Below are 57,671 nucleotides of genomic sequence, written 5' to 3' on the forward strand. Positions count from 1 at the left end.
AAAATCTGCCTGTTATACCAATTAGATCTATAAAACAGTCCGATAAAAAAATGTTTTTAAGTCATAACTGCTTTAAAAAAATCTTCCGTAGCGCTGCTATGCAACATTTTTTTGCATTGTTCTGCCTCAAAAACAACCTTTTTTCTCTAGCCTATTTTATAAATCCAATTGGTATTAATCAACCATTTATCTGTTTTCTGACCGCAATTTTTAAATGAACTCAGGTTATAACGATTTAATTTTACAAACATTTTTGCCTGTTTTTGTGTAAACGAAACTACTTTGTCACCCGAGATATAAAAGTTTTAGCGGTCTTCCAATCGTTTTACCGCATATTGATTGCGCCAAGTTAAGTCGATCATTTTGAGCTTTTGCAGATTTGACTTGATGACAAGTTCATCATCGTAGATTTGATTTTGTGTGTATTTTCGAACTAACGTTTTTGTGTACTTTTTTCGCGCGAACGGGTGCAGCGGCATCCTTTTTGGCGCATTGTATTTCCACTATCGTTTTGCCAAAAAGATATAGCGGAACACGTGACGGCTAGCACTTTCTTGGCGCAGCGACGTTTGTTTTGCCGGCGCGCCCAAAAGGAGGACAATTCTATCAGCAAGTTTACTGAAAAATAAAAATTTTCATAAAATCTGGAATAATTGCAACTGAAGTTCCTTGTAGTTCGAGTTATTTTTTGAAATAGTTATAGCAACGACGTCGATTTTAAGATTAGACAGCATTTTCATTTCATACAACTTTTTAAAAAAGCCTCCAATTCGTTTGGCGACAAATCTTTTGCAATGAGTTTCCCGTTGGCATCGTACAGTACGTTGTGTGGTATAAATCGTACACGGTAATCAATAGCCACTTTCGATTTAAAACCTTCGGTTGCTAAAACGTTTTTCCACCGAACTTTTTCTTTTGCCAATGTTTTTTTCCAAATAGCCGCGGTTTTATCAAATGAAACGGCTAGTATTTCAAAGCCCGACGCCTCTTTAAAAGGCGCTTTTCTGTAGTTTTCGTAAATTTTTTTCAACGCAGGGAATTGCGCTCGGCAAGGAGCACAAGCAGTATCCCAAAAATCAATTAGTAAATATTTTCCAGCGAATTGTGTTGGCGAAAGCACATTATTATCCAAACTAGGCAAGGAAAAATCAATGATACGTTGCTCGATTTCCGGATTTTTTTGATGCTCAATTTCTTGCAACAGTAACGGAACCACATTTGAATTTTGATAGTCTAAATCTAAAGCACCTACAATCGATTGTAATTGTACCGCTGTGAAAATTACGCCTTCATCGATAAGTCCTAGTAGCGTATTGCCTACAAAACTGTTACGCGGATGCTTTTTCGCTAAATCAACGAGCTTGTCGTAAATTTTAATCTGGTAATTTTCATCATTAGCAAGTCTCGATTTTAGTACGGTAAAATCCGATTGTAATTTTTCGGTTTCGGTTCCTTCTAACGACAGTACAATAGGATACAACTTTGGAACAATCGCTGCTGAATCTTCATTTTTGAGCATAACGTTTAAAGTAATTGCAGTGTTTTCAAGATAAATATCCCGATCTGCCGGCGAATAATCTGTGCCAATCAATGCGCCACTTGCGTACTTAACGCTTCCTTGAAATTCAAATTTATTATTGATTACCAAACAACTGTCTTTTTTACCATCATACATGAGATACATATATCCTTTGTAATTTTCTCCCTGGATATTTCCCTTAAGTTTGAATCCGTTCTGTTGATTTTGAGCAAAGTACGTTTGGAAAACTCCAAAAAGTAAAAGGGCGATTAAACGGTTTTTCATAAGCGGTATTTTAGTTTGACAACGACTGTTTAAAAATAACTTCGATTTGTTTATCGTCGGGATGAGGTGCGTCATTGTTTATTAAATTTCCTTTTTTGTCGAATAGCATGTATCTCGGAATGCTGTTTAAATCCTGTTTTTTGAAAAACGATCCAAACGGATATTCAGTAGCTAAAAAAGAATTTTGAGGGTTTAAATTTTCTTGTTTTGCACCGGCAAGCCATTTAGCTGCAAATTCATCTAGCGAAATATACAGAAAGACAACTTCGGGATGCTTTTTTTGCAATTTTTTTGAGGCAGGCATTGCGGCACGACACGGTGCGCACCAACTCGCCCAAAAATCAACGTAAATAAGCTTGCCACGATGCGTTTTTAAAATTTCATCTAAATTGGTTTTTTGCTTATCGGTAGTTAGTAAAGCTACATTTGATGCTTGTAAGCTAGATTTAGCGAAGCGTTTTGGATAGTTTCGTTTGAAGTACGAGGCAGTTTCTTTATCGGTTACATGTTTGCAAAATTCCTCATAGTGTTTATTGAATGTTTCACTGGAACTGAAAGTTGCTAATCGTTCCAAATAGTAAAACAACAAGTAATTTTTTGTTTTTTCATGCATTCCATTTTCTTGTAATACCAGCTTAAATAAGCTTTCATAATCAACCAAACTTTGATTCGCCAAATGAATTATTACCGGTTTATGTATTTTTTCAAAAGCAGAAACCACTAAACCTCGGTTTGCGGCCAAGGCGAAATTGTATGATTGACTTAAAATAGAAGTTGGTTTTTCATTTTGCAGTTTGCGAACATTTACCAGCGAAATAATTCCAAGCTGATATTCAGTGGAATCAATTTGTTTTTGGTGGTAAAGTGCTTTTAAATACGTTTCTAGTTTATTGTTGCGCTTTTCGGTTCGCTGCGAATCGCTCGTATTTTCAGTTGCATTTTTAAAGCGGCCTGTTCGGGTGTAAAAGCTTAAATCATCTTCAATTTGCGGTTCTTTTGTATTAAAATTACTGAGCGCGTTTTGCCCTGTTCCAGTTCGTCTGTGGGTTGCGTAGGGAAAATAATTTTTGAATGTAATCACAACCGTGTCGCCAACGGCAATTTTATAGACATTTTCAAATTGTAAACCATATCGCAGCGAAAGGTAAATTGCTGTTGGAGTTTTAAACGTTAGCGTGTCTGTTTTTCCTTGTTTGTATGTAATTTTTTCTTCGAGAAAACTACCTTCTTTGCAATAGCTAATCGGATTAGGTATGATAGTAAAACTTGATTTCGAGTGTTTTATCGTATCTAAGATTTTTGGAGTAACAAGTATTACCGTACACGTATTGTTGGCAATCGATTTGCTATTTTTAGCATTCTCTTTCGTGTTTGTACAGCTGAATAGCACGATAAAAAGCAGTAAAGTTGTAAGTTTTTGTGCTTTATATCGCATTTTTAAGTTGTTTTTTGGTACATGAGTATAACGAATTTAATCCCTTTTAGTATAGAATAAAGTTAGATTTTTAAAAATTTTGATGATGTATAACTATAATTAAGGATCATTAAATCTACCTGTCATTCAACCACTTTCAACACCTTGTTAACGAGTTGTTAAGCGGCTAAAATCCGAAGCAAAAACAGTATAATTGCGCTATGAAATTTCAGTTCTCTAAACTCAATATCATCATTGTTGCCGGCTTTTGTGCCATCATAGGTATTTTGATTGCCCAAATTTTATGGACGCGTGAAGCCTTCGATCTCGAAGAAAAAAAGTTCAGCGGAAACGTGCGTTTGGCTTTGCTCGAAGTGGTTAAGAGTTTGTATGAAGGCACTAACCACGAGCTTCCGCCCGTAAATCCGGTGCGTAAAATGGCAAACGATTATTTCGTGGTTAATGTTGAAAACGATTTTGAACCACAAGTTTTGGAGTTTTATCTCAAAAAAGAACTTCAAAAATTTGGCATTCAAACCAATTTCGAATACGCTCTGTACAACTGCGAAAGCGATAAGATGGTGTACGGCGATTTCGTTCAATTGAGCGATCACGCGCCCGAAACGGCTCACCAAATCGAATTTCCAAAACACAAATCGTTCGTTTACTATTTCGCAATTAGGTTCCCAGAACAAACCAGTTACTTACTCGGCAATTTTAAGGTGTGGATTTTCGCAACTGCCGCTTTAGTGCTCATACTGCTCATTTATTTGTATTCGGTAATTATGTTGTTGCAGCAGAAACGGTACGGCGAATTACAGCGCGATTTTATCAATAACATGACGCACGAGTTTAAGACGCCGCTTTCATCTATTTTGCTTGCTTCCAATTACTTGGAAAAGAAAACGCAAAATCTGGAACACCAAAAGTTAAACGCTTACAGTAAGATTATTGTCGACCAAAGTTTACAACTCAACAAGCACATCGAAAATTTGCTTACCATGGCTAAATCGGAGCACGGCGGCATGCAAATTTGTGTCGAGCGAATTCGATTTACCGATTTACTCAATGAAGTGGAGGGCAATTTGCGCTTGAAAGTTCCCGATTTGGTAATCAAACGTTTATTTGACGCCGATTTCGAGCTTGTAGCCGATCCGTTTCACTTTAAAAATGTTGTTTTTAACATTATCGATAATTCGATTAAATACTGCAATCAAAGTCCGGAAATTTCGATTGCTGTTGAAGAAAGCGCTTCGGCCATTTTACTGCGTTTTGGCGATAACGGCATTGGGGTACAAACAAAAGCCCTACCACATGTTTTCGATAAGTTTTTCCGTGAAAATACGGGCAAACGCAACGAAGTTCGCGGTTTTGGCTTAGGTTTGCATTATGTGAAGCGCGTGGCAAATTTGCACAAATGGAAGATTACAGCTTTACACAACAAGCCATCCGGTTTAATTATTCAGTTTGAAATGAAGAAGCATGAAAGCTAGAATTTTATACGCAGAAGACGACGCAACTTTGGCATTTCTAACCCAGGAAAATCTCGAGGAAAACGGTTTTGAAGTGCGTCATTGTACCGATGGCGAACAAGCTATCGCGGCATTTAAAAGCGAAAACTTCGATTTGTGTGTGCTCGATATTATGATGCCAAAATTTGATGGCTTTGAAGTTGCAACGGAAATTCGCAAACAAAATACCGAAGTTCCAATCATTTTTCTTTCGGCGAAAACCTTGAAGGAAGATCGGATTCGCGGTTTGAAACTCGGCGCCGACGATTATTTGGTAAAACCTTTTTCGATTGAAGAACTCTTGTTGAAATTAGAAGTTTTTTTGAAACGCTCTGGAAAAACAACTGCGCAAGAAAGTTTTGAGATTTTTGGCGATTTTCGTTTCAATAAAGAAAACTATGAAGTTGTCGGACCAAACGGCAACACGCTACTTACCGAGCGCGAAGCGGCCTTGCTAACCTTGTTTTTAAAGAATAAAAATGCCGTTTTGAAAAGAGAAACGATTTTGGTTGAAATTTGGGGTACAAACGATTACTTTTTGGGAAGAAGTTTGGATGTTTTCGTTTCGCGTTTACGCAAAATTTTTCAAAGTGATGAAAAAGTTAAAATTGAAAACCTACACGGAATTGGATTTAAATTTGTCGTTAAATAATTAATTATGAAACAATTAATTTTAGTGTTTTTTGTGTTGTTTAGTGTTGCGGCAATGAGTCAAATGCGTCCGGGTATGGGACGAAATAATCAGATTGGCGCTCCAGTTGTACCACCAAATAAAGTGAAGAAAGTCGACTGGCTGGAGGAATCGATGAAGGATTTCACTTCAGAAGTTAAGCTGGATGATTTTCAAGCAGCAATTATTAAAGGATATTTGGGTGATTTAAAAGCCAAAGTTGATGCCATAATGTTACTCGATGTGCCAAACGACGGAAAAGCGGAGTCGATTGCCGTGGAGCGAAAAAAGTTTGAGGAACAAGTACGCTCTGTTTTAAATCCAGATCAACAAGAACTCTTCACTAAATACATCAAGAAACGAGAACGACGTTAGCAATAATTCGGATTTCCTTTTCAATACAGATTTGTTTTTTAAACAAGAAGTAATCCAGCTTTTTTAGTTAAAACATATGGTTTCGTTTTTGCTAATTCCGTAAAGTTTAAGTCTGATTTTTCTGCAAGTAACGCTGCATCAGACAACATATATTTTTTGCCAGACACAAAGAAATCAGCAGCAAAAGAACAAATCTCAGCTAATAACTGTAAGATTTCGAAATCAGCTCGTATCCGAATTTCGGCGTTTTTAGTTAAAAACACGAGTTCGCTCACTTCGAATTCTCTACCCTTTTTTTGCACCAGTTTGGTTTCAAACTTAGGCGCGTTTCCAATAAAAATCAGTTGTTTTTGCGAACTAAGTTTTAATTCTTCTGGCGCATTGAGCAAATTCGCAATATAATCTCTTCGGATTGTTGTTTTTGGAGTTTTAAAATCAAACCAATCTTGTAGCGGAATTTCAAACCCAACTCCATGCATGTAATTGTACAATGAATGCTTTAATCCGGCTGAAAAAATACTGTGATCAATGCCCGTTTTATCGGTAAATTCAAGATCATTTAAAGCAAATTGGTGTTTGGTTTCTTTAATTTTCACACCGTATTCTTCGGGCTTTTTAGCGATCGGAGCATGAGCAGTTAACGCAAACTGATGCCAAAACCCCGATTGTATCACTCCCGATTCAAACAGCTGACGTGTCATTTCTAAACTATCAACGGTTTCTTGAACGGTTTGTGTCGGATACCCGTACATCAAATACGCATGAACTAAAATACCAGCTTCTGTAAACGAACGTGTAACTTGAGCTACCTGAGCTACTGTAACTCCTTTATCTATGAGTTTTAACAATCGGTCGGAAGCCACTTCTAAACCACCTGAAACCGCAATACATCCAGAAGCAGCGAGTAGCTGACAAAGATCGTCGGTAAAATTTCTTTCAAAACGGATATTCGCCCACCAGGTAATTACGAGCTTTCGCCGAAGAACTTCCAAAGCAAACGCTTTCATTAGCGAAGGTGGAGCGGCTTCGTCAACAAAATGAAAACCAGTTTCGCCGGTTGCTGCAATCAATGTTTCTACGCGGTCGCACAAAAGCTTCGCTGTTGCGGGTTCGTAAATGCCAATATAATCCAACGAGATGTCGCAAAACGTACATTTTCCCCAATAGCAGCCGTGCGCCATCGTGAGTTTATTCCACCGACCGTCGCTCCATAATTTGTGCATCGGATTGGCCAAAGTAATAAGCGACATGTAATCGTCTAATTTTAAGTCGCTGTAATCGGGCGTTCCGAGTTGGTTTTGTTTAAAATCGGGAATCAGACTGTTGTTTACGTAACGTACTTCGTTGCTTTCGCAGAAAAAACTGCGTTTGAAAGTATCGAATTTGTTGTCTCGAATGTTGTGAATGAGTTGTAAAATCGGTGCTTCGCCGTCGTCGAGTGTGATAAAATCGATGAATTCGAACACACGTGGATCGGAAACCGACCGCAATTCGGTGTTTGCAAATCCGCCGCCCAGTGCAATTTTAGCGTTCGGAACTCGTTTTTTCGCATGCTGTGCAATTCGAAAAGCGCTGTACAAATTTCCGGGAAACGGCACCGTGAGTAATATCAATTCGGTATTTGGGGGCAGTTCGAGTTTGTCGATTTCAGAAAAAAGCAGCGCATCAGTAAATGTCGGTTCCTGTTGCAAAGCTGCGTATAGGTTGTCGAACGAATTTGCGCTTCGTCCCAAACGTTCGGCGTATCGTGTAAATCCGAAATGTTCATCAACATGCAGACCAATGAAGTATTCTAAATCTTCTAGAAATCGCGTTGCTAGATATTTCGCTTTATCGGTAATTCCCAAACTGCCAAAACTAAACTCTAAATCGGTATCATCTTGCGTTCGCTGGGCATCCGGCAAAATTCCGTTAACAATTTGGTTGGCAAAAGTTTGATTCTTTCCCTGTAAAAAGCGCACAACCGGATCCACGTACTGGATGTACTGTTCTTTAAGTTGCGAAATTCGCTCGGAAACGACATCTGGGGCAACTGCTTTTCCATTCACGTAAGTGGAAGAAAAAACAGCTTCTAAACCCGCTTTCGACAAAATACGAGCGGCAACTTGTAATCCTAAATCGGCTTGAAACGACTCAATACCCTGCGTATTTAAAAAGCCCTTAATGTAGGCCGTGGCCGGATATGGCGTATTGAGTTGGGTAAACGGCGGTATAAAAAGTACGACTGACAAGCGTTGCGGATTTGCGTGCAAAGTTATGTAATTACCATGCTACAACCAGCCACTCAATTTGCGTAACTTTGCCTGATATGCCAACATTCGAAAAGCGCGTTATTCCGTATACAGAGACTGGTTTGTTCAACAAACTGATAGTCGATTATTTGCAGCAGGCTACAGCGGTTCGGGATTTTTATCATCGTCCGGATCGCCTCGAATCATACGCAGATCAAATTCAAGAAAAGTCGGAGAATTACTCAGATTTTCACAGACAAACTTTGGTTAGGGCGTTAGAAACGCAATACCAAGGCTTTGAGCTCACAGAAGCGGTTCGAACAAATTTAACAGCGCTGCGAGAATCGCACACATTTACGGTTACAACGGGACATCAATTAAGTTTGTTCACCGGACCGTTGTACTTTATTTACAAAATTGTATCTGCAATTAATTCTGCGAAAGCTTTACGGGCACAATATCCAGAATATCAATTTGTTCCGCTGTATTGGATGGCGACTGAAGATCACGATTTTGAAGAAATTTCCAGTTTAGTTACTACAAAAGGCAAGCTCAAATGGCAAAAGCAAGCGCAAGGAGCCGTTGGCCGATTAGATACTGCTGGTCTTGAACAAATAGCTAAACTTTTAGAATCGGAGTTCAATACCGGAAAGAATGCGCAAGAAATTGCAGCCTTGTTCAAAAAAGTGTATTTGCAAGCCACCAATCTAGCAGCTGCAACACGCTTACTAGTAAATACGCTTTTTGGTGATACCGGGCTGATCATTGTCGATGGCGACGATCGGGCGCTAAAACAACTTTTTGTTCCGTTTGTTAAACGCGAGTTATTCGAACAATTTTCTTTCAAAGCTGTAAGCCTTACCAACGAAAAGCTGAAATCGTATGCTGTTCAAGTAAATCCGCGAGAAATCAATTTGTTTTATCTTACGTCTGGTCTGCGAAACCGAATCGTTAAAGAAGACCAGCACTTTCGCGTAGTAGACACTGATATTGTTTTTAGTGAAAGCGAATTGCAAATTGAATTGCAAGAATTTCCGGAGCGTTTTAGTCCGAATGTTATTTTACGTCCGCTTTACGAAGAAGTGATTCTTCCCAATTTGGTTTATATTGGTGGAGCAGGGGAGTTGGCGTATTGGTTGCAGTTGAAATCCATGTTCGAAGATGCGGGCGTTACTTTTCCCATCCTAAAACTTAGAAACGCCGCTGTTATATTACAGCGAAAACAGTTTCAAAAAATCGAACGTTTGCAGCTAGAAATAAACGATTTACTTCGGTCGGTTACTGATTTAAGTAATCGAGTTGCGGTGCAGTCGGCAGATTTTCCATTGAGTTTAGATCGCGAACGAGCTGTCGTTGAAAACACCTTTGCACATTTAGAAGGCTTGATTGCGCGTACCGATAGGTCGTTTGCTAGTGCTGTTGCGGCGCAAAAGAAAAAGCAGCTTAACGGTTTAGATAAATTAGAGAAGCGTTTATTGCTTGCGCAGAAGCGAAAAAGTGCCGATGAAATTGCGCGGGCTTTAGCATTGCGGCAGTTTGTTTTTCCATTTAATCAGTTTCAGGAACGCATCTTGAATTTTTCGGTTTTTTATGCCGAATTCGGCGCCTCATTTATCGACACCTTACTTCAAGAATTTGAACCTTTTAAGGCCGAATTGGCGGTCTTCATTGCCGACTCGTAAAACTATTTCAAAAAGTTATCAGCACGAAAACGTTTTCGCTTCTACAATAGCGATTTCTGCGCAATTTCTTAATGTTAAATATTTGTACTTTTAGCGTCAAAATCACTTTAAAAGTACAGATATGAAAAAAATCTACGTTTTTATTGCAATGTTGTTTGCTGCACTAACTTTTGGGCAGGTTACATCGGTTGCAATTGTGGGAGAAGCAGCCGGAGGTTGGCCAAGCGAACCAGGTAATCCAGGTCCGATCGACGTGCACCAGATGGCTTCTACGGATGGTGTGAATTGGACGTACGAGAATTTAGTTCTTACCACAGCTAATTCGCCTACGGGAGTTGAAGGTGGTATTAAGTTCCGAGCTAATAATGCTTGGACAATTAACTGGGGTGCCCTTGAATTTCCGGCGGGCACAGGCGTAAACAACGGGCAGAATATCCAAACTGTTGGCGGTGTTTACAACGTAACGTTTAATTCGGATACAGGTGCTTACACCTTTGTACCGACAGCGAATTTTCCTTCTGTAGGAATCTTGGGAACTGCTTTGGGAGGATTTGATGTAGCTGATACCGATCTTGCCACTACAGACGGAATCAATTATTACCTTACGTATACGCAATTCTCCGCAGGTCAAGTTAAATTTAGACTAGACAATGCTTGGGATACCAACTACGGCGGAACTACTTTCCCGAACGGTACTGCAACTATTAACGGTGCAAACATCAACGTACCAGCAGGTCTTTACAAAGTGTATTTCAACCTACAAACCGGCGAATACTCCTTTACTTTACCAAGTATTGGTATGATTGGTACTGCTACAGGCGCTACGAACGGATTTGATGGACCGGACATTAACTTAACTACCACAGATGGTATTAATTACACGCTCTACAATTATCCATTTGTAGATGGTTTATTGAAATTCCGTCAAGACGATTCTTGGTCTTTAAATTGGGGTGCAGACACATTCCCTACGGGAGTTGGAACACAAAATGGTCCAAATATCCCTGTTTCAGAAAGCAATTACACTGTCAACTTCAATAGAATCACCGGTGCATATAGTTTCGAAACACCGATTCCTGCTCTAAATGTAGGTATCATCGGAACTGCAGTTTCAGCTTCTGGTTTTGATGGAGATGACGTGAATATGACTACTACAGATGGTATCACTTACGTGCTAGAAAACTACACTTTTACCAACGGTGAAGCGAAGTTTCGTTTAGACGATGCTTGGGTAACTTCTTATGGAGGACCAAACTTCCCCAATGGTTTTGCGCAAAATCCGGGAGTAAATATTCCTGTAACCGCAGGTGTTTATACCGTTAAATTCTACTCGACTAATTTACAATACGAGTTTATCGGAACACCAACTCATCCAACAGTGGGTATTCTTGGAACAGCAGTAAACGCAAACGGATTTGCAGGTCCAGACGTTAATTTAGTTACAACCGATGGTGAAACATACACACTTTCTAATTATACATTCACAAACGGATTAGCTAAGTTCAGATTAAACGATTCTTGGGCTGTAAACTGGGGTAGCACGCTCTTCCCGGAAGGTATCGGTAACCAAGGTGGCGATGATATTCCTGTGATTGCCGGAACGTATAATGTTACGTTTACACGTTCAACAGGAGCATATCAATTTGCTGCAGTGGGCGAGTTCCCATCAATCGGACTAATCGGATCAGCGTTAGACGGAACACTAACTTCCGACACTGATTTAAATTTAACCACTACAAACGGAATCATATACACACTTCCAGAAACTACTTTCCTTGAAGGAACAGTTAAGTTTAGACAAAACGATGTATGGACAGTAAACTGGGGTGCTGCAGGTTTTCCAAACGGAGTTGGTGTTCAAGACGGTGCCGATATTCCAGTACCAGCAGGAACATACTCAGTAACATTTAATCGCCTTACAGGTGCTTACGACTTTGCCGGCGCCGGTTTTCCACTAATCGAATTATTGGGCGATGGTTTCATCAACTGGACTACACCAGTAGAAATGACAACTTCAAACGGTGTTGATTACTCATTGAAAGCACGTAACTTCGTTGGTGGTCCAGTGAAATTCCGCGAAGGTGGAAACTGGAATGGCAACAACTGGGGAAGCGCTGATTTCCCAACAGGAACTGGCGTACAAGATGGACCAGATATTCCTGTTGTAGCGAATCGTTATAACGTAGATTTCAACAGATCAACCGGCGCGTACGATTTCAAATTTGTGGAAATCGGTATCATCGGACCAGCAGTTGCTGGTTGGGACGGGCCTGATGGATTTTTAGCAACAACCGACGGTATCAATTACCAAGCTTCTGGTGCAGACCTTACTGCAGGTCAGCTTAAATTCAGAGAAAATGCTAACTGGGCTGTAAACTGGGGAAGCGCCGATTTCCCAAGTGGTATCGGAACACAAGATGGTCCTGAAATCAATATTCCTGAAACGGGTTCTTATACCATTACTTTTAACCGAATTACAGGCGCATACACTTTCGAACTTGAAAACGTTACTCCTCAAATAAGCGTTCAAATTGCGGGTGCAGGTTTACTTGAACAAGAAAGTTCAATAATGATGACTACAACAGACAATGTTAGCTTCTCTTCTAAAGCGATTGCGTTTGTTGGTGGTCCGGTTCGTTTTGTGGTAAACAATGGTCCTGGTTCTGGAGATTTCAGTTCTGATACGTTCCCTTCAGGTATCGCCGTATTAAACGGTCCAAATATTCCTACTACAGAAAACGTGTTCAACGTTAACTACAACTTAAGTACGAAGGCATACAGCTTTGATTTTGTTGAAATTAGTTTAGTTGGAAGTGCGGTTTCTGAAACGTCTGGAGATGATCTTTTATTCACATCGACCGATGGTATCAACTACACGCGAGAAGCAGTAGTACTTGTTAACGGTTCGCTTTATTTCCGCCAAAACCAAACAGATTCAACTAAATGGGGTAGCGGTACTTTCCCACAAGGAACTGCGAATCTCGCGGGAAGCGAATTTGCAGTTGAAGAAGGAACTTATAACGTAAGCTTTAACAGAATAACAGGTGCATTCAACTTCGAAATTCCAGCATCTGTCGGTGAATTCAATAAAGCAAACATCAAAACGTATCCAAATCCATCAAATAATAGCTGGACAATCGATGCAGCTTCTACACAAATTAAATCAGTAAGCGTTTTCGATATTACTGGAAAATTAGTTTACGAAGCTCAAGTAAACGATGTGCAAGCAAAAGTAAATGCCAATAACTTGCCGATTGGAATGTATTTTGCCAAGATTTCAACCGAAATCGGAAGCTATACAGCCAAATTGGTTCGTAACTAGTAATTTGAATTAGATACGAAAAGAGCCTCGTTGATTTAGTTTCAACGGGGCTTTTTTTATTGCCGAAAAGTAAAATGTATGTTGTACTTTTGCCGAAAATTTAAAAACATGGCAACGAATCGTACTTTTACGATGATTAAACCTGACGCAGTTGAAGCAGGTAATATCGGAAACATCTTGAAAATGATCACCGACGGCGGTTTTAAAATCGTCGCAATGAAATTAACGCACTTGTCGGAAACCGATGCGAAAAAATTCTACGCTGTGCACGCTGCACGTCCGTTTTACGGAGAATTAGTAGAATTCATGTCACGCGGACCAATCGTAGCAGCAGTTCTTGAGAAAGAAAATGCCGTAGAAGATTTCCGTGCACTTATCGGCGCTACCAATCCAGCCGAAGCTGCAGAAGGTACCATCCGTAAAGCATACGCAAAATCAATCGGTGAGAATGCCGTTCACGGTTCAGATAGCGACGAAAATGCAGCCATCGAAGCAGCATTTCACTTCGCAGGTCGTGAAATATTCTAATTTATAGTACGTTTAGAAATAGGGAAGTCGGCTTTAGGGTCGACTTTTTTTATGTCAGCTGCCTCCCAAAATTGCTGCTTCATCGAAAATCGCCGTGGTCGGCACCGGGCTGTTCGCTCCAATCTGCCACTCGGCAACAGCCGCTCGTGGCAGGATTTTCACTGCCATCCCTGCTGCAAGAAAAACGTTACCTAACGAAGTACCACTTCTTTAACAACATCCCGACGTAAGTGCTCGTTAAGCATCTTTACAATTTTATCCTTTCCGAATTGCAACTCCTGACGTAAAACCGACGACGACAATTGCACATACAACGTACCTTCATTAAAATCGACCGCGAGTGTGTAGCTTTTTACGCCCGATCCCATCACGTCGAACCAAGCAGCCGGAACTTCGGTTTTGTCGAGCCCGCGTTGCCATTTATTTCGTGCAATGAGTTCTTGCAATACGGCTGCAATCGAATTTTCGTTGGATTTCATCTTACTTGATACTAAAAGGTTGCGGACGCTTGTAAAAATAGATCGCTCCTGCCGCTCCTGCGATTTCTAAGGAAGAGCTGTCGATAGCAATGATTTTTTCCGACCATTTTCCGTAACGGGTTTCGTAGCGCAATAACCAAGTTCCTGCACTGTCGGCAATCGTAAAACGTTCCTGAACTTCGTTAACTAAATAGCGCCCATCGATTTGTGGATACACTTTTTTTCGAATGCCGTTGCGCGATTTTACCTGTATGAAATCAATGGACTCGTTTACTTTATACTCTTTCTTATCGCCGTCGGGTAATTCTACTTTTTCGATTTCCCAATAGCCGTTTAAGTAAGCCAAATCCGATTCCGGAATGCTATCTTTACAACTCACTACCCCAAGGCAAACAAATAAAAATGCCGATTTAATTAAAAGCTTCATAGCTGTAAAATTATCTAATTATTGCCGTACTTTAAACCTTTGCTAAAGGAAATAGTCATACGATTATAAATGTTTTTCCTAATGAAACTTTCAATACTACCACTTGTCTTTGTTTTGGCATTATTTGCTTGCAGTTCCGATGGCGACAACGATTCGGATAATAATCCGCAGCCCGACACGCTGTATTATCCCACTACCGACGCTACGTGGGAGACAGTTACGGCCGAATCTTTGGGCTGGAATACAGCAGCATTTTCGGATTTGTACGACTTTTTGGAACTCAAAAACACCAAAAGTTTCATGATTTTGTACGACGGAAGAATTGTTAGTGAGCAGTATTTTAACGGACATTCGGCACAGTCGCTTTGGTATTGGGCCAGCGCAGGAAAAACACTTACAACGGCTTGTACCGGAATTGCCGCCGAGCAAGGATTACTCGATGTAAACGCAGCAGTTTCGACCTATTTAGGCGCAGGCTGGACGTCGTTACCCACAAACAAAGAGCAATTGATTAAAGTTTCGAATTTGCTAACCATGACCAGCGGTCTCGACGATTCGTTGGGAGATAGTGTAGCGCCAGAAAATTTACAGTACGTTGCCGATGCGGGCACACGTTGGGCGTATCACAATGTTTATGTGAAATTGCAAGACGTTGTTTCGGAGGTTGCAAACAAAACCTGGGCTACATATTTTAACGAGAACCTTCGCGATAAAATTGGTATGAACGGATTTTGGTTTAGTTCGGGTGAAGACTTGAGTGTGTACAGAAGCAATACAAAAAGTATGGCACGTTTTGGTTTGTTGATGAGTAGAAAAGGAAAGTGGTTTGATCAGCAAATAGTACCCGAAGCGTTTTGTGAAGCTGCTACTCAAACCTCGCAAAATTTGAATCGGGCGTACGGTTATATGTGGTGGATTAACGGAGAAAGCTCGTACCGCTTGCCACAAGTGCAGTTCCAATTCAATGGAAGTTTGATTCCGAGTGCTCCGGCAGATATGTATTGTGCCTTAGGTAAAAACGATCAAAAAATTTACATCGTTCCTTCTCGAAAGCTCGTGATTATACGCATGGGCGATTCGGCCGACGGAACCAACTTTGCCTTATCGGATTTTGACGATGCGCTGTGGCAAAAAATAAATGCGGTAATACAATAATTGATGGTAGCGATTTCCGGGTACGAATTTTCTAGCCCGGATGGCAGCGGCAGCCCGTAAAAAAAATACGGTATCGTGAAGGGGTAGGTACGGGCGACCAAAGAAGCCCGATACGTGCCCGCTGAACGAACCGTATTTTTTGCGGACTATAGCGAACAGCCGGATTAGCTTCTGAAAATAAATTACAGTTCTAAAGCAAGTAATTGCAATTTTATTAGGTGTGTTTTTCGAGGAAGTTGATTTATTTGCACGCAACAAAAATTTAGAAACTAGCTAATTGACAGTTAATTAGTTCGCATTTTCTCGTCGAATGATTTAGCTTTTTGAAGTTACACCTATCATTACTCCGAAGTTTCCGTCGGTTTGAACCCATTTTTTCTCAGGAAGGTAGGTACGGGAAACGAAACCATCTAAGTATAAAGCTTCTTTGCATCCCAAATCCAGAAAGTATTTTGCAAATTCATAAAAGTTTATCGGAGATTTCGACATCGCAAAAACTACATGACCGTTGGGTAAAACTCCAACGCCGTTTCTGACATTAAGGTTGGTAGAATTTTGATTAAATGCCGCGTGAATTTTGCCTTTGTGAACTAAAAGTGGACCCGATTGCGTTGCATATTTTACTGTGGTAGTAGTTTGAAAATCAGTGGTGTTGCATACAATAGCTTCGTTGGTATTTGTTATGTAAAACACACCGTTAGGTTTCAAATAAAAATTCTCATTTCCGTTGTTGGTATCGATTTCCTTAAGCACTTTATTTTTTTCAATGTAAAGTCCTTGCGGCGCAAAACTCTTGTTGAACATCCCTGCGTTTGTAGCAAAAAGTAGTTTGGTTTTATTGCGCGCTAAGTGATTTTTAAGATTGGTGAAATTGCCTAATCTAGTGCCTTTTTCGTCTTTCCAGAACAAATTAATATTCGAAATTTTGGGATTAACTGTATACTCGAGAATCTCGGGATTTGTTTTATACTGAAGCTGTTTAACTGCGTAACTTGTTGGTAGTATAATTAATAGATATAGAAAAGCAGGTAGTAGATTTTTGAATTTTGAATGCAATTTGAAGGATTTAGTTTGGAAATAGTACTGATTTTAAATTTGCTCCAGAAGAGTGATGAAGCTTTTGTGCAAGTTGCTCGAAATAAGCTACTTGTTGTTGATTTTTTCGATGAGTTCGGCGATAATTTTTTCGCCTTTTTTCTCAATTTTTGATACTTTGTAAGTACTATCTTTCGATTCTCCATCTGTGAAATGAATGACAAACGTATCGTTGTTAACCTCAATAAGCGCAATCTTATCCAGGGGAATTTTGAACTTCGATCCGATGTCACTTTTTAAGTAATTATAAATCGAATAGCTTCCGATAGTCACTAAAAGAATTAGTGTTATGCTCATTCGTCCAATTTCCAAGTTTCTAAATATTAAATAACAAAAAAGAGCCGAGACTGCGATAAAAAATATAAGTACGCTCGACTTTTTGGAATCGGCTTTTGCATCGGTTTTCTTTGATTTCTCACTCATATCGCGAGTTTCACTCCAATTTCCCGAATTAGTTAAGTAGATGCAGTGGTCATCAATATTTATGTAGCCAAATTCGTATTTAAACCATTCCTTCATAACTTTTCATTTATTATTTCCCGATTGTAAATTAACAATTTTATCAGAGAAAATCGCTACGCTGCAGTAAATGGAACATTATTTAGTTATTGATAAGCGGCCGGTCCGTCGAATATCCATTCGCCAAATCGTAGGTAGAAGTTGTGTTGCGATCTGTATGCTCCAGATTTTACTGAAATTGTGTAGCAGCGCTCGTTGGGAGTTTGGTAGTATCCTGTTGTAAATGCCTCTAACAATAAGGTTCCAAAGTCTTTATTTTTCAAACGCTTGATTTCTTCAAAACCTTTACGTGTGCAACAGTGTTTTAAGGCAAGTTCGTCGTTATTGCTGATGGCTTTCTCTAGGAAACGTATGGCTTTTTCCATGGAGGAAAGATCTAATTCTGTGAGCGGAGCCATACTGGCATTAACCAAACATGAACTGTTTATTTGGAATGCCGGATTGTAGAAAAAGTTCTTCGTATTGTTGAGGAAAATAGGGTCAACACAGAGATAATTTAGTGCTTCGGACGGAAGGAATTCTTGTAGATAAACGTTGCGCATGACGAGCGATTTCAGTGTAGCGTTGTTTCTGCAATCGAGATAGTATAGCTGCTCTAAATCAATAAGTTCTAATGCTTCCAACAAGTTTGATTTACAAGTTAAGCGCTGCAATTGTTTACAGTTGCCAAGTTCTAAAGTTCGTAATTTGTTTGCGCTGCAGTCCAATGAAGTTAAATGGACTGCGTTTTTCAAGTTTAACTCGCTCAAATTATTTGCGCTACAGTCTAAACTGTAGAGGCCATCCAAGACTTTATTTGAAATGCGCGTTAGCTTATTTGCTGGACAGGATAAATTATTGATTTTTATTTCTGGTAAATCGCTGATATTGTTGAAACCACAGTTAAGGAAATTTAGTGCTGTTAGTTCGGTAAATTGCAAAGTTTCGAGACCGATTCTTGCGCAGTAAACCACTTTCAGTGCAGGTACATTTTCAAAAGTCAAGTGCTTTATTTGTACGTGTGGATTGGCGTCTGCTTCTCCCTTATTTTCTGCTGTAAACGATTGTAAGTTTGTAAAATCTGAGACGTTCACAGACTCACGCCCAGAATAGAGTTTCAGCGTCTCAATTTGGGATTTGATGCGTGTATTTAGATTGTTAAATGCTTTAAAATGACAACTGAGTTCTTGCAGGTTATCGGAATTTAAATTGCGTAATGCAACATCGGCATACAAGCTGATCTGCCTAAGCGATTTCAAACCGCGTACGTCCAGCTCTTTCAACTGATTGTTCTCGTTTTCAATCGTCAAAACCGCTAAATTATTAGCATCTTTTAACGAAACACTGCGCAGTTTTTCGTTTCCACGACCAACTTGTAGTTCGGTTAATTGTACTAAGCCATCTAAAGACACATTTGTAAACCGGCAATTTTCGAAAAAGAGGTTCCGTATTTTTTTTAAAGCTCTTAAGTCGAGCGTCTCTTTATTAACATCCTTTAAAACAAGTGTTTCCAGGTTGCTGAAGTGCTCGATTCCGCGCAACGAAATTGGACTTTCATCGAGATTTTTTAGCTGTAAGTTGCTTATTTGTTCAACTTCTAATCTTTGAAGAATTCCATCGCTATTCAAATCGATAGACGTAGTCTGATTAATTAAGTAATCGTAGAAACGCGCGTCGAAGTCGGTTGGTTTTAATTCGGACTGACTAAATCCCGAGTAGGAAAAGAGGCAAAGCGTGAGAACTGTTTTTAAAAGGTGTTGCATGGAAACAAAATTAGTTCGCAAACGAATGTACTAAAAGTACGTATTATTTGCCGACGTTAGTTTGTTTGGAGGCAGAGTTTGCGGAGTGGGGCCTTTGGATTTTGAAATTTTGAAAAAACAACTTAAAATAACGATGTCTCAGAAGAGCTTATTTGAGATTGTTTTTGTAGTTGCTTTGAGAAATTAGGCTTTGGGATGATGTTGGGTAACGGGTAGGGTTATCACCACTAGTACTTTTTCAAGATTATAATTTCTCGTTTCTCTCAGTCAAAATTTCTTTGATTGCAGCTTTAGCTTCCTCAACCGTGTTGTCGTGATTCATTTTTTTTAAAAGTTCTTCAGAAGATAATTTTCGAAACTCGCGTTTAAAAAAATCAATCTTATTTACTCTTGCTTTTTGTATTTCTGTCGCATCTTCTCCAAACCAATTGTCTTTAAGAATCATTAATTCGCTGAATCTTGAGAAAACCAAAATTAAGAGCAAAGTGAATGGAATTAAACTAATAAAACCGAAGTGAACTGAAAAGGTTTCACTGAATTTAACCGCATCAAATGTTGAGAGCAATAATGAAAATGCAAGTATTCCCAAACTCAAGTCCTTTTTTCGAACTATTAAAGCAACAGAAATTGAAATTAAGCTTATTAATCCAAATATAAATTGAGCACGAAATTGTGGATTTCGAGCAATTGAAATTATTACAATTATCCAGAGTATTGTTACTATCAGAATTTCTGGTTTAGCTTTACGCATGGGCTGTTTAAATATTACGAGTAACGATTTGGCGATTGGCGTCAGTTGCAAGCTTCGTAGTTGATTATTTTCTCTTAGATTATAAATTTTTGCGAAACAAAAATGTGAATTTTGCACATTTTTCGCCACTTCTTGAAACGGCTGATAGGCACAGTTTATTTCTTTTCAACACTTTTTTCTGTTTCAAGTTTTTTTATTTTACTTTCCAATGCATTTACCTTGTTAATGAGTTCTTTGGTTTGATTTTTCTCACTCTCTTTAAGCTGTATCATTTTTAAGATATTCTCATTTAATGTTTTAATTTCTTCGTTCTTTTCAACTTTTTCTGATGTAAATACATAGCTCAAAATGCAGAAACATATTCCAAGAATACAAAAGATTGCTTGTAAGTTGAATTTTGATTTTGAGAAATCTAAATCTAATAAGTCTTGATATGCTTTTTTTCTTGCTATATCAATCCCTTTTCCGCCGAAAATAATACTAAATAAGAACATTGTAAAACTTAGTGAAATTGACAAATAAAATAACAATCCAACTTCACGCTTTTCAACCACAAAAAGGAAAATTGCTCCAATTATCGCAATCATAGATAAACAAGCACTTATTAGATTACTACTTAAAGTTACTCCTGTATTTACGGCTAGTCTTTGATTTTCCATTATCCCCAAAGTTCCATTTTTGTTGATAGCAATTTTGGCCACAGAGAATCAATTGATTTTAAGATGTCGTGTCCGCTTATAAGTTGCTCTTTTTTTATTTCTAAACTATTATACATTATAGTTTTAATGTCTGAAGTAACATATTCACGAAGTATATCTTCAGATATTTCTTTGTCATTTTCTAAAATTTGGTACAGAATAGGTTTGATTATCATATTGTTAAAGTTAGTAATCAAAAAATATTTTGCATCTGGTCTAAATGGAGATTTTTTTTGAATTTCAAAATCAAGGATTTCTCTTTTCATTATTTCAATTATTAATTCTTGTCTGATATAAAATTCCCTTAATTCTGAAGAGATTTTCGTAAAACCTAAAAAATCTTTATCGAATCTTGAAAATCTATGAACAAAATATCCGTCCGGATACATGTCATAAAGTAAATCGTATGTTTTGTTGAATTTTTCTTTCATGTCTTGAATTTATTGCGGTTGCGTTAAATTATACATAACGTTTTCAGATTGGCGAAGCGGCGAAAATCGAAGCACAAAAGTTCAATCGAAGAAATACCGTTGAATTTAGCACTGCACGCGCCATTACGCCAAACCGCTTGTTGGCAGCAGTATTTCTTTTCCGGTCGTTTGTTGTTGCTTCGTTGTCAGAGTGTTATTGTCCTACAAGTTTTGAAATTTGGTCAATGATTACAGGTGTCATTGCGTTACCTGCAACAGATTCTAAAATTGTCCTTATTGATTTTAATGATTCCGTAATTATTATGCTTTTCGGTTTGCTTGATTTCTTCTGAATTTCAATCGTCTGAAGTTCGCTTAATAATTCGCTTTGATTTTCGTTTGAAAGATTTAATGAGTCTTTGATGTCATTGAGTTGTGAAACAATTTGTTCAATGTCAACAGCTGTCTGGGCGTTGTAAGTGAAATTTATTGTAGAATTTGTTGTTCCTTGTTGTAAGGTTGAATTATTCATTGTCCCAATGTTGATGATATTGAGAGGTAGAAAATGTTCTGTCGGCTTACTTGGATTTTCAATAGCTTGTTCAACTTCTTTAATTCCCCAATGAGTTAGTCCGATAATACCACCTAAAGCCCTTGATTCTATTAGATGTTCACCAATAAGATAATCTACTATTTGGCTCGTTTCATCACTATTCAACTTTAATTCTGTGCCAACTTCCCACATATCAAACATTGCACCTGTGTCACCGTTTGATGATTCGTAAAGACAATTGAGAAATAAAAATCTGTTCTTTTTCTTTTGTTCTAATGACATTTTATTATTGTTATATTGTTTCGTAAACTTCGTCTTTGTCCAAGAAGCCGAACTCTTCTATTTGTGGTAGAATCTTATTTGCAAGTTGTTCGTTTGCCTTGCTCAATTCTTTTAGTTCGTCTATCGCTAAATTGTGTTCGGTCAAGCAACGTCTGATTTGATACCAACCTGCATCCCAACTGTCAATTTTCCATTTGTTTGTTGCCATTTGGTTAAGGTTTGCATAAAAGAGTTTGTAAACTGTTTTGGCTTTTTCGATTACTTGTTTAGCTTTGTCAGACAATTCGTTTTTTGAAAGCCAATCCGCAACAAAACGGTTTTGGTCGTTTACGATTTGAAGTTTAAAATCAGGGTCTTTGATTTCCCAATGTTTAATTTCTTCGAGTCGGAAAGGGTAGAAGTTGTTTTTTATTTGGTAAGTGCTACCTAAATATTGAACATACTTTAAAGCTGTCGTTTCATTTGATGAAGCAAACAAACTCCAAACTACACAATCGTTTAAAAATTCTTTTGTTGGTTCGGTATGCGGAATTAAAAATTGGTTTCTGTCATTGAGCCAAGTTTGTTTTGGAATTTTTCTAACTGCGTGAAGTGTCAATGCTTTTTCAAAATTTTCCTTAATAACTGTAAACGCTCCCGCACTTACACTTGGCGAGGAAAGTATAGAAACGTAGTTGTTATTTTGAAAGTCGTTGCCTTTACTGCAAATCGAAGCTAAAAAATCTGGTCTTGCTCTGTGTCTTGTATCTGTGTTTCCATCTCTAACAGTTATGCCATTGCTCATTGGTGGCAAAATGTAGTCATTAGAATTTTGTGGTCGAGGAAACCAATTATTTAAAACGTCTTTCTTTTCAATTAACTGCAAATATTTTACTCCAATTGTCTGAGCATCTTCATTTGCAATATCTATTTCGACTGACTTTTTTTCTCTTGGCTTAGATAAATTCCAAATCAAAAATCCGATTGGATATTTTCCTTTAACTCCGTGAAAAGTAGTTGACTTGAATAAAAAACCTTTCTCGAATTTGAAATTGAAAAACTTGTCTCTGTATTCTATGCTGTCAGGAGCATTCAGGTATTTCAATTTAGAGAACATTCCCAAATAGGAATTTTTTGGTAGTTCGTGAGCAATACGAAACATAAACTGGGCAAACAATTCACGTTTGGCGTGTCCAGTATCTTCTCTATCCATTGCAAGCTCAACTTTCGTTTTGCTTACTCCTTTTTTACTGTCGCCTTTTGCTCCACCAACTTGAGCCGTTGCAAATGGCGGATTGATGTAAACTATCCAAGTAATTGTTGGGTCGTTTAATTCGTCTCTTAGTTTTTTGAGAAGTTTCCAATTGGGTTCAAATGGCAAATTTCCTTTGTTGAAAACGTATTCTACATCATCATTCAAGTAGTCGTATTGAAAACAAGTTGCGTTTGGAAATACTTTTTTCAAGTGGTCTGCTTCGCTACCGTGAAGCGTGGACATATACAAATATTTGTACGCTTCGGCAGGCAAGTGATATTCAAGGTTGCCGGTTCCGGCAGCCATATCCCAAATTCTAAATTTGCCTGATTTATACCAATTTTTTCCAAGCACTTCGTTCCAATAGTGAATGGCTTTTTGTCCGAAACGCAAAGGCGTGTAAAATTCACCTTCAAATCTTCTTTGGCTTTCGTCTGTTAGTCGGTCAAGTTTTGCGTGAATACCATTTATAGTTTCAGCATTTTCAACATAGTCGTAAATACTCCAAAAATAATCGTAGTCCTTCATCAGGACTTTTTGCGTTTTTGAGTTCTTGTCTTCAAATGTGAAAACTACTCGGCTGTTGTCTTTGTCAATGATTACTTTGTCTCGCTGAATGTTGGCGAGGAAATAAAAAGATGGCTTGTAGCCGTTTACTATGTAAGGACCGATTATCGATTTCCAATGCTCAAAAACGGCTTCAAAGTTTTCTTCGTTTATTACTTTCTTGTCGCCAAAATCCAAAATCATTTGAGGATTTAAAGCGTTGTCAAGGTTTTTCTTAAATGCTTCTTGCTCTTGTTTTTTAGTAACTGAATAAACGTGAAGTTTTCCTGTTTCGGGTTCTTTAACCAAATGGTCAACAAGCATTGGGTCGGGCTTACTTGCTGGTCGTTCCCAATTGTAAGCGTCATTGGTGTAGTAAGTTGTCCACTTACGAGTTTCTGTTAAAGTTGCTTCGTTTTTGTCGGCAAGGCAAATGAAAAACGGGATAGCTTTCTCTACTTCAACGTATTTCAGTCGTCTGATGTAATATAGTGATTGAGCAAGAATTGTCGCAAGTGCTTTTAAGTTATGAAAGTTCTTGTCTGCCTTAAACTCAAAAAATACTTGTGGTGTATAGAGGTCGTGATGATGCGAAGTGTTGTATTTTATTTTGAAATATGTTGCATAGGTCGCCTTAACAACTTCTTCCGTTGTCGCCCTGTCTAACTGTTTTTTAAATTCTTCAAAAGTCATTTTCTGTTGTCTGTTATTTGTCTATGCACGGTGTCAAATATTGCTGCCAATTTGACGATTGGCGAAGTTTTTTTCATCGTTACAATTTTCAAAAACATTTGTAAAATACTCAATTATAACACTTTGCTCTTAAAAAGTTTTGCGTATTTTGAAAAGGCTAAATTAAACACTTGTTTTATCTCTAATATTAGTGCTTAATAGAACTAACTCTTTTAAATCGCTAAAGTAAACAATCCCTACAACCCAAAACTACCTACTTATAGGTATTTTTTCCACCAAACGTTAGTAACGTATTTTCTAGCCCCGATTGAACGGAAAGCACGCATTTTGAACGGCGATTTTTTAAGGCTTTGCGGCGGCAACCAACGGAAGCCGTGCGCAAAGCCATTAAAAAACAGCCGTGAAAAAGCGGACTTGGAGGAAAAGCGGGAATAGCTACCCGAAAAAATTATTTTACTGGAACGCCGTATAAATCGAAATCGGCGGCGTCAATGATTTCTATATCAGCAAATTCGCCAATTTTTAAGTAATGGGCACTGGCGTCAATCAATACTTCGTTATCCACATCTGGGCTGTCGAATTCCGTACGTCCAACGAAATAGCCGCCTTCTTTGCGATCGATCACACAACGAAACGTTTTACCTACTTTTTGCTGATTCAATTCCCAAGAAATCTCCGATTGAATGTCCATAATTTCGGCAGCTCGCGCTTTTTTCACATCGTCCGGAACGTTGTTTTCGTATTGAAAAGCATGCGTATCCTCTTCATGCGAATAGGTGAAACAGCCCAACCGATCGAAACGCATGGTGCGCACAAAGTTCTTCAGGCATTCAAAATCGGCTTCGGTCTCGCCCGGATAGCCAACGATAAGCGTGGTACGAATAGCCATTTCGGGAACACGCGCGCGAAATTCTTGCAACAAAGCGGTCGTTTTAGCTTCTGTAGTTCCTCGGCGCATCGATTTTAAAATCGGATCGGAAATGTGTTGCAACGGAATGTCGATGTAATTGCAAATTTTCGGTTCTACTTTCATCAAGTCGAGCACTTCCATCGGAAAGCCGGTAGGGAAGGCGTAGTGTAGTCGAATCCATTCAATGCCTTCTACTTCGACTAATGCCTGTAAAAGCTCGGCTAAGGTGCGTTTTCCGTATAAATCTAAACCGTAGTACGTTAAATCTTGCGCGATTAAAATGAGTTCTTTAACGCCATTTTTAGCAAGCGATTTGGCCTCAGCAACCAGTTTTTCAATGGGTTGCGATTTGTGTTTTCCGCGCATCAACGGAATGGCACAAAAGCTACACGGACGATCGCAGCCTTCGGCAATTTTCAAATATGCGTAGTTTTTAGGTGTCGTGGTAAGTCGCTCGCCCAAAAGCTCGTGCTTATAATCGGCGCCTAGAGCTTTTAGCAACAATGGCAAGTCGGTTGTGCCAAAAAATGCATCGATGTTAGGTATTTCTTTTTCCAAATCGGGTCGGTAACGTTCCGACAAACAACCTGTTACAAATACTTTATCAACTTCGCCACGATCTTTTTTTTCAGCGTACTCCAAAATGGTGTTAACCGATTCTGCTTTCGCATTATCAATAAAACCGCAGGTATTAATTACGATAATATTTCCCTCTCGATCACGCGGCGCTTCATGCTCAACGTCTTTCCCCGACGCTTTTAATTGCGTCATCAAAACTTCGCTATCGTACACATTTTTAGAGCACCCCAGCGTAATCACGTTGATTTTATTCTTCTTTAAACTTTTTGTTCTCAAGGTTTCGAAATTGGACTGCAAAAGTACTTCATTTGTTAGAATCTGCCATTTAAATGCGGGAATTTGTGGAAGCCGAATGGAGTTGTTTTTTATTTGGGCGGTCCGGCGGTACACGTTTTGTGGAAATGCATTAACCGCCGTCAGGCCATTCGCTATATCTTTTGCCTTCGTTCCTCCGGCAAAAGGATGCCGCTGCTGTCCTTACCGCAAGTAACGTTTTTGATTGAAAGAGCAGATGTTAATTCGTGTATTTTTTTCTGTTTGAAGTTTATTTAAATAATTGAATTGCAATTTATTACACGAGATAATATTGCAATATTACAAAAACGAAAAAGTAAAGCCGTAAAAGCTCTTTTGCAGTCGTCTCAACCTAACGAAAATCATTTTCCATTAGCCGATTTTTCAAACGTATAAAGCATAAAAAAAGCCGCACTATTGTGCAGCTTTTCGTAGATCACTTTTCTTTTTGTTACAAGGCAAAAACGCAGGTCACTGAAACATTGTTGTTTTTTAAGCGGTATTGCGCCGGGCTGGTGAGTCCTTGTTCGAAAAATCCTGTAGCTGCTTCTCGGCGCATAAGCGTGTAAGCTAAGTCGATACGAAAATGTCTAAAGTTATAGCCCAAACCGCCTGAATACATGGTGACATCACCTAAAGCACGGCTGTCTTTGTACGGACTTTCTTCCATGCGATATCCCGCACGAATCGACCATTGTTTTACATTCAATTCGCCACCTACCCGATATTCGTTAGCTGCGGTTAAAAGCTGTTCTATATTTTGGTTTTGCTGGTCAAAGAATAGGGAAGAAGTGGTAAATTCGGAATTACCATAATCTTTTCTTCCGTAATCAAAACTAAGGGCTCCGTGCTTTCCAAAAACGTATGCAGCACTTAAACCGAGTCGCGAAGGTGTTCTAAGGCGATAACTCGGATAAACAATAGTTACGTTAGGATCCGCGAAAAAGCCTCCGTTTTCTGCGGTAGTTACTCGTAAAATCTGACGATTTTCATCGGTAAAGCGCATCCATGTTGGCGATTGGTAACTCGCACCAATTCTAAAGTTTTTAGTAACTTTTCCGATGGCACCTACTTGAAATGAAAATCCGTTGCCATAGGTGTATAACTCATTGATAAAGTTTACATTCTGTAGTCCAGCATTATTATCATGGCCCGGCGAATTGCGGTAATCTTCATAGAACGAAGATCTTCTTGTATAATCGGTAAAATGAGTGTTTAGATTAAGACCTAAATACAATCGATCTTTATACGATCCTGAAAAATTAAAGGATAATTTTCCGTTTAGTCCATTACTTGCCACCGAGTTTCTTTGAAAAAAGTTGCTCTGAGCGGTAAGATTACTGCTGTAAGTGGTATTATCTGCATTAGGATTAATAATAAATCCCTCGTATCCAAGCCAAGCTTGCTGTTGCTGGTAATCGAGATCTAAAAAATTACTGTTAGTTAATACACCGAGCGGTATACCTTGCGCAAAGTCTAAAAAATAACTATCTACAGATGTGGTTGGATTAGTACCAACTGCAGTTTGTGCGTTTAAAAAATTGTTTTGATTCTCGTAGTTCAGTGCTAATGAAAAAGATTTCCAATCGCTTTTACCGCTTTTATCCGTAAAAACCCACACTGCACCAGCTTGGTTTAAGTCTAGGGTACTGTCGGAGTTTTTAGCATTAGTTCCGAAATAAACACTTTTTGCCGAAGAATTAACGCTACTTAATGTCGCAGCTCCTTGATTGTATGTAAACAATGCTGAACCGGCTGGGTTCAAGGACAGTGCCGACATATCAGCACCAAGTGCACCAAAAGCTCCACCCATGGCGCGAAAACGTGCAGTTCCGTTAGTATTATCTAATCCATATAGCAAGGCATCAGTGACTGATTGTGCTTGAATGGAGCACGTCAATAGAAGTCCACTCGCGCAAAGCAGAATTTTTCTCATGATTGATGATTTAAGAGTTATAATAGATAACATTTTTATTGCTGTTATCGGCGTCCACCGCCACCACCACGGCTTCCGCCACCGCCACCGCCACCCATACGACCGCCGCCGCCTGAGGGAGAGTAACTTCTACTTGGCGAATAGCTTCTGGTAGAGCTGCTGTTTCTGGTGCTAGAGCTCGATGAACGGGAAGGTGAATACGAGTTATTTCGTCCACCTGGACTGTAATTTGAGTTATTTCGAGTACTGCCGTTACGTCCGGAGGTATTGTAATCCGTATTTCGTCGTCCATTTCCGTCGGTAAAGCTATTTCTTGACGTTCCTCGGTTGGAGTAAAGTGAATTTCTGCCGTTTCCGCGGTAAGAAGATTCGTATCTGCCGCGATTTCCATAGCTATTTCTGCCGCCGATACCATTTGCATAATAAGAGCCACGTCGTCCGTAACCTACAGCATAATTACCCCAATTGTTCCAGCCCCAGCCGCCGCCCCAGCCCGGACCATACCAAGAGTTCCATCCCCATCCCCATCCAAGACCCCAACCTGGTCCGTACCAAGAATTCCAACCCCAGCCAAGACCCCAGCCCCAACCAGGTCCCCATGCCCAGCTGTTCCAGCCCGGACCCCAGCCCCAGCCAGCATTCCAACCAAGGCCCCAGCCCCAGTTATCCCAGCCGTTATCGTAGATATTTACTACTGTGGTTTCTGAATTCTCTCCCCAGCCAGCATTTCCCGATGGGCGCTCTTGTACTTGAGTGGAGTCTTGATTCATTTGGGCGATAGCCGTTTCTGTCTCTTCTCGACGAGCGCCAAAATAACTTTTATACGGACTCTCACTAGTCGAATTAGTTGTTGCGTTTGCGTTGTTCGCATATTCTTTTTCGTAATACGAAGTACTTTGATAACTGCCGCAACTGTTTAGCGTTACTAAACTGATGAGCGACATGATGCTAAAGGTAAAAGACGACCGAAATATTTTATTCGTTTTCATATCCAAGGGATTTATTGTCTGACTATACAAATTTACTTAGTTTTGCCCGACCTTTTAGTTAAAGAAATTCAAACAATTTTTATGCCAAATTACAGGCTATGAGCAAGAACCTTACAAGTAGAACGCAAGATTATTCAAAATGGTACAATGAGCTAGTCGTAAAAGCCGATTTAGCAGAAAATTCGGGAGTTCGCGGATGTATGGTTATCAAGCCGTATGGCTACGCTATTTGGGAAAAAATGCAGCAGGAGCTCGACCGTTTGTTTAAAGAAACCGGACACTCTAATGCCTATTTCCCGCTGTTTGTGCCTAAAAGTATGTTTGAGGCCGAGGAAACCAATGCCGAAGGTTTTGCAAAAGAGTGTGCCATCGTAACGCATTATCGTTTGAAAAACGATCCCGACCAGAAGGGAAAACTCATTGTAGATCCAAACGCTAAGCTTGAAGAAGAACTCATCGTGCGTCCAACCAGCGAGGCAATTATTTGGTCAACTTACAAAAACTGGATTCAGTCGTACCGCGATTTGCCACTCCTTATTAATCAATGGGCAAATGTGGTTCGTTGGGAAATGCGTACGCGACTTTTTCTTAGAACAGCAGAGTTTCTCTGGCAAGAAGGACATACCGCACATGCAACACGCGAAGAGGCAATTGAAGAATCAGAAAAAATGATGCAGGTGTACGCCGATTTTGCGGAACGTTTTATGGCGATTCCTGTTATAAAAGGACTAAAATCGCCGAGTGAACGATTTGCTGGTGCTGAAGAAACCTATTGTATTGAAGCACTGATGCAAGACGGAAAAGCTTTACAAGCAGGGACGTCGCACTTTTTAGGTCAGAATTTTGCTAAAGCTTTCGATGTGAAGTTTGCAGGACAAGACGGAAAGTTAGATTACGTTTGGGGAACATCTTGGGGTGTGAGTACGCGTTTAATGGGTGCTTTAGTAATGACGCATTCCGACGATAACGGTCTGGTGCTACCTCCAAATTTGGCGCCAATCCAAGTGGTCATCGTTCCTATTTATAAGTCTGATGAAGAATATGCTGCCGTTTCTGCGAAAGCAAATGAAATTTCAGATCAACTAAAGAGGTTCGGGATACGCGTGAAATTCGACAACCGAACTACGCACAAACCCGGATTTAAATTCAACGAGTATGAGCTCAAAGGCGTTCCATTGCGTATTGCGATCGGACCTAAGGATCTCGAGAACGGAACCGTGGAATTGGCTAGACGTGATACGCTAACAAAGGAGGTTGCTGCCGTAGATGGCATCGCCAATTTAGTAGTTGATTTACTGGAACATATTCAGCAGACACTTTTTCAAAAAGCAGAGTCGTTCCGAAACGAGCACATAACGGCTGTTGATTCTTACGATGAGTTTAAAGAATTGTTAGAAACTAAAGGTGGTTTTTTTGCTGCACATTGGGATGGAACTGCCGAAACCGAAGAGCGCATCAAAGACGAAACAAAAGCAACTATTCGTTGTATTCCACTCGATCGTACTCTGGAAGCAGGAAGCTGTATGTACAGCGGAAAACCATCGATCGGACGTGTTTTGTTTGCAAAAGCATACTAAAAGGCGTTTTTAAATACGTTTTCGTTGCCGTAAGGTTGGTTTTTCAAGTGTTTTATTTAGGCTTTGAAAGCAACTTAAGTTGTTTTTTTGCTGTAGAATAGTGATTTATCAGATATTCAAGCCTTTGCAATTAATACGTAATCAAGGTGTTAACGAATGTCGGTGTGTTTTTTGAAATTTAACCAACAGTTCTGCGAAAAAAATATAGCTCACTATTGCGCGAATAAAAATTAGTTGTATTTTTGCAACCGCATTCAGCGAAATGGCCCGTTCGTCTATCGGTTAGGACGCCAGGTTTTCATCCTGGTAAGGGGGGTTCGATTCCCCCACGGGCTACCAAATTTTGGAAAAACAATTGGTCCGTTCGTCTAGGGGTTAGGACGCCAGGTTTTCATCCTGGTAACAGGGGTTCGATTCCCCTACGGACTACAAATTAAGAATTAAAGAACAAGTATAGCGATGGCAAATCATAAATCGGCCTTAAAGAGAATCAGAAGCAACGAGAAAAAACGCGTGCTTAACAGATATCAACACAAAACAACTCGTAACGCAATCAAAGCTTTACGTCTAACAACTGTGAAGTCAGAAGCTGCAGCTAAATTGTCTGCTGTAATTTCGATGATTGATAAGTTAGCGAAGAAAAATGTTATCCACGATAACAAAGCTTCTAACTTAAAGAGCAAATTAACTAAGCACGTTGCTAAATTAGCATAACGACTTACACGACAGATAGTGAAAGCCGCTCTTGTAGCGGCTTTTTTTATTGCATTAAATTTATCACAGCTTCTTTGGAAAGCGGTTTTGCAAGAAAGGAAATTACCTGCGGAAACAATTTCGCACGTTGCTGGTCTTCGGGGTCGACACTCGAACTCAATAAAACAATCTTTACAGACTGCAATTTTTCATCGGCACCAATTTGCTGAACTATTTCCCAGCCGTCGTAAAGCGGCATATTTAAATCGAGAAAGATAAAGTTATCGGCCTTCGCTAATTCATCAGATGTTCGCAATACTTGCAAGGCTTCAATTCCATCTGTGAAGGTTTGGACCTTAATATTAGGAATTTTCTTAAGCACTAAGCCTGCTACCATAAGCGCAATAGGATCGTCATCAATAACAGTAACGTATTTTTCCATCACAGTTTTCTTTGAAAATCAATCATAAAAGTAGTGCCGCAGCCCACAGCTGAGGCAATTTCGATGCGCCCACCCATGCTTTCTACCTGCGATTTCACCAAATACAAGCCGAGTCCTTTACTGTCGGGTAAATTATGGAAACGCTGATACAAGCCAAAAACTTTAGAACCGTGTTTTTCTAAATCGATTCCCAAACCGTTGTCGGCAAAACTCAGACGGTCGAATTGCTCTTCCCGACGCAACGAAACAACAATTTTCAACGGACGTTTCTTATTTCGATATTTCACTGCATTGGTTAACAAGTTGAGTAAGATGCTCTCAAAATACGCGCGATTTACATACAGCTCGACTTCCGGTTCGAAGTTGAGCTCCATATTCACTTCTGAAATATTGATCAGGTTGTCAATTTGCATTTTAACCCGATTTAATGACTCGAGAGGATTGATAAGTTGTTTTTCAATCGACGGATTGTCGCGAATAATTACCACTTTCCCTAAATCATTAACGGTTTCTTGCAATAAATGCGTTGATTTCGAAAAGCCTTCAACGATCAATTTTACCGTTTCATTATCAATTTGTTCTTCTTCAAGAAGTTGAAGCAAGCCGATTAAATTCGAGATGGGTGCTCTTAAGTTGTGCGAGGTGATGTACGAGAACTGCCGTAAATCTTTGTTGTTTTGCGAAAGTTCTCTAATAAGCTGCTCGCGTTCTTTTTCTTGTTCTTTTTGCTTGCTTACGTCACGCTGAATGGAAATCCAATGTGTGTGCTCTCCTTCATTATCAAAGACAGGTACGAAAGAAAACCGAACCCAAAATCGCGCACCATCCTTACGCGCACTTTTAAGCTCCATCTCAGCAGTTTTCTTTTGTGCGATGGCTAAAACCAACTCGTCGAGTAAGCTTCGGTTCTCTTCCAAATCGTACAATTGATACGGACTCATTTGCAGCAACTCCAATTCGTCGAAACCGGTCATGTTTGCAAAGGCCTTGTTAACGAAAACAATCTGCGGAATCGGAAATCTCGAATTGTCGGCATCGGTAATTAAAACCGAATCTAAGGTGTTGGTAATTACGGTTTCCAGTAATTTCAGTCGGCGTTCTTCTTTCTTTAATCTAGTCACATCTTGCATGGCACCGATCATACGCACCGGGCGTGCATCCGGACCAAAAACCAAAAAACCTCGGTCGAGCACGTACCTGTAACTACCATCTTTGCACAGAAAACGATATTCTGCTTGCCAATTCTGACTCTTTTGCGCTAGAAACGCATATAAATTCACAGAAATACGCATCGAATCTTGCGGATGAATTTTACTGAACCACCACGACGAGTTGTTTTCAATATCATCGGCTCCATAGCCAAATATTTCGAAAATTCCCTTGTTCCACTCGAAGTGATCGGTCGGTATATTCCAGTCCCAAATCGTGTCTGAGGTTGCTTTTGCTACAATGTCGTAGCGCTCATTTGCTTGCTTTATCGCTTTGGTGCGCTCTTCAAGACTGCGTAATGTATCTCTGTTTCGCTGATCGTTTTTGATAATAAAATACCGTAAAACGAAAGCGGTTAGTATTATGAAAACTAAATCTCGAGCAATGTGAAGGTACAGATGGTCAAAAGTATCCGAGGAAAAAGCAGCGTCCATAGTAACCACAGAAACTATCGCTACAAAGGCTGCAACCAAAACAAATACTACAGAAATTTTATTAGCATTGCTTTTCATTACTCAAATATATCGAATTAACCTACATTCTTGTAGAATAATTCTCATTAATTTAAAACATTCTTTAAAGAATTCGTTATGAAATTCGCTTTTCAAACTAAGTTTTAGACAATTATATTTATCGCTAAATAAAGTGTACCTTTGCGCCGTCAAAATCAGACCACATGAGCGCTATTAGAAACATTGCAATTATTGCACACGTTGACCACGGTAAAACAACCTTAGTCGACAAAATTATGTTCCATTGTCAATTGTTCCGTGAAAACGAGAATACCGGAGATTTAATCCTCGATAACAACGACTTGGAACGCGAGCGCGGAATTACCATTACCTCTAAAAACGTTTCGGTAAATTATAAAGGAACTAAAATTAACATCATCGACACGCCAGGTCACGCCGATTTCGGTGGAGAAGTAGAGCGTGTCTTGAATATGGCCGACGGTGTTTGTTTACTCGTCGATGCTTTTGAAGGTCCGATGCCTCAAACGCGTTTCGTACTTCAAAAAGCAATCGATCTAGGTTTGAAACCTTGCGTGGTTATCAATAAAGTCGACAAAGAAAATTGTACACCAGAAGAAGTACACGAAAAAGTATTCGACCTAATGTTCGAACTCGGTGCTACCGAAGAACAGCTCGATTTCCCAACTGTCTACGGTTCGGCGAAAAACAATTGGATGTCGACCGATTGGCAAAATCAAACCCAAAACATCGAGCCTTTACTCGATATGGTGATTGAGCACGTTCCAGCGCCAAAAGTTAGCGAAGGAACACCGCAAATGCTCATCACCTCACTCGATTTCTCTTCGTTTACCGGTCGTATTGCTATCGGACGTTTAGAGCGTGGCGTTTTAAAAGAAGGAATGCCAATCTCGTTGGTAAAGCGCGACGGTAGTGTGTTGAAATCGCGTATCAAAGAACTTCACACGTTCGAAGGTCTTGGTCGTAAGAAAGTTAGCGAAGTTACCGCGGGCGATATTTGCGCCGTTGTTGGTATCGAAGGATTTGAAATTGGCGATACGATTGCCGATTTTGAAAATCCGGAAGCGCTTGAAACGATTGCTATCGACGAGCCTACCATGAGTATGTTATTCACCATTAACGACTCACCGTTCTTCGGAAAAGAAGGCAAATTTGTGACATCACGCCACATCAAAGAGCGTTTAAGCAAAGAATTAGAGAAAAACTTGGCACTTCGTGTGAACGAAACCGACTCAGCAGATAAATTTATGGTCTTCGGACGTGGTGTATTGCACCTTTCGGTTTTGATTGAAACCATGCGTCGTGAAGGATATGAGTTGCAAATTGGTCAGCCACAAGTTATTATAAAAGAAATCGATGGTGTAAAATGTGAGCCAATCGAGGAATTAACAATCGACTTACCAGAGCACGTATCGGGTCGCGCAGTCGAATTCGTAACCATCCGTAAAGGTGAGATGCTAAGTATGGAAGGTCGTGGCGATCGAATGATCATCAAGTTCAACATTCCATCGCGCGGAATCATCGGTTTGCGTAACCAATTACTTACGGCAACTGCCGGTGAAGCAATTATGGCGCACCGTTTTGTAAGCTACGAACCTTACCGTGGAGAAATTGCCGGACGTATCAACGGTTCGTTGATTTCGATGGAAAACGGTAAAGCAATTCCGTATTCAATCAACAAACTTCAGGATCGTGGAAAATTCTTCGTAGATCCAAACGAAGATGTGTACGAAGGTCAGGTGATCGGTGAGAATTCTCGTGGCGACGATATGGTGGTGAACATCACCAAAACAAAACAGCTTACCAACTTCCGCTCTGCTGGTGCCGACGATAAGACGCGTATCACACCTGCAATTAAGTTCTCATTAGAAGAAGCTCTCGAATACATTCAAAAAGATGAGTATGTGGAGGTAACTCCGAAATCGATTCGCTTGCGTAAAATTTACCTGAACGAAAATGATCGAAAGCGTTATAAAATCTAAATCCCAAAAGCTGTTTCTTCGGAAGCAGCTTTTTTTTTGTCGTTTAGGTAGCACCTCTGTTGGGTTTCGCTGAGCCACTGGCTTAGATTTGTTCTTTTTTTTGATTGGCTTTGTGCAGTAATTTTTGGAAAGTGCAAATCGTATTGCTTTTCAAAAATTTGACTATTCGTTGCACTTTTCTCTAAAAAGCATTTATAGCAGCGTCAATTGCCGTTTCACTATTCCAAAAACAAGTTGATTCGATTATCTTTGCACCTCAAAATTCCGAAAGACCATGTTTGATAATCTGAGCGAAAAACTCGACAAAGCATTTCACATACTAAAAGGACACGGTAAAATTACCGAGATCAACGTAGCTGAAACCTTGAAAGAGGTTCGTCGTGCTTTACTCGATGCCGATGTTAACTTTAAAATTGCGAAAGATTTTACCGCACGCGTTAAAGATAAAGCCATTGGACAAAACGTTTTAACGACACTACAGCCGGGACAACTGCTCGTGAAATTAGTGAAAGACGAATTGGTAGACCTCATGGGCGGCGATGTTGCAGGTGTTAACCTCTCAGGCAATCCAACCGTAATATTGATGTCTGGTTTACAGGGTTCTGGTAAAACAACCTTTTCCGGAAAATTAGCCAACTACCTTAAAACCAAGAAAAATAAAAAACCACTTTTGGTGGCTTGCGACATTTATCGTCCGGCGGCAATTAACCAATTACACGTAGTTGGTAAGTCGATTGACGTGGAGGTTTACTCGGAAATCGAGAACAAAAATCCAGTTGAAATCGCGCAAAACGCCATCAAATACGCTAAAGCAAACGGATTTAATTTAGTGATTGTCGATACCGCTGGACGTTTGGCAGTTGACGAAGAAATGATGGACGAAATTGCACGCGTACATCAAGCCATTCAACCTCACGAAACACTATTTGTAGTGGATTCAATGACTGGTCAAGATGCCGTTAATACAGCAAAAGCCTTTAACGATCGATTAAACTTCGATGGAGTAGTACTTACAAAGCTCGATGGTGATACACGTGGCGGAGCAGCATTGTCGATTAAATCGGTCGTAAACAAACCAATCAAATTCATCGGTACTGGCGAGAAAATGGACGCTATCGACGCGTTTTACCCTTCACGTATGGCCGATCGTATTTTGGGAATGGGCGACGTGGTTTCGCTTGTAGAACGTGCCCAAGCACAATTCGATGAGGAAGAAGCACGAAAACTTCAAAAGAAAATCGCCAAGAACCAATTCGGATTCGACGATTTCCTTGCCCAAATTCAACAAGTAAAGAAAATGGGTAATATGAAAGACCTAATCGGAATGATTCCCGGAGCTTCGAAAGCCATGAAAGATATCGACATTCAAGACGATGCATTCAAGCACATCGAAGCCATAATTTATTCGATGACTCCCGAAGAACGCAGCAAACCAACCTTAATCGATACAAGACGTAAAAATAGAATTGCCAAAGGATCAGGAACCAAAATCGAACAAGTAAATCAATTGATGAAACAGTTCGATCAAATGAGCAAGATGATGAAGATGATGCAAGGTCCGGGCGGAAAACAAATGATGAAAATGATGGGCGGCATGAAGGGAATGCGATAGTCCGCCAGCATTTTCTCCCGATAACACAACAACACAACTACTATGCATATTTTAGACGGGAAACAAACTGCGGAAGACATCAAAAACGAAATTGCAGCTGAAGTTGCAGCAATGAAAGCAAAAGGCGAAAAAGTACCACACTTAGCAGCCATCATTGTTGGTAACGACGGCGCAAGCTTAACCTACGTAAACAGCAAGGTAAAAGCCTGCGAACGCGTGGGTTTCGAGTCTACGCTGATACGAATGCCCAGCACCACTTCCGAAACCGAACTACTCAAAAAAATCAATCAACTTAACGCCGACGATAACATCGATGGATTCATCGTACAACTTCCCTTGCCAGATCAAATTGATACACAGGAAGTTATTAATGCCATCGATCCCAGTAAAGATGTCGACGGTTTTCATCCCGAAAATTTTGGAAAAATGGCGTTGGATATGTCGACTTTTATCCCAGCTACGCCTTTCGGAATTCTCGAATTACTCGAGCGTTACAACGTAGAAACCAAAGGAAAACATACGGTCGTTATCGGTAGGTCGCACATTGTGGGTCGCCCAATGAGCATTCTCATGGGTCGCAAAGGCTTTCCGGGGAATTCTACGGTTACCTTAACGCACAGTTATACCAAAAATATCGCACAAATTACCACGCAAGCCGATATCATCATCACGGCACTCGGCGTTCCAAATTATCTGAAAGCCGAAATGGTTAAAGACGGCGCCGTAGTCATTGACGTGGGAATTACGCGCATCGCCGACGATACTACAGAAAAAGGCTATCGCATTACAGGCGACGTTGATTTCGAAAACGTAAGCAAAAAAACCTCGTACATTACACCTGTTCCCGGCGGCGTTGGCCCGATGACTATTGCAATGTTGCTTAAAAATACGCTTTTAGCGAGAGAGCAGCGCAGGTTGGTGAAGTAAGTTATTGAATTGCATTTAGATCGTTAATAAAATTTGACACTAATATACAATGTTTCCAAAACTAAAAATTGTCACAGTGAAGAAGGAGTATCTTGTTCTTTTTGAGCTTTGCTGCTTTTGATTTTCCTCAAGATTGGTTTCTCAAAGAAGGTAAACTGTTCGTAAAGGTCATCAAGAATAATATTTCTTGTAACTCCATACTTATCCTGATTTAAGACTTTACTTAGAATTTCATTTATATCAATTCGACTTTCTTTTTTTAATCTCTCCAAATCTGACCTTTTGATTTTATCAAAGCATTCTATAACATTTAAAATAATATTTTGTATTACTACAAAATTCTTTGCTTTTCGATAAAAATTTATGGAATGTGTATACGCAAGGAGAGCGTTAAAGTAATCTTTATTATCCAAAAAGTTATTACCTTCGATCAAAGAGAGTCCCCCTTCTGAATTATTATATAATCTTTTTGCTTTCCTCTTCAGTGCAAACTTTGACTTTGTTAGTTCGTTCTTCAACATCAATTCAACCTCTACTTTCAATTCATTTTTAGAAGTTTCGACTTCTTTTCTTAGTGCTTCTCTTAAAGTATCCTCACTTAATTTTAAAGTTCGTTTCTGATACCATTGTATTAAAAGAGGAGCAATTACACCAACTATTGTTAAAGCAATCGTGCCTACTATAATAAGCTTGTCCCATGCGGAATTATAGGTAAGTGGCTGGTTTTTTTGAACAGGTTAAAAATAGAGTTAAATTAACCTTTTAAAAGAAAAACAGTATGAAGACATCAAAATTTTCAGAGGAACAGATTATTTCGATCTTAAAGGAGCAAGAACAAGGCTTTAAAGTTGTTGATATCTGTCGCAAGCATGGTTTAAGTGAACCGACTTTTTACAGTTGGAAAAAGAAGTACGATGGTTTTAGTGTGAGTGAACTTCGTCGTCTGAGAGAACTAGAACAAGAAAATAGTCGTTTAAAACGGGCTGTTGCTGATTTAACGCTAGATAACCAAATTTTGAAGGATGTAAATTCAAAAAAGTGGTAACGCCTGAGCAAAAAGAGCAATGTGCGGTGTACGTTGAACAGACATTCAAAGTATCGCATGCTCGGGCGTGTAAACTAGTTAGTTGCTCTAGAACTACTAAGTATTATAACAAGAAGATGCCTATAAAAGATGCGCGGGTAGCGGAATTGATTTCTCAGGTAATAGGCAGTAGCCGGCGTGGGCGAAAAAAAGTGATTCCGCTAGTGCTTAAAAAAGACCCTAAGCAAAGCGCTTTTAGAATTAGGAGAGTTTACACCCAATCGGGGTATTCCCTTTTCAAGCGTCCACGAAAGCGTGTTGCCAACAATCAGCCTAATCCGGCGCAAGTTCCGCTGATGGCAAATGAGGAATGGGCAATCGACTTTATGTACGATTCGCTTGTGACAGGTCGTGCCATACGCTCTTTGAACATCATTGATCCGTTTAATCGCGTATGCAAAGGCATTTATATTAAACACAGCTTCGCGGCAAAAAGCTTGATAGAGTCGATGGAACAAGCCATTGAGAAACACGGCAAACCAAAATCTATTCGCACAGACAACGGTCCGGAATTCATCTCAAAAGCGTTTCAACTTTGGATGCATAAAAACAGTATAAAATGGCATGCTATTGAAAAGGGAAAGCCGCAACAAAACTGTTTTATCGAACGTTTTAACAGAACTGCTAGAGAAGATTTTTTCGATCTTAACTTATTCCGTGACTTGCAACAAGCAAATGAACTCGCTGGAGTATATCTCAACGAATACAATGATTACAGACCGCATGAATCTTTGCTTAACCAAACACCTTCTCAATATGCTGCGTAGGTTTTTTTTAGGAATAAGCCCTCTGAAATGCGAAAAGCAGACACCAACACAGGCATCTGCTTTTGCGACATTTCATCGGGTGAACTTAACCCTGGCGAGTTGCTCCTCAGCAGAGCTCGATTCCGTTTCAGTTCAAAACAAATTTCAAATCAAAAAACTATATTTACAAACTGTCGAAAAAGCCGACCACTTTCAGTCTGTATTAACGGTGTTTTAATCAATTCTTTGTACACATCAGGCATATCTTTTTTCAGTAACTTATCCTCATCCATGATTTCACTTGATGTCGAGTTGTGTTTTTTAAACTTAACTTTAAATGCATCAACTTCATCATCTGCCCACAATTTCTTTATCCCCCTATTTAAATCACATTTTGTTAATTGAACTTTATGCTGAATCGTTGATTCTACAAAATTATTTAAAATTGTATCATCTTTTACATCTCGTGTTACAGCGACAACCTTATCTGAAATTATAGAAGCTAAATTTCGCTCTAAAATATTTGTAAATACAAGTAGTTTTGTTCCGTTCTTGTGTATTTGAACGGGTATTATAAAATCAATAGAATTTACTTCATTCGTACCTTTGTTGAAAAAGGCGAAAGTTGTGGGAAACAAAAAATTATATATCGTATGATTATTATTGACTTTATTTATAGACTTTAAATATGGATTTGCAGACATATAATTTGCAGGCAATACACCTATATAATTGTAAACATATACATGCTGCTTTAATAATGAGAAATTATTAAAAATAGCTGTTTCGATTTGAGCCTTCGTGTTAGTTTCCACGATACGATTTACTAACTGCTGTTGTCTTTCCTTATATTCTGTTAAATTAAAAATTTCTTTTATCGTCCCGACAGAAAAGGCTTTGATCATTCTTTTATAAACCTCGTCAACGCTATTTATATCATCCATGGTAAATATAATTTTACTTTATTGCAATTGTAAGAAATTTTGTAATCGTTAAAGAAGGAAGTTTATTGTTATTATCAAATTTTATTGACAGAAAGTAAGGTAGTCTCAATGTTTTATAAAACTATTAAATTTATTTCAAATATGCACCATGTCGAACAAATATGCACCATGTCGAACTATTATAACTGCCTTAGCTGAAGCCGTTCGATTGTCCTTAGATCACAGTGATTAGTTTGTTATTCTTCGATACAAAACTCAGTGCATTTCTTGATGTCTGATTTTTGCGAATAAATGGATCTTCGTCCTTTCGCGACTTTCAAGTTTTTAGATTAGTTTAAAGCATTCAGTATGGGTGTTTCATAAGCACAAATACGCATTTTCCTGATTGACATTTTGGGCTTTTTGATGTCGTTCTTTACAACACACAGCTTTTATTTACAAAGAACGTGGTGTCGCGATTTAACGATTTGTTTTTACTTACGTTAAAGATATTATGGTAATATAAATTATCCCACGTCATACCCGTTTATTATATTTGTCATATAAAATATTCGTGCTTCACGCATTATTGCTAGAATCCAAATTACCACACTAGAACTAGCGTTCTAGGATTACAAATGCAAACAATGTGTACGAGTACGCCGTTATGGCGTGGCTTGTGCTATTGCATTTGTAGGGTGTGGTAATCCTGGATTTAGCATGGTACTTGTCCACGCTTGTTTTATCTACAACATTCATTAAATCCAAAATTACCACACGATGAAAAACACCACTATTAGGCTAGGTGCATGCATTCTATTTGCATGTTTTAACTTTGGAGCATACGCTCAAGATTCATTTGAAATTAATGATGAAACAGTAGCTCGTTTACAGTATAGTAAAGTATTTACTATCGAGCATAAAAAGTTTCCAGAAGTGAACCGAGAAGCTGATTTTATCGATTATCCTGTGCCAGTTGCCTCTCTTTTGGGAAAGTATGAGATTCAACCTACACATTATAGAATCGCAACCAGCGATGGATTTCGAGGTAAATTTCTTGCTGATGAATTAATAGTGTCAGCCGAAGAACTTGCACAAGCGACGCAAAGCACATATTTGATATTAGTGAGATTGTCTGATAATGAGAGGTTTGTTTTTCGAGCAAGTGATATCGAGAATATTCGTCGAGAGGAACAAATTAAAAGGACAATAGCTTGGGCTCAAGCTCAAGGATTCAAGCCTTATAAAGATGGCGAAGATTACTATATAAAATCGAAGAAATGCGACATCAGACTAGATGCAAGAACGCTGACCGAATTGAAAAATGATTCAATGTACATCATAAAATTAGATGCTGACCAAACAAAAATTATGGAATTAGTTCAACAGACTAAAGTACATATCAAAATTTTAGATAGTTATTTGGGAACGTATCGCCTCAAAAGACAAAACACACCTACTGCAACTCTTGCAGCATGGCGAAAAGCAACTTTGAATGCGCAGAAGCTAGCAAATAAAATCTATAGTCTTAATAAAAAATACGATGGTAACTATTCATTTTCGTTATTAAATAAGACAAATACTTATGATGTATTTTTGGATAACCTTAATGCATCCAAAGGCGTTTTAGGAATGTAGTCTAATACTTTTTGGGTTCTGTCCTCATTATTGAAGCCGGCTCATTATCAGACGGCTCATCCGTTGTTATTTCTCGGGAAGGTTTTATTTGGTCGTCAAGGAACGACTCTATAGTATGGAGTTCTTCCTTATTTGCAATAGATTCAGTAATCCAAGTAGCTAATGATATCATTTATAAAAGTTTTGAATATATTTTATGTATATCGTTTACTGTAAAGTTTCAGCCGTAAGTTGTTTATAATTCAAACTTTGATTTGATTGCAGCAATAGTAAATTAAATCGTTTACCGACTGGTAAAGTTCTCGTATTTCGTCGATAAACAAATTCATCCAGATATCTTTGCAGATGCTTAACACTTACTCTCTTGTATGTGCCTTTCATTGCAGGCTTTATGTTACTCCATAAATTTTCAACTGAATTAGTATGGAATTGGCCATTTTTAAATTGTCCTTTCTTATGAACAACTTCTACATGTAGGAAATCCCACCAAAGTCCTCGATAGCCTTTGTGTCCATCGCTGACGATTATTGAACCTGGTTTAACGTGTTTTCGAATTATAGGCTTTAAGGTTGTGCCTTTTCGATTCTCAACAACTTTTGCGTAAGCCATTCCATCACTGCTAACCATTCCAAATACAGCAGACTTAGTTTTTAAACTAACACCTTGAGTTCCTGCGACTCTTTTACCAACATTTTTATTTGCATTTCGTCCACCAATAAGTGTTTCATCCATTTGCGTAACATTATCAAACATAAAGTCTTTATCAATGTTTCCAAAAGCTTCACGAATACGGGACAACATGAACCATGCTGTTTTTTGTGTGATGCCTAAAGTCTTATGAATAGTGTAACTACTAACGCCAGCTGAATCCAAACATATCATACTAATTACTCGAAACCATTTCCGTAAAGGGACTTTTGAATTTTCAAAAATAGTGCCTGCCGTAACGCTAAAGGGACTATTACAATCTTTACAACGATAATACCCCCTAAACTGTCCACGGGTCTTATGTGGTTTATGTAACGCACTCTGACTTCCGCATTTATGACAAATTGGTTCATCGCCCCATAGTAACTGTTCCAAGTGTTTTCGGCAACTTTCATCAGACAACAAGACAACGTCCATATCATAGGGAGACTTAAATACAGTCGCTCTACATATCTCATTGTCAGTATATTGTGTCATAATTGATTTATTAAATTTAATAAATTTGGATGACACGGGTAACGTACTAATACCTTTGTTTGACAACTTGTTAACAGTTTCAATTGCTTCGATAGACAAAGAGTCATCAACCCAAACAGGAGTCTTAATCAGATAGTCACTAGTTGTGAAAATATTAAATTTGACTCTTTGACGACCTCGAATAATTGTGCCTCTTTTCCGCTGTTCCATTTTCTTTAATTTAGAATTGGCGCAGATGAAACAATGTGCTGTCAAAAAATAATTCAAAATTGAAAATTTGCACAAACGCAAGAAAGCCAGTCGGTTAGGACTGGCTTTCTTAGTGAGATTGTTAGATATATATAATCTAATAATTGACCTTTAACGCATGAATTTGGAGAGCAATTAGGATAAGTTGCTCAATGCCTATAATAATTGCAATTGTCAGTTGGACCTTTTTGCTGATTGATTTTCTCCGGCGATGTTTTGACCTACTCATTTTTAAGTGGAATTAAAGTTGAGCTGTATATATCTAACGGAGATTTCAATCAGTTTTTTGATCAATTATTTTTGCAATATATCGACAATATTGAAAAATTCATTGTAACTATCTAATAGTCAATGCTAAAATTTTGTATATTTGAGACTATAATATTTCATTATGAACTGGATTTCTTACCCTCAATATCGACCTGAAGTCTCGCAACCTTACTTAATTAGCGTTGAACGACCTTATGCGGTCTCAACTTTGACATTCAATACAATGGCATACTATGACGTAGATACACAAAGATGGTTCAAATACGATGGGTTTGATGACAACAGCGCAAAGGAACTAATTACCAATAAAGTAGTTGGATGGCTTGGAGGCCTGACTACTTTTCTTGGCTAATCTTTCATTTTCACGTAAAGAAAAACTCCGCCAATTGACAGAGTCAGAAACATTGTATATTAGTGTCTAAAATTTTTTTAAAACTCAGGTTTTTTACGCTTGCATTACTGCATTAGTTTTTCAATAGTCCTAAAAATCATGTTTCTTCCTCCATAGATCGGAAGACTGGAAAAATAAAATTTCAATTTTTTACGATCAACGGAGTTATAAATGTACGTTGCAATATTTGTTATGCATTCTTCGTTACGGCCGTAGAAAAGAGTCGTTGTGCACACATCTTTAACAAATCTTGGTGCATCGATTTTTAATGCAACTTCTTTGTATTTGTCTATAATCTCGATGTGGCTACAACTTTTCAGCAATTGTAATAATTCAGAAGATTTGCCATCGAGTTTTTTTATGTCATAATAAAACTCAAACGCTTGCACATTGCCATTCTGAAGAGCATATCTGGCATTACTTAAAACAGATTGTCTGTATTTTTTGAATTTTTCAGGGGATGCATTTGCTTTTATGAAATGATACTTTTCAATATCATAGATGTATTTTCCGTAATTAATTAAAAGAGAAGCAAGTTTTTGAACATCGTTTTTTTTCTCGTAAATGCCAATCAAAAAGTTAACATATGGCATGTCGTAACTTTCGTTAACATTTCTATTAATCTGCTCGATGCAATATTCTTCAGCCTTATCAAATTGCCCGCACTTAATTAAGGCTGCAATCAATGTGCAATTGTAGTCGTTATGATATCTTCTCGGTCTAAATTTACTATAGTGCTTCGCAAACAAATCGTTATCTAAAAAAATGTTTAAAAAAAGATTTTCCAATTCATCGTTAAACCCAAGATAATCAGTTTGAGCATCATTGTGAGCTGCATTAAATTTCTGTTCGACAAATCGGGCAATCGCATTTTTCTGAATTTCATTTGATTTTGAATTTTCATAAATTCTGCGGCAAAGTTCAATATCACTAGTGTACATCTCATTGTTGAACAATAGTGAATAATAAAACTCCATACTCGTTTGCCAAACTTCAAAATCTTTGATGTTAAATAACGCCAGTAACAAATTGTTGTAAATGTTTTCAATCAATTTTGTTACGCGAGGACTAGAAATGTAGTATCTGCGTTTAAAATCTACAAGCTCATTAGTCCGTGCTTGCACTAGCTTATACTTTGATCCGTCGATTGCAGTACTAAAAATAAAATCTTCTATGGGTTTTAATGCGATTTGCAAAGAGTCGGTTACTTTTTTAAGCTCATTCGTTTCAATTCTTCTTCTTTTTCCTATTACTGAAGAAATGCAATCTTGAATGGTCTTTTTAATAGTGGCTTCGTCAATAACAGCCGATTTTAAATCGAATTCATTTTTAAAAATAAAGGCAATTTCTTTATTCTTTTTCAAGAGTTCCGCAAGCCAAAGGCGTAAATCGTCGTTTGATACGGTTTCGAGCACTAACTCAATTTCGGTTAATTTCTTTTTAGGCGTCTTTTTTATGGTAACCTTCTCGGTTTTTTCCTCCGATAAGAAATAGGCTAGCGCAATAATGTGATTGCAAATACCACCATTCTCGCAATCGCAGTTGGTTTCCATTATGTTTTTTTTCGAATCAAAAACGATTTGTACATCGAAACTATCCTTGTTTTCATCAACATAAGCAACAAAAGTATCTTTGTCTGTCTGATCTAAATCGCGAACAATCAGTTTTTTAGCTAATTTAAGCTTGTTCTTATACTCTTCTAGGAACTTGTTCAGTGTCATAATTAAAAAAATACAACTCAGTTCGCTGTTTTTGATGCGAAAAAGAGTTAATCACCATCACGACAAATATAACTTTGTTTCATATCTACCCGAAAACAACATTCCAGATTTATCACTTTTTTTTCAGTAGCTAATCCCGCTTTCCGCTGTAGTCCTCAAAAAACACGCTGTTTTCACACGCACTGCATGGGGCTTCTATGGTCGCCCATACAGGTGCGGTTCAAACAAGCGTCTTTTTCTCCGGGCTGCCGCTGCACTCGGGGCTAGGAAATGAGAACCAAAAGAAAAACAAGAATCAACCTAACTCTTCAAGAGTTTTAAACTCTTGAAGAGTAGGTTTAAATTCATGATGAAAACCAATATCCCGCTGCACTAAGCGCTAGGAAATACGTTACTAACGTTTGGTGGAAAAATACCTATAAGCAGGTAGTTTTGAATAGAAATAAGTGTGTAAATTAGCAAAGAATGAACAGTTATCCTAAAACACAAAACGAAACGAGTGTCCGATTTATTAGATTTGAAATGCGCAAAACTTTTTAAATCAAAGCATTGTAATCGAATATTTTATCGTTATTATCGATAATAAAAGAAGGTAGGGGAGAGCTTTGGTAATTGTTAAGTTAGAGGTCAGGCTATCGTGAGGATGCAAACACAATCGACAGAGTAAAAAGAATGAAAATCTTAGACAAAATAATAGGAAAAGAAGCCCCCAAAAAACTCATGGACAAATCACCATGCCTTGCTCCCTGGTATTTTAGTAGGGATAATCCAAAGTTGATTAAGGGTGACGAAACTTTACATTGGAAGACAATCGGTTCTCACGGTATTACTGCGTTGACAGACCCAATTGGAAATAGTTATGCTTTAATCAGTATGTCTTGGTACGTACTTGCGGCTGACGACAGTAAATCCTTTTTGATTTGGAACAGGGATTTGGAAAAAACAATCGGACTTCAGACAGTACAAATTTTATACTACGAGTCAGACAAACTGCGACCAATTGTTGGTTGGGACAAGACAATCTCTCAAATGGAGAGTAAAAAAAAGATAATTCATTTCGCAGGTGAGCCAGCAGCAAAGTTTGAGTTTTCGTTTAATCCAAAGGAGGAAGCAATGAAGTTTGACTTTCCAGACGAGTTTAAAAAGTTCGGAGAATTTATTTTGCTTACGGAACTGGAAAACCTTTATGACAACTCTGAACCAGACAATTATTGGCACAACACAACAATGCTTTACATCAATACAGACAGCGGTTGGGTTTTCAATTATCCGCAAGACTGGTTTAATAAATCAAACTGTGACTTTATGTATCAGTGGATAACAAGAGCAATCAAAAATCCAAAGACGAATTTAATTCACGGACAAGGCATACGAATTGATGATTTTGTGCTTGACGAAACAAACAGACAATACTTTAAAAAATACTGACTTCTAACATAACATAACAAAGCTTCCGGGATAGAAAAGCACGAACCGCCAATACGGATTTTGCGTCAGGCGACCTGACGTGTAAACTTGAAGCTTTTTACTTCTAATGAACTTTAGTAATAAATTGAAACTTTGTGCTCCAAAACCCGCATGCACACAAATCCATGAAACTCTTGCGGCAATATTACCGCAATACAACAAAAAGATAAGAAACAAGTAAATGAAATTTAAAATGAAACAAAAATTAACCATTATTACAATGGGACTATTTTCACTTTTCGGGTGTGGACAGAAAAATAGTTTGACACAAAAAGAGACTGAACTTCTAAACAAATAAACTTTCAAAACGGATTTATTTACCGAATTAAAAAGTTTTACAAAAAATGAATTAAAACAACTTCCTGAGATCGACCAAGAAACAGGCGAAGTTTTAAGTGACAAATTTTACAATGGTATTTTTTCAGAAACAACTGAAGAAAAAGCAGTCGAATTTGTAAAGAAACTTAAAACTAATTATAGAAAAAACGGTTATCTAATTTTTGTATTCGAAGGTGAAGATGACAAAAAAAATGTTGCTGTAATTAAAGGTAGTGACGATTTAGATATTATACGTTATAGAAGAACCGACGGAATTAACTATGATTTAGAAAACGAAGACGTTGTTAACAAAATTTCTGAATGGAAATCGAAATATGGACTTACTGTAATTGGTTGTAGTAGAGATTGGTTGCAAATTGAGTTTGACAAACTTCCTACTAACATTGACGCTTTTGCAAAAGAAGTTTATGAGTTTTGTCCAGACTCTGTAGACCAAGGTGTTGGGACAATTGACAGATTAAAAGACGCTATTAAAGAAATGAACGGACTTTGGTTATGGTGGGATTAAACAAAAATACTACCCCGCTGTTTACTAGTCTTTCATGAAGAAACGAAATTTAAAAGCTATGGAAATTAAACCTATAAAAAACGAAAATGATTATAATCAGGCTTTGGAAAGATTAGAAATGATCTTTGACGCAAAGCTCGGAACACCAGAAAGCGATGAACTGGAAGTACTTGGAATTCTTATTGACCAATATGAAAATGAGCATTTCCCAATTGGATTACCCGATCCAATCGAAGCAATAAAGTTCAGAATGGAACAAATGGGCTACAATCAAAGCGATTTGGCGAAAATTGTTGGCTTAAAAAGCAGAGCAAGTGAAATCTTAAATCGCAAAAGAAAACTCTCTTTAGAAATGATACGGCAACTTCATGAAAGACTGAATATACCAACCGACGTACTGATTCAAACTTATTAATAAAAGTATGCATGTCGGCCAACAGCCACACCTTTGCACATATCGATATCTATTCTATCTTTTCCTGAAAAAAATTACCGCCGAATAAAATCTCGCTACTTTGGATCCCACTATCCCGCTGCACCCGAGGGGACAGCCGAATTGTCCGAAGGAAATCGGGGCTAGGAAAGGCGTTACTAACGTTTGGTGGAAAAAAAATCTAATCGCAAAAGATAAAATCGGATACAAGCACATGATTTACAAAGCTTTAATGTGCAATAATTTATTTTTTAAATAACAGAAAAAGGTACTTTCTACATATTTTAAAATTGATAGCGTAAGTTATCACGTTGTAGCCCATTTCTGTTAAAATCGACTTCAAAATCCTGCCAAAATACCATACTTTGGTATATTTGTTGAAATGAATTTTTCATGGCTAAAAACACATCAATATTACTCGGCGATCATTTTAATAATTTCATTAATGAAGAAGTTGCTTCCGGTCGTTATAGCTCGGCGAGCGACGTAGTACGATCAGCGCTCAGACTTCTCGAAATGGAAGAGCAAAAAATCAAGTGGCTTAGAAACCAACTTGAAATCGGAGAGAAAAGCGGATTCGTGGAAAATTACGATCCTAAAAAACATCTTGAAGAACTTAGGAAAAAGTATTCATGAAATATAGAATCACAGAATCTGCTTACCATGATTTGAGCGATATCTACTTCTATACGCTCCAAAAGTGGTCGGAAGACCAAGCAAGTAAATATTTCGATTCGATAATTCAAGAAATAGAGTTAATCAGCCAAGCACCGGAAAGAGCCAAACAAATACCTCAAGTAGGACAAGACTTCTTTTATTTCAAAGCCCTATCTCATTATGTGTTTTTCTAAAAGAATAATGATACGGTTGAAATCATCAGGATTTTACACAAAATGATGGATTTCCCTAAGCACTTGGAGTAAAAACGTCTTATAATCGTCCGCTTCGCAATCGCTCCCGACTTTAATTAGCGCAGATTTGTAAACCTATCAACAATATTTTTTCGGTAACGTTCCCCGCGGCCGCGGTTGAAACGAAAAGCGCGCAAAAAGCAATTGGTAGCGTGAACCGAAGCAGAACGGCGACCGCAAGAAGCCCGCTCTGCGCCGCGTGAACGCACCAAGTGCTTTGCGTACTTGAAGTGCAAAACGCGAAATGCCGCCCAAAAAGTTATAAACCTGAGTTCGATTTAAAAATTGCGGTCAGAAAACAGATAAATGGTTGAATACTAGGCAGATTTTTATTGGGATACTAGAGTATCACAAAAAAATCTAACGAAGTAGACAGCCGTTTATCTGTTTAGCGTGGCAGTTGCACATTTCTATTGCTATTTGATTTGACAATTTGCACATTTTAAGCGTTCTGACAATGATTTTTAATCGAACTCAGGTTGTAGCCAATTTGTCTTTGTTTACCTTCCAAAAGTAACCCGCAACCAGTGCTAATGCGCATAGTAGCAACGTAATTTGAATAGCAACCGGAATTTCACTTTCAGCTGCACGCGTTCCGAACGCCCACAATGCGGGTAAAATAACGATTATGGTTTTTACGCGGTGGTAGAAAATTTGAAAAACAATTGCCGTAGCCACAACGGCCATAACAATTGCAATGGGTTGCTCGAGCGTTTTGAAAAATTCGAAGCCCGATTTTAAACACACTATCGCGGCATTTAAAACCGTTGCCAGCGTAACCCAACCTAAGTTTAAAGCCGGAGCCCAGGCGAGATATTTGGCGTACGTAAAACTCTCGTTCGACTCGGAAAGCAAACGATCGGCGGCATACAGCAAACACAATACCTGCGTGACTATGGAAAGCAGCGCCACCGTAGTATAACCATCGATGAACAGAAAACCCCAAGTGGCATTTGCCACGTGATGCACAATTAAAACCGCCATCACTTTTTTGATTTTATCGAGCGGAAGCGTGGGTTTTACGAGTAAATAAACCGAAAAACCGATTTGAAAAAGGAAGATCAAACTCCAGATTCCAAAGGTGTAACCCGGCGGCGTTAGCAAGGTTTGATACTGTGCCGAAACCGCGCCGATACTGCTGTTGTGGTAGTTTCCTGAGCCAGTGAGGTAGTTGCAATACAGCATAAACGCCGTTGCAATAAAAAGTAAGATTTTATAAAATTTGTAACTCATAGCGCGCAGGATTCTGCATTAAAATTAGAAAAAAACCTTTAGTTATCGGGTGTTAACAGCAAAATCTAGTCGAAATCGTCGATCTCGGAATTTTCGGCAGTTCCGTGTGATTCGGCAATTAACTGCTGCAATTCGTTCAGTTCGTCGACACGCAATTCTCGAAATTTTCCGACAGGCAAATCCAAAACAATGTTCATGATACGTATGCGTTTGAGCGCAGTAACTTCGTAACCCAAATATTCGCACATGCGCCGAATTTGCCGGTTTAAACCTTGTGTGAGCACAATTTTAAAAACGTATTGACTAATTTGCGTGACTTTACATTTTTTAGTTACCGTATCTAAAATAGGTACGCCGTTGGTCATGCGGCTAATAAAGCGTTCGGTTATGGGTTTGTTTACCGTGACGGTGTATTCTTTTTCGTGGTTGTTTCGCGATCGCAATATTTTATTGACGATATCGCCGTCGTTGGTTAGTAGTAATAATCCTTCGCTGGCTTTGTCGAGTCGGCCAATCGGAAAAATACGTTCGGGATACTTAATGTAATCAATAACGTTGTTGCGCACATTTTGGTTGGTGGTAGTTTCGATTCCCACCGGCTTGTAAAACGCTAAGTACACGTTTTTTTGCTGCAGTTTAATGCTTTTTCCGTCGACATAAACCACATCGGATTCGGCAACTTGGCTTCCGGGTTCGGCTAGGGAATCGTTAATTCGAACGCGACCTTCGGCAACCAGCTTGTCGGCTTCTCTTCGCGAGCAGAAACCGCTTTCGGAAATATATTTATTGATTCGTTTGGTCATTTATGAGGCTTTTAAAAAGCTGAGTAATTGTTGGTAGAGATTCGCATCGTGCAACGAATGACCTAAGTTTTTGGTCGGTACGAAGGTAACATCTTTCCAGTTAGCAATAATTTTTTCGCTTTCGCTGAAGGCAACTACATCGTCGTGAGCGTCGTGCGCAACGAAACCTTTAATTTGCAGCGACTTAACGAAGATTTTACTCGAGAACAACTGTGTTTCTAATTTAAATTTCGTTGAAAACGTTTGTGTGAGTCCGCGTACATTTCTCGGACGCAGCGATAAAATGCGGGCGTAATTAGAAATGAGTACATCTAAGTCGGCTGGTGCACCTAAAATAGCCGCTTTTTCGACCGTTTCCGGATTGCTTTTGTGCAAGGCATAAATACTTGCCGATCCGCCGATAGAATGCGCGATAAGCTGTTGTATTCCGAATTTCTGAATCATAGCGGCAATGACTTCTGCGTAAAGCGGAACGGTAAACAGCGTACCCGAAGATTTTCCGTGCGCCGGAGCATCGATTGCATAAATATCAAATTGGGCTTTTTTGAGGTAGGGAAGGAGTTTCTTCCAACGTTTGCTGTTGCTTTCCCAACCGTGAACCAACAATATTTTCTTGCCGTTTCCTGGAAAGCGGTACACGGCAATATCGTGATCGGCAATGTTGTGTATTTCTTTCTCGGCAGTTTGTAAGACTTTAGGAATTTTTCCGAGCTGAATTTTCCCTTTGCGCGGCGTACAAAAAATCTGGAAAGCTAAAGCATCACTTTTCTTGGGCGCAACTAGGTGCAAGACGTTTAAAAATGCGCCTATAGATTTGGTGAGAATGCGGTACAAAAACGGATGCATATAAAATAACTGCGATAAAGGTCGGAAATTCTTGTGGTTTTCGGCGGTGTTGTATAAAATACGCGGCTAAATCAGTACGGCCGTGTGGACATTACGTATATAATGAAATATCGAACATAAAAAAAGCCGTTCAAACGAACGGCTTTATATGCTTAGTGCCTGCTTATTACAAGCTTGCAATCAAGGCTTCAATTTTTTCGCGCTCTTCGTTCGCCAAAGCAGCATCTACAAGGATTCTTCCAGAATGCTCGTCGGTGATGATTTTCTTGCGCGCAGCAATTTCCACTTGTGTTTGTGGTGGAATGGTAAAGAACGATCCGGCACTAGCACCACGTTCGATAGAAACTACCGCTAAACCGTTGCGAACGCTGTTTCTGATGCGGTCGTAAGCAGCGAGCAAGCGCGGTTCGATAGCCGCACGAAACTCTTCAGATTTTGCTTGAAGCGCAGTTTCTTCTTTCGAAGTTTCGTTCATGATCGCTTCCAGTTCCGATTTCTTGTGGTTCAAATGTTCTACTTTCTGTGAAAGTTTCTCTTCCGATTGTTCTACAACTTGCTTTTTGTATTCGATAGAAGCACGCATTTCTTTAATGTGCTTTTCCGCCAATTGAATTTCCAATTCTTGGTATTCAATTTCTTTAGCTAAAGAATTAAACTCGCGGTTGTTGCGAACTGATTCTTGCTGTTTGGTGTATTTTTTAATTGCTTCACGGTGCTCCTCGATAGCGTTTTTGCGCTCTTTAATTTGGTCTTCAATAACATCGAGTTCCGATTTAAGTTTTTCCGTACGCGACTTCAAACCCGCAACTTCGTCTTCTAAATCTTCCACTTCCAAAGGTAATTCACCACGCACGCTGCGGATTTCGTCAATTCGTGAGTCAATTAATTGTAAATCGTAAATCGCTCTTAACTTATCTTCTACAGTCAATTCTTTTGTGCTAGCCATATATTACAGGTAATTTACCGGATTAGTATTCGTATTCGCTAAAATGATTGCAAAATTAGGCAATTTTTCTTTAAGAAAATCAGCGATTTTGTATTTTGTAAATTGCTCGGTTTCGTAATGTCCACCGTCAACTAAAAGTAGCTGATTTTCAGCGCTAAAGAAGTCGTGATACTTTAAATCGGCCGTAATATATGCATCGGCTTTCGCTCTTTTTGCCGCGTGTATTGCCGAACTTCCCGAACCACCAAGTACCGCCACGCGCTTTATCTTCTTATTAATGAAAGCACTGTGACGCAAAACGGGTGTTTTCAAAACACTTTTCGTCAGTTGTAAAAAATCAACTTCGCTAAGTTCGTTTTCTAATTCGCCAATCAATCCCAGACCCGCGTTTGAACTTTCGTTTTCCAATTTGTAAATTTGGTAGGCAACTTCTTCGTACGGATGTGCCTCTTTCAATGCGTTTAAAAGTGCGGCTTCTTGTCCGGCTTCAAACAGCAATTCCAATCGAACTTCACTAACTTCAGAACGAGTGCCAACAGAACCAATTACTGGCGTCGCGGCTGCTTCCGGTTTGAACGTTCCCGTTCCGTTACTTGAAAAACTACATTCGCTGTAACTACTGATGTGGCCACCACCCGCCATAAAAAGCGCATCTTTTACTTGATCAACCTTGGCTTCGGGTACGTAAGTAGTTAATTGGCGGAGTTGTTCTTTTTTAGGAACGAGAAACCGACAATTTTGCAAATCCAAGGCTTTGGCCAAATACGCACTTACGCCCGCCGCATCGTTGTCTAAAGCCGTGTGAATAGCATAGAGTGTAATATCGTTTTTGATCATTTTCAAAACGGCACGTTCCACATAGTTTTTTCCGGTAATCGACTTCAAACCACCGAAAATAATTGGGTGAAACGCCACAATAAAATTGCAGTTTTTAGCCACAGCTTCATCTACTACTGCTTCTAAAGCATCGTGACAAACCAGAACGCCCGTCACTGTTTGCTGGGTATTTCCCAATAATAAGCCAACGTTGTCGAAATCTTCCGCACGCCGCAATGGAGCAAGGCTTTCCAGCACTTTTAAAATTTCACCTACTTTCATACACTAAAATTTTCGCTAAAGTATCGATATTTGCGCAGCAACGAAACCATTCGCTGTGGGTTACTGCAAACGCCTATGAAATTTCTTCGGTTTCTTCTCTTTCCTTTTGCTGTCATTTACGGTTGGATTACCGCTGTACGCAATTTGCTGTTCGATTTTCAGCTGCTGCGTGGAAAAACGTTTGATGTACCGGTTATCAGCGTTGGAAATTTGTCGGTCGGCGGAACAGGTAAAACACCACATGTCGAATATCTAATTCGCTTGTTGAGTGCATCTCATCGCGTAGCTGTTCTCAGCCGCGGTTACAAACGGAAATCGCAAGGTTTTGTGCTCGCTTCGGCCAATTCTACGGTAGCCGACCTAGGTGATGAACCTTTCCAATACCATCGGAAATTCCCGCAAATTCAAGTGGCCGTTGATGCGAATCGGCGTCGGGGAATCGAACTGTTGAGTCGGAGTTCCTTCCAACCCGAGATCATTTTGCTTGACGATGCTTTTCAACATCGTTATGTTAAGCCGGATGTTCAGATTTTACTGAGCACTTTTGAGCAACCTTTTTTTTCCGATTTTTTACTGCCTACCGGAAACTTGCGCGAATACCGCAGCGGCGCCAAGCGAGCAGATTTGATCGTAATTACCAAATGTCCGCCAGATTTAAATGCCCAGGTTTTAGCTTCGTATGTGTCTGAAATAAAGCGCTATTCGAAAGCCGAAGTTTTTTTCAGTACTGTTGGCTATGCCGAGCAAACGGAAGGCGATTATCAGCTTAAAACATCGGAACTTCCGCAACTTAAAAAAGCGATTTTTACAGGGATTGCACAGCCAAAACCTTTCGTAGCTCAGATTTTAAACCCAACCGATGCTGTGTTTGAATTTGCTGATCACCATGATTTGACGGAGTCGGAACGCGCGATGATTCAAAAATGTGCCGATTTGGTTGTAACGACAGAGAAAGATTATGTTCGGGTAAAATCGGTTTGGGAAAAGCCGGGTTTGTGTTATTTACCTATTCAAGTGCAGTTCGTAGACGAGGCAAGTTTTTTAGCTGCGTTCGAGCGTAAGTTCGCTAAATGTGCCGCTATTCTGCGGAAACGTTCATAAACTGGGCGATCGTTTTGTAAAACGTACTCGGTTCAAATGGTTTTGTAATTACTTCCGACATTCCATATCCCATGAGCATATCGCGATTTTCCAATAAAGAAATTGCCGTTAAAGCAATGATTGGCGTGGTGGAATCGAAATGTCTGATTTGCTCGGTAGCGGCGGTTCCATTCATTCCAGGTAAGTGAACATCCATCAAAACCAAATCAAATTTGCGCTCTTTTAGTATAGAAACTGCATCTTCGCCGGTTTCGACAATTTCGCATAAAATAGATTTCTTTTCCAGCATGCGCTTGGTGATCATTTGGTTGATTTTATTGTCTTCAACTAAAAGAACTTTCTTTTCCATAAGCACACTTTCGTCTACAACTTTTTCGGGTGCTTGCACATTCGATACTTCTTCATAGGTAAAATAGCAGGTAAAACTAAAAGTGCTGCCTTTTCCCATTTCACTTTCTACCTTAATTTTCGAACCCATAACGCTTAAAATGCGTTTTACAATGGCCAAGCCCAAACCGGTTCCGCCGTACTTGCGATTGATTTCGTTACTGCCTTGTGTAAAGCTATCAAATACGGTGTCGATTTTATCTTTTGGAATTCCAATTCCCGTATCGCTGATGATAAATTCTATCGATACCCGATCTTTATCAAACGCACCAACACGCGCAAGTAGTTTGACACTTCCGTTAGAAGTAAACTTCAAAGAGTTATTCAGTAAATTCAATAACACCTGTGATAGCTTGGTGCGGTCACCAAATGTTCGAGTGGGAATACTATCGTCTATTTCTAAGATTAATTCGTTTCGGTGCTCTTTCGCTAATTCCTGAATAGAGCTAACCAAGTCTTGCAAAAGAACACGGATGTCGAAATAACTTTCATCCAGCTCTAAGGTATTCGATTCAATTCGTGTAATTTCGAGGATTTCATTTATGTAATTCAGCAGGTGATTCGCGCTGAATTTCAACGAATTCAAATACTCTAGTTGATGTGCTTCCGGTTTTTCAGATAATAGCAAGTGCGTTAATCCGGTGATGGCGTGCAAAGGCGTTCGCAGCTCATGACTAACTGTCGATAAAAACTCAGATCGAACTGCCGAGGCTTTTTCTGCGCGCTCTTTAGCGATTTGCAGCTCTTGGTTTTTCTCTTTCAGTGCTTTATTGCTTTGTTTTCGAATGCGGTTATTTCGGTACAGCGACATACATAGCAGAGACAAAATCGCAACCGATGAAAAGCTCAAGATGTTTATTAGCTTCGAAAATCGCTCTCCTGCATGATCTAAAGAAATGTCGGCCTTGATATTGGCACTAATACTCTTTTCCTTAGGTGGTTCGCTTAAAGTTGTTAGTGCAACAGGTTTTAAAGAAAAGCTTGGCTGGACTGCAAACACGTAGCTGTTGCACTGCAACAGTACAATTAGGAGAACTAAAGATTTATGTCTGAGAAAACCTTGCAAAATTTTTAAGTCACTGTTCAAAAGTAGCATTATTTTTTGGCTATATGCCGCAAAAGGTCAATTATTCTCGACGAATAACCTGTTTCGTTATCGTACCAACCTACAATTTTGACCATTCGATCGATGACCGAGGTTAGTTGCGCATCAAACAAACACGAATTTCGGTTTCCCAAAATATCTACTGAAACAATTGGATCTTCGGTGTAAGCAAGGATTCCCTTATACCTGTTTTCGGCAGCGAATCGGAACGCCGCATTAATTTCTGAAACACTGGTTTCCCGACTCACATAGCAAGTAATATCGGTTAACGAACCGTCGGGAACCGGAACGCGAATACCGCCTCCGCCCATTTTATTGGATAAATTTGGAAAAATACGCGTAAGCGCTTTTGCTGCTCCCGTTGTAGTGGGCACAATCGACTGTGATGCCGCTCGTGCTCTCCGCAAATCTTTATGTGGCTGATCGTGCAAGCTCTGGTCAGTAGTATAGGAGTGAACCGTTGTAATGTAAGCCTGTTCAATACCGCACAATTCGTCGATAATTTTCAACATAGGTGCCGCATTA

The 57,671-nt window shown here is 39.1% G+C and carries 52 protein-coding genes and 2 tRNA genes (1 of these 54 running past the window's edge); 25 read left to right on the plus strand and 29 right to left on the minus strand.

The window, feature by feature from the left end; translation table 11 throughout:
* Positions 1-218, plus strand: a 218-nt coding sequence (locus Q0064_RS02490) for a hypothetical protein (protein WP_298143816.1), incomplete at its 5' end; no start/stop codon positions are given.
* Between the two features lie 518 nt (positions 219-736).
* Here Q0064_RS02490 and Q0064_RS02495 read toward each other — a convergent pair.
* On the minus strand, positions 737-1,804 hold the full coding sequence (locus Q0064_RS02495) for a TlpA disulfide reductase family protein (protein ID WP_298143819.1): 1,068 nt from the start codon (positions 1,802-1,804) through the stop codon (positions 737-739).
* Between the two features lie 10 nt (positions 1,805-1,814).
* Positions 1,815-3,239 (minus strand): TlpA disulfide reductase family protein, encoded by a 1,425-nt coding sequence (locus Q0064_RS02500; protein WP_298143822.1) that lies wholly within the window; start codon positions 3,237-3,239, stop codon positions 1,815-1,817.
* A gap of 200 nt (positions 3,240-3,439) precedes the next feature.
* Between Q0064_RS02500 and Q0064_RS02505 the strand changes: the two genes are divergently transcribed.
* From Q0064_RS02505 to Q0064_RS02515, 3 genes are read left to right on the plus strand one after another with little or no spacing between them, the layout of a single operon-like run.
* Entirely contained in the window at positions 3,440-4,711 is a 1,272-nt protein-coding gene (locus tag Q0064_RS02505) for a HAMP domain-containing sensor histidine kinase (protein WP_298143825.1), read from the plus strand.
* Positions 4,701-5,381 (plus strand): response regulator transcription factor, encoded by a 681-nt coding sequence (locus Q0064_RS02510; protein WP_298143827.1) that lies wholly within the window; start codon positions 4,701-4,703, stop codon positions 5,379-5,381. Before Q0064_RS02505 ends, Q0064_RS02510 begins: the two co-directional genes overlap by 11 nt.
* Positions 5,382-5,387: 6 nt before the next feature.
* The gene (locus Q0064_RS02515) at positions 5,388-5,774 is read left to right on the plus strand and encodes a hypothetical protein (protein WP_298143830.1); all 387 of its coding nucleotides are present in this window, start codon (positions 5,388-5,390) and stop codon (positions 5,772-5,774) included.
* Between the two features lie 38 nt (positions 5,775-5,812).
* Here Q0064_RS02515 and Q0064_RS02520 read toward each other — a convergent pair whose 3' ends face one another.
* The gene (locus Q0064_RS02520; RefSeq protein ID WP_298143832.1) at positions 5,813-8,005 is read right to left on the minus strand and encodes a B12-binding domain-containing radical SAM protein; all 2,193 of its coding nucleotides are present in this window, start codon (positions 8,003-8,005) and stop codon (positions 5,813-5,815) included.
* 77 nt (positions 8,006-8,082) lie between these two features.
* Here Q0064_RS02520 and bshC point away from each other — a divergent pair, with 77 nt between their 5' ends.
* From bshC to Q0064_RS02535, 3 genes are all read left to right on the plus strand, one after another.
* Positions 8,083-9,687, plus strand: coding sequence for a bacillithiol biosynthesis cysteine-adding enzyme BshC (bshC, locus tag Q0064_RS02525; RefSeq protein ID WP_298143835.1), 1,605 nt, complete (start codon positions 8,083-8,085; stop codon positions 9,685-9,687).
* 121 nt (positions 9,688-9,808) lie between these two features.
* Positions 9,809-13,009, plus strand: coding sequence for a T9SS type A sorting domain-containing protein (locus Q0064_RS02530; protein WP_298143838.1), 3,201 nt, complete (start codon positions 9,809-9,811; stop codon positions 13,007-13,009).
* A gap of 108 nt (positions 13,010-13,117) precedes the next feature.
* Positions 13,118-13,537, plus strand: a complete 420-nt coding sequence (locus Q0064_RS02535; protein ID WP_298143844.1) for a nucleoside-diphosphate kinase — start codon at positions 13,118-13,120, stop codon at positions 13,535-13,537.
* 191 nt (positions 13,538-13,728) lie between these two features.
* Here Q0064_RS02535 and Q0064_RS02540 read toward each other — a convergent pair whose 3' ends face one another.
* Together Q0064_RS02540 and Q0064_RS02545 are read right to left on the minus strand one after the other, a co-directional pair.
* Positions 13,729-14,016 (minus strand): DUF721 domain-containing protein, encoded by a 288-nt coding sequence (locus Q0064_RS02540; RefSeq protein ID WP_298143847.1) that lies wholly within the window; start codon positions 14,014-14,016, stop codon positions 13,729-13,731.
* 1 nt (position 14,017) lies between these two features.
* Positions 14,018-14,443, minus strand: a complete 426-nt coding sequence (locus Q0064_RS02545; RefSeq protein ID WP_298143850.1) for a hypothetical protein — start codon at positions 14,441-14,443, stop codon at positions 14,018-14,020.
* Positions 14,444-14,524: 81 nt separating this feature from the next.
* On the opposite strand from Q0064_RS02545, the gene Q0064_RS02550 reads away from it, so the two are divergent.
* A complete protein-coding gene (locus tag Q0064_RS02550; protein ID WP_298143853.1) occupies positions 14,525-15,598 on the plus strand; it encodes a serine hydrolase in 1,074 nt (357 codons plus the stop codon).
* A 315-nt stretch (positions 15,599-15,913) separates the two neighbouring features.
* On the opposite strand, the gene Q0064_RS02555 is transcribed toward Q0064_RS02550, so the two are convergent.
* From Q0064_RS02555 to Q0064_RS02605, 11 genes are all read right to left on the minus strand, one after another.
* The gene (locus Q0064_RS02555; RefSeq protein ID WP_298143856.1) at positions 15,914-16,507 is read right to left on the minus strand and encodes a phosphodiester glycosidase family protein; all 594 of its coding nucleotides are present in this window, start codon (positions 16,505-16,507) and stop codon (positions 15,914-15,916) included.
* 234 nt (positions 16,508-16,741) lie between these two features.
* Entirely contained in the window at positions 16,742-17,212 is a 471-nt protein-coding gene (locus Q0064_RS02560; RefSeq protein ID WP_298143858.1) for a hypothetical protein, read from the minus strand.
* Between the two features lie 86 nt (positions 17,213-17,298).
* Complete coding sequence (locus Q0064_RS02565) at positions 17,299-18,954, minus strand: hypothetical protein (protein ID WP_298143861.1); 1,656 nt, start codon at positions 18,952-18,954, stop codon at positions 17,299-17,301.
* 244 nt (positions 18,955-19,198) lie between these two features.
* A complete protein-coding gene (locus tag Q0064_RS02570; RefSeq protein WP_298143864.1) occupies positions 19,199-19,822 on the minus strand; it encodes a hypothetical protein in 624 nt (207 codons plus the stop codon).
* Positions 19,823-19,860: 38 nt separating this feature from the next.
* Complete coding sequence (locus Q0064_RS02575; RefSeq protein ID WP_298143867.1) at positions 19,861-20,406, minus strand: hypothetical protein; 546 nt, start codon at positions 20,404-20,406, stop codon at positions 19,861-19,863.
* A complete protein-coding gene (locus tag Q0064_RS02580) occupies positions 20,364-20,834 on the minus strand; it encodes a hypothetical protein (protein WP_298143870.1) in 471 nt (156 codons plus the stop codon). The genes Q0064_RS02575 and Q0064_RS02580 overlap by 43 nt, the downstream gene beginning before the upstream one ends.
* Before the next feature lie 193 nt (positions 20,835-21,027).
* Positions 21,028-21,648 carry a hypothetical protein gene (locus Q0064_RS02585; protein ID WP_298143873.1) on the minus strand — a complete coding sequence of 207 codons (621 nt, stop codon included), beginning with the start codon at positions 21,646-21,648 and terminating at the stop codon, positions 21,028-21,030.
* A 10-nt stretch (positions 21,649-21,658) separates the two neighbouring features.
* The gene (locus Q0064_RS02590) at positions 21,659-24,121 is read right to left on the minus strand and encodes a hypothetical protein (protein ID WP_298143876.1); all 2,463 of its coding nucleotides are present in this window, start codon (positions 24,119-24,121) and stop codon (positions 21,659-21,661) included.
* 448 nt (positions 24,122-24,569) lie between these two features.
* Complete coding sequence (gene rimO, locus Q0064_RS02595; protein WP_298143879.1) at positions 24,570-25,886, minus strand: 30S ribosomal protein S12 methylthiotransferase RimO; 1,317 nt, start codon at positions 25,884-25,886, stop codon at positions 24,570-24,572.
* A 469-nt stretch (positions 25,887-26,355) separates the two neighbouring features.
* Complete coding sequence (locus Q0064_RS02600) at positions 26,356-27,840, minus strand: outer membrane protein transport protein (protein ID WP_298143881.1); 1,485 nt, start codon at positions 27,838-27,840, stop codon at positions 26,356-26,358.
* Between the two features lie 44 nt (positions 27,841-27,884).
* Positions 27,885-28,829: a hypothetical protein gene (locus Q0064_RS02605; RefSeq protein WP_298143884.1), complete on the minus strand. Its 945-nt coding sequence runs from the start codon at positions 28,827-28,829 to the stop codon at positions 27,885-27,887.
* Positions 28,830-28,927: 98 nt separating this feature from the next.
* On the opposite strand from Q0064_RS02605, the gene proS reads away from it, so the two are divergent.
* From proS to rpsT, 4 genes are all read left to right on the plus strand, one after another.
* Positions 28,928-30,406, plus strand: coding sequence for a proline--tRNA ligase (gene proS, locus Q0064_RS02610; protein ID WP_298143887.1), 1,479 nt, complete (start codon positions 28,928-28,930; stop codon positions 30,404-30,406).
* Between the two features lie 264 nt (positions 30,407-30,670).
* Positions 30,671-30,745 (plus strand) — tRNA-Glu (locus Q0064_RS02615).
* 18 nt (positions 30,746-30,763) lie between these two features.
* Positions 30,764-30,835 (plus strand) — tRNA-Glu (locus Q0064_RS02620).
* A 30-nt stretch (positions 30,836-30,865) separates the two neighbouring features.
* Positions 30,866-31,120 carry a 30S ribosomal protein S20 gene (rpsT, locus tag Q0064_RS02625; protein ID WP_094485647.1) on the plus strand — a complete coding sequence of 85 codons (255 nt, stop codon included), beginning with the start codon at positions 30,866-30,868 and terminating at the stop codon, positions 31,118-31,120.
* Positions 31,121-31,166: 46 nt separating this feature from the next.
* Here the strand turns inward: rpsT and Q0064_RS02630 are convergent, their stop codons facing one another.
* Both Q0064_RS02630 and Q0064_RS02635 read right to left on the minus strand, forming a co-directional pair.
* Entirely contained in the window at positions 31,167-31,541 is a 375-nt protein-coding gene (locus tag Q0064_RS02630; RefSeq protein ID WP_298143891.1) for a response regulator, read from the minus strand.
* Positions 31,541-33,262 carry a PAS domain-containing protein gene (locus Q0064_RS02635; protein WP_298143894.1) on the minus strand — a complete coding sequence of 574 codons (1,722 nt, stop codon included), beginning with the start codon at positions 33,260-33,262 and terminating at the stop codon, positions 31,541-31,543. Before Q0064_RS02635 ends, Q0064_RS02630 begins: the two co-directional genes overlap by 1 nt.
* Before the next feature lie 164 nt (positions 33,263-33,426).
* Between Q0064_RS02635 and typA the strand changes: the two genes are divergently transcribed.
* The 3 genes from typA (at position 33,427) to Q0064_RS02650 (ending at position 37,762) form a co-directional block, all read left to right on the plus strand.
* Positions 33,427-35,223, plus strand: a complete 1,797-nt coding sequence (gene typA / locus Q0064_RS02640) for a translational GTPase TypA (RefSeq protein WP_298143897.1) — start codon at positions 33,427-33,429, stop codon at positions 35,221-35,223.
* A 274-nt stretch (positions 35,224-35,497) separates the two neighbouring features.
* Positions 35,498-36,835 (plus strand): signal recognition particle protein, encoded by a 1,338-nt coding sequence (gene ffh, locus Q0064_RS02645; RefSeq protein ID WP_298143899.1) that lies wholly within the window; start codon positions 35,498-35,500, stop codon positions 36,833-36,835.
* A 42-nt stretch (positions 36,836-36,877) separates the two neighbouring features.
* Positions 36,878-37,762, plus strand: coding sequence for a tetrahydrofolate dehydrogenase/cyclohydrolase catalytic domain-containing protein (locus Q0064_RS02650; RefSeq protein WP_298143902.1), 885 nt, complete (start codon positions 36,878-36,880; stop codon positions 37,760-37,762).
* Between the two features lie 71 nt (positions 37,763-37,833).
* Here the strand turns inward: Q0064_RS02650 and Q0064_RS02655 are convergent, their stop codons facing one another.
* On the minus strand, positions 37,834-38,304 hold the full coding sequence (locus Q0064_RS02655) for a hypothetical protein (protein ID WP_298143905.1): 471 nt from the start codon (positions 38,302-38,304) through the stop codon (positions 37,834-37,836).
* 236 nt (positions 38,305-38,540) lie between these two features.
* On the opposite strand from Q0064_RS02655, the gene Q0064_RS02660 reads away from it, so the two are divergent.
* Complete coding sequence (locus Q0064_RS02660; protein ID WP_298143908.1) at positions 38,541-38,807, plus strand: transposase; 267 nt, start codon at positions 38,541-38,543, stop codon at positions 38,805-38,807.
* Positions 38,808-38,833: 26 nt separating this feature from the next.
* A complete protein-coding gene (locus Q0064_RS02665) occupies positions 38,834-39,613 on the plus strand; it encodes an IS3 family transposase (RefSeq protein ID WP_298144100.1) in 780 nt (259 codons plus the stop codon).
* A 149-nt stretch (positions 39,614-39,762) separates the two neighbouring features.
* Here the strand turns inward: Q0064_RS02665 and Q0064_RS02670 are convergent, their stop codons facing one another.
* On the minus strand, positions 39,763-40,536 hold the full coding sequence (locus tag Q0064_RS02670) for a hypothetical protein (protein WP_298143911.1): 774 nt from the start codon (positions 40,534-40,536) through the stop codon (positions 39,763-39,765).
* Between the two features lie 759 nt (positions 40,537-41,295).
* Between Q0064_RS02670 and Q0064_RS02675 the strand changes: the two genes are divergently transcribed.
* Positions 41,296-42,153 carry a hypothetical protein gene (locus Q0064_RS02675; RefSeq protein WP_298143914.1) on the plus strand — a complete coding sequence of 286 codons (858 nt, stop codon included), beginning with the start codon at positions 41,296-41,298 and terminating at the stop codon, positions 42,151-42,153.
* 207 nt (positions 42,154-42,360) lie between these two features.
* Here Q0064_RS02675 and Q0064_RS02680 read toward each other — a convergent pair whose 3' ends face one another.
* The gene (locus Q0064_RS02680; RefSeq protein ID WP_298143917.1) at positions 42,361-43,548 is read right to left on the minus strand and encodes an IS1595 family transposase; all 1,188 of its coding nucleotides are present in this window, start codon (positions 43,546-43,548) and stop codon (positions 42,361-42,363) included.
* Between the two features lie 532 nt (positions 43,549-44,080).
* Here Q0064_RS02680 and Q0064_RS02685 point away from each other — a divergent pair.
* Positions 44,081-44,209, plus strand: a complete 129-nt coding sequence (locus Q0064_RS02685; RefSeq protein ID WP_298143920.1) for a hypothetical protein — start codon at positions 44,081-44,083, stop codon at positions 44,207-44,209.
* A gap of 104 nt (positions 44,210-44,313) precedes the next feature.
* Here Q0064_RS02685 and Q0064_RS02690 read toward each other — a convergent pair whose 3' ends face one another.
* Positions 44,314-45,969 carry an SWIM zinc finger family protein gene (locus tag Q0064_RS02690; protein ID WP_298143923.1) on the minus strand — a complete coding sequence of 552 codons (1,656 nt, stop codon included), beginning with the start codon at positions 45,967-45,969 and terminating at the stop codon, positions 44,314-44,316.
* A gap of 672 nt (positions 45,970-46,641) precedes the next feature.
* Between Q0064_RS02690 and Q0064_RS02695 the strand changes: the two genes are divergently transcribed.
* The 5 genes from Q0064_RS02695 to Q0064_RS02710 all read left to right on the plus strand — a co-directional run bounded on the left by Q0064_RS02695 (position 46,642) and on the right by Q0064_RS02710 (position 49,567).
* On the plus strand, positions 46,642-47,397 hold the full coding sequence (locus Q0064_RS02695) for a hypothetical protein (protein WP_298143926.1): 756 nt from the start codon (positions 46,642-46,644) through the stop codon (positions 47,395-47,397).
* 580 nt (positions 47,398-47,977) lie between these two features.
* A complete protein-coding gene (locus tag Q0064_RS14720) occupies positions 47,978-48,283 on the plus strand; it encodes a DUF4253 domain-containing protein (RefSeq protein WP_366094680.1) in 306 nt (101 codons plus the stop codon).
* A 58-nt stretch (positions 48,284-48,341) separates the two neighbouring features.
* Positions 48,342-48,698, plus strand: coding sequence for a helix-turn-helix domain-containing protein (locus tag Q0064_RS02700; RefSeq protein WP_298143929.1), 357 nt, complete (start codon positions 48,342-48,344; stop codon positions 48,696-48,698).
* 411 nt (positions 48,699-49,109) lie between these two features.
* Entirely contained in the window at positions 49,110-49,352 is a 243-nt protein-coding gene (locus Q0064_RS02705) for a type II toxin-antitoxin system ParD family antitoxin (RefSeq protein ID WP_298143932.1), read from the plus strand.
* Complete coding sequence (locus Q0064_RS02710; protein ID WP_298143934.1) at positions 49,349-49,567, plus strand: type II toxin-antitoxin system RelE/ParE family toxin; 219 nt, start codon at positions 49,349-49,351, stop codon at positions 49,565-49,567. Before Q0064_RS02705 ends, Q0064_RS02710 begins: the two co-directional genes overlap by 4 nt.
* Before the next feature lie 534 nt (positions 49,568-50,101).
* Here the strand turns inward: Q0064_RS02710 and Q0064_RS02715 are convergent.
* The 5 genes from Q0064_RS02715 to Q0064_RS02735 form a co-directional block, all read right to left on the minus strand.
* Entirely contained in the window at positions 50,102-50,860 is a 759-nt protein-coding gene (locus Q0064_RS02715) for a tryptophan-rich sensory protein (protein WP_298143937.1), read from the minus strand.
* Positions 50,861-50,925: 65 nt separating this feature from the next.
* The gene (gene rluF, locus Q0064_RS02720) at positions 50,926-51,663 is read right to left on the minus strand and encodes a 23S rRNA pseudouridine(2604) synthase RluF (protein ID WP_298143940.1); all 738 of its coding nucleotides are present in this window, start codon (positions 51,661-51,663) and stop codon (positions 50,926-50,928) included.
* On the minus strand, positions 51,664-52,509 hold the full coding sequence (locus Q0064_RS02725; RefSeq protein ID WP_298143943.1) for an alpha/beta hydrolase: 846 nt from the start codon (positions 52,507-52,509) through the stop codon (positions 51,664-51,666). It abuts the gene before it with no gap.
* Positions 52,510-52,675: 166 nt separating this feature from the next.
* Complete coding sequence (locus tag Q0064_RS02730; RefSeq protein ID WP_298143946.1) at positions 52,676-53,455, minus strand: C4-type zinc ribbon domain-containing protein; 780 nt, start codon at positions 53,453-53,455, stop codon at positions 52,676-52,678.
* Between the two features lie 3 nt (positions 53,456-53,458).
* The gene (locus tag Q0064_RS02735) at positions 53,459-54,553 is read right to left on the minus strand and encodes a Nif3-like dinuclear metal center hexameric protein (RefSeq protein WP_298143949.1); all 1,095 of its coding nucleotides are present in this window, start codon (positions 54,551-54,553) and stop codon (positions 53,459-53,461) included.
* A gap of 75 nt (positions 54,554-54,628) precedes the next feature.
* Between Q0064_RS02735 and lpxK the strand changes: the two genes are divergently transcribed.
* Positions 54,629-55,654, plus strand: coding sequence for a tetraacyldisaccharide 4'-kinase (gene lpxK, locus Q0064_RS02740; protein WP_298143952.1), 1,026 nt, complete (start codon positions 54,629-54,631; stop codon positions 55,652-55,654).
* Here the strand turns inward: lpxK and Q0064_RS02745 are convergent.
* Together Q0064_RS02745 and gap are read right to left on the minus strand one after the other, a co-directional pair.
* Positions 55,632-57,137: an ATP-binding protein gene (locus Q0064_RS02745; protein ID WP_298143955.1), complete on the minus strand. Its 1,506-nt coding sequence runs from the start codon at positions 57,135-57,137 to the stop codon at positions 55,632-55,634. The two genes, lpxK and Q0064_RS02745, sit on opposite strands and share 23 nt — an antisense overlap.
* Positions 57,137-57,671, minus strand: the 3' portion of a protein-coding gene (gap, locus tag Q0064_RS02750; protein WP_298143958.1) for a type I glyceraldehyde-3-phosphate dehydrogenase. 467 nt of this gene lie beyond the right edge of the window; only the last 535 of its 1,002 coding nucleotides appear in the window; the start codon falls outside the window, past its right edge; its stop codon occupies positions 57,137-57,139. The genes Q0064_RS02745 and gap overlap by 1 nt, the downstream gene beginning before the upstream one ends.

The organism is Flavobacterium sp., from assembly GCF_027490375.1.
Lineage (GTDB): Bacteria > Bacteroidota > Bacteroidia > Flavobacteriales > Flavobacteriaceae > Flavobacterium.

Excerpts from the sequence above, each read along its gene's own strand:
- Q0064_RS02495 (WP_298143819.1), bottom strand. The coding sequence starts at position 1,804 with ATGAAAAACCGTTTAATCGCCCTTTTACTTTTTGGAGTTTTCCAAACG.
- Q0064_RS02500 (WP_298143822.1), bottom strand. The coding sequence starts at position 3,239 with ATGCGATATAAAGCACAAAAACTTACAACTTTACTGCTTTTTATCGTG.
- Q0064_RS02505 (WP_298143825.1), top strand. The coding sequence starts at position 3,440 with ATGAAATTTCAGTTCTCTAAACTCAATATCATCATTGTTGCCGGCTTT.
- Q0064_RS02510 (WP_298143827.1), top strand. The coding sequence starts at position 4,701 with ATGAAAGCTAGAATTTTATACGCAGAAGACGACGCAACTTTGGCATTT.
- Q0064_RS02515 (WP_298143830.1), top strand. The coding sequence starts at position 5,388 with ATGAAACAATTAATTTTAGTGTTTTTTGTGTTGTTTAGTGTTGCGGCA.
- bshC (WP_298143835.1), top strand. The coding sequence starts at position 8,083 with ATGCCAACATTCGAAAAGCGCGTTATTCCGTATACAGAGACTGGTTTG.
- Q0064_RS02530 (WP_298143838.1), top strand. The coding sequence starts at position 9,809 with ATGAAAAAAATCTACGTTTTTATTGCAATGTTGTTTGCTGCACTAACT.
- Q0064_RS02535 (WP_298143844.1), top strand. The coding sequence starts at position 13,118 with ATGGCAACGAATCGTACTTTTACGATGATTAAACCTGACGCAGTTGAA.
- Q0064_RS02540 (WP_298143847.1), bottom strand. The coding sequence starts at position 14,016 with ATGAAATCCAACGAAAATTCGATTGCAGCCGTATTGCAAGAACTCATT.
- Q0064_RS02545 (WP_298143850.1), bottom strand. The coding sequence starts at position 14,443 with ATGAAGCTTTTAATTAAATCGGCATTTTTATTTGTTTGCCTTGGGGTA.
- Q0064_RS02550 (WP_298143853.1), top strand. The coding sequence starts at position 14,525 with ATGAAACTTTCAATACTACCACTTGTCTTTGTTTTGGCATTATTTGCT.
- Q0064_RS02560 (WP_298143858.1), bottom strand. The coding sequence starts at position 17,212 with ATGAAGGAATGGTTTAAATACGAATTTGGCTACATAAATATTGATGAC.
- Q0064_RS02565 (WP_298143861.1), bottom strand. The coding sequence starts at position 18,954 with ATGCAACACCTTTTAAAAACAGTTCTCACGCTTTGCCTCTTTTCCTAC.
- Q0064_RS02580 (WP_298143870.1), bottom strand. The coding sequence starts at position 20,834 with ATGAAAGAAAAATTCAACAAAACATACGATTTACTTTATGACATGTAT.
- Q0064_RS02585 (WP_298143873.1), bottom strand. The coding sequence starts at position 21,648 with ATGTCATTAGAACAAAAGAAAAAGAACAGATTTTTATTTCTCAATTGT.
- Q0064_RS02590 (WP_298143876.1), bottom strand. The coding sequence starts at position 24,121 with ATGACTTTTGAAGAATTTAAAAAACAGTTAGACAGGGCGACAACGGAA.
- Q0064_RS02600 (WP_298143881.1), bottom strand. The coding sequence starts at position 27,840 with ATGAGAAAAATTCTGCTTTGCGCGAGTGGACTTCTATTGACGTGCTCC.
- Q0064_RS02605 (WP_298143884.1), bottom strand. The coding sequence starts at position 28,829 with ATGAAAACGAATAAAATATTTCGGTCGTCTTTTACCTTTAGCATCATG.
- proS (WP_298143887.1), top strand. The coding sequence starts at position 28,928 with ATGAGCAAGAACCTTACAAGTAGAACGCAAGATTATTCAAAATGGTAC.
- rpsT (WP_094485647.1), top strand. The coding sequence starts at position 30,866 with ATGGCAAATCATAAATCGGCCTTAAAGAGAATCAGAAGCAACGAGAAA.
- Q0064_RS02630 (WP_298143891.1), bottom strand. The coding sequence starts at position 31,541 with ATGGAAAAATACGTTACTGTTATTGATGACGATCCTATTGCGCTTATG.
- Q0064_RS02635 (WP_298143894.1), bottom strand. The coding sequence starts at position 33,262 with ATGAAAAGCAATGCTAATAAAATTTCTGTAGTATTTGTTTTGGTTGCA.
- typA (WP_298143897.1), top strand. The coding sequence starts at position 33,427 with ATGAGCGCTATTAGAAACATTGCAATTATTGCACACGTTGACCACGGT.
- ffh (WP_298143899.1), top strand. The coding sequence starts at position 35,498 with ATGTTTGATAATCTGAGCGAAAAACTCGACAAAGCATTTCACATACTA.
- Q0064_RS02650 (WP_298143902.1), top strand. The coding sequence starts at position 36,878 with ATGCATATTTTAGACGGGAAACAAACTGCGGAAGACATCAAAAACGAA.
- Q0064_RS02660 (WP_298143908.1), top strand. The coding sequence starts at position 38,541 with ATGAAGACATCAAAATTTTCAGAGGAACAGATTATTTCGATCTTAAAG.
- Q0064_RS02670 (WP_298143911.1), bottom strand. The coding sequence starts at position 40,536 with ATGGATGATATAAATAGCGTTGACGAGGTTTATAAAAGAATGATCAAA.
- Q0064_RS02675 (WP_298143914.1), top strand. The coding sequence starts at position 41,296 with ATGAAAAACACCACTATTAGGCTAGGTGCATGCATTCTATTTGCATGT.
- Q0064_RS02680 (WP_298143917.1), bottom strand. The coding sequence starts at position 43,548 with ATGGAACAGCGGAAAAGAGGCACAATTATTCGAGGTCGTCAAAGAGTC.
- Q0064_RS02685 (WP_298143920.1), top strand. The coding sequence starts at position 44,081 with ATGGCATACTATGACGTAGATACACAAAGATGGTTCAAATACGATGGG.
- Q0064_RS02690 (WP_298143923.1), bottom strand. The coding sequence starts at position 45,969 with ATGACACTGAACAAGTTCCTAGAAGAGTATAAGAACAAGCTTAAATTA.
- Q0064_RS02695 (WP_298143926.1), top strand. The coding sequence starts at position 46,642 with ATGAAAATCTTAGACAAAATAATAGGAAAAGAAGCCCCCAAAAAACTC.
- Q0064_RS02700 (WP_298143929.1), top strand. The coding sequence starts at position 48,342 with ATGGAAATTAAACCTATAAAAAACGAAAATGATTATAATCAGGCTTTG.
- Q0064_RS02705 (WP_298143932.1), top strand. The coding sequence starts at position 49,110 with ATGGCTAAAAACACATCAATATTACTCGGCGATCATTTTAATAATTTC.
- Q0064_RS02710 (WP_298143934.1), top strand. The coding sequence starts at position 49,349 with ATGAAATATAGAATCACAGAATCTGCTTACCATGATTTGAGCGATATC.
- Q0064_RS02715 (WP_298143937.1), bottom strand. The coding sequence starts at position 50,860 with ATGAGTTACAAATTTTATAAAATCTTACTTTTTATTGCAACGGCGTTT.
- rluF (WP_298143940.1), bottom strand. The coding sequence starts at position 51,663 with ATGACCAAACGAATCAATAAATATATTTCCGAAAGCGGTTTCTGCTCG.
- Q0064_RS02725 (WP_298143943.1), bottom strand. The coding sequence starts at position 52,509 with ATGCATCCGTTTTTGTACCGCATTCTCACCAAATCTATAGGCGCATTT.
- Q0064_RS02730 (WP_298143946.1), bottom strand. The coding sequence starts at position 53,455 with ATGGCTAGCACAAAAGAATTGACTGTAGAAGATAAGTTAAGAGCGATT.
- Q0064_RS02735 (WP_298143949.1), bottom strand. The coding sequence starts at position 54,553 with ATGAAAGTAGGTGAAATTTTAAAAGTGCTGGAAAGCCTTGCTCCATTG.
- lpxK (WP_298143952.1), top strand. The coding sequence starts at position 54,629 with ATGAAATTTCTTCGGTTTCTTCTCTTTCCTTTTGCTGTCATTTACGGT.
- Q0064_RS02745 (WP_298143955.1), bottom strand. The coding sequence starts at position 57,137 with ATGCTACTTTTGAACAGTGACTTAAAAATTTTGCAAGGTTTTCTCAGA.